This is a genomic window from Streptomyces sp. NBC_00683 (assembly GCF_036226745.1).
GTDB lineage: Bacteria > Actinomycetota > Actinomycetes > Streptomycetales > Streptomycetaceae > Streptomyces.
In genome coordinates this window covers 111,707-166,947 of the sequence record NZ_CP109013.1, presented here as the reverse complement: position 1 = coordinate 166,947, position 55,241 = coordinate 111,707, and the positions used below count along the sequence as shown (strand labels likewise).

Below are 55,241 nucleotides of genomic sequence, written 5' to 3'. Positions count from 1 at the left end.
TCAGTGCCGCGCGGCCAGAACCGCGAGGGCGCGCAGTGCCCGGGAGCGCCCGGTGCGCGGGACGGTCCAGAGCACCTGCCCCCGGATGCCCCAGTCGGCGAGGAGCGCGTTGGCGGCCAGGAAACCCGAGGTCGCGGCACGCTCCATCAGGGCGACGGGGAGGCCGGTGCGGACCAGGTCGCCCGCCAGCACGACGCGAGGATGAGGCGTCCGCACGGTCGGCCGGCGGTGGTAGCCGCCCACGGAGTGGACGGGGCAGTCGGCGCGCCATTCGTGGCGGGCGTCGACGACTTCGGCGTCCGCCGTCTCGGGATAGACCTCGCGCAGACGGTCGAGCATCCGACGCTGGACCTCCTTCTGCTCGGCGCCCTCGTCGACGGCGTAAGCGTGCAGTTCGACCACGGAGCCGCCCGTCCGCGCGGCCCAGCGGGCGGATTCGCCCTCCCAGCGGTCGAGGACGCTGACGTTGTCGAGTCCGTCGAAGCCACTGGTGCCGAGGAACCCCGCACGGTCCTCGCGCACGGGGCGGTCGAGCCACAGCCGGGACACGAGGAACGGGGGCGCCGTCCGCAGGGCTGCGATGTCCGCGCGCCAGGACGCGTCCCCCATCTGCTCGGAGGCGCCGACGACATGGCGCAGGCCGCGCGTGTCCAGGGCGAGGACCACGGCCTGGTGGCGGTCGGCCGCCCCGTCGGTCTCCACGGTCAGGTCTCCGTCGGCGGCCGGGCGGACCCGGTGTACCGGCGCACCGGTGCGCACCTCGGCGCCGAGCTGCCGCAGGTAGCCGCCCAGCGGTTCCCAGAGAGCCTGCGGGAACGGCTCGCGCGGCACGTCGAAGAGGAGGCCCTCGGACGATCCGAGGAAGTAGATGTGGAACATCAGCAGCAGTTCGGCTGCGGACAGTTCGCGCGGGTCGGCGAAGAAGCTGCGGGAGAACACCTCGAAGGCCAGGTGGTGGGCCGCTTCGGGGAAGTTGATCCGGTGCAGGAAGTCTTCGGCGCTGACCCCGTCGAACCGCTCGTACACCTCGGGGACCCGCACATCGAGCAGGGGCAGGGCCTCGCGCGGGTTCATCGCCGCGAGGTCGCGCCAGCCGAACGACGGGCTGAGCGCGACGAATCCGAGCGCGCTCCACGGCGGGGTCCTCGGCACGCGGGCGAAACTGTCCGCGAGGCCGTTGCGGTGCCGGAGCGGGTAGTCCGGCAGCGGGGTGAGCGCCGAGAGCCCGGGATCCGTGCGACGCAGCAGTCCGCGCAGGTTGTAGTACTGGCGGAAGAAGGCGTGAAAGCCGCGGCTCATCGTCGCCCCGGACCCGTCGGCCAGGCGGACGGGCCACCCGGCGAGGCGCCCGCCGAGGCTCTCCCCCTGTTCGTAGAGAGTCACGCGGACACCGCGTTCGGCGAGTGCGGTCGCCGCCGCGAGGCCGGCGATACCGCCGCCGATCACCGCGGCCGAAGGCGCGTCTCCGGTGAAGCGCGCGCGTCCCGGATTCGGCAAGAGAACCTCCGCCCGGCGGTCGCGTCCGTGCCGGGCCGCGTCGGGGCGGCGCCCGCGGGCACTCACGACGCCTCGGGCGCGGTGGATTCCACGCCGCTCCGGGCGAGGAACACGTGGACGATTCCCGTCTGCCAGCCGCCGACGGGAACGGTCCGCACGAAGGGGAATCCGGCCCCGGCGATCCGCTGTGCGAAGACAGGTGCCGTGTCGAACTCGAGGACGCTGCGCCACAGATGGCGGTAGAGCTCGCGGTCGCCGGTCAGCGTGCCCGCCGGGACGATGACACCCCGGCAGACCGTGTTCCACACCGCCCGGTGCACGGGTGAGCCGCTGAGGCTGTACTCGTGGACCAGCAGACGGCCGCCGGGACGCAGGAGGGCGCGCACGGCTTCGAGGACCTCGCCGGGTTCGGCGACGTTGCGAAAGAGGTAGGCGGCGAAGACGGCGTCGTACGAGCCGTCGTCGTCGGTGGTGGCGAGCTCCTCCGCGGACCGGTGCAGGAAGCGGACGTTCCGGGGCCAGCGTTTCGCGCGCGCCTGCTCCAGCATGCCGGCGGAGGCGTCGACCGCCGTGATCCGTGCATAGGGGGCCGCCCGCAGGAGCGCCCGCGTGGACGCACCCGTTCCACAGCCGAGATCCAGCACCCGCAGTCCCCTACCGCCGCGCGGGAGCCGCAGGCGGTGCGCCGAGCGGAGGAGGTCGGAGCGGTAGCCCGGATTCAAGGCGGTGAGCCGGTCGTACGTGAGTGACGCGTGATCGAAGGCGCGTGCCAGGTCGTGGTCCCGCAGGAGGGTCATCGAGGGCTCTCTTCGGATCGGCCGGTGGTCCGGCGGGCGAGAAAGGGGAGTTCGACCGCGGTGTGGAGCATCGGGCCCACGGGCGTACGCAGGCCGATCCCGAACTCCTCCCACGGCGTGCTCCCGCCGTCGAGGAACCGCAGCAGACGCTCCATGGGGATGCGGCGGAAGAGGTCGGTGAAGAAGCGCGGACCGTCCACTCGCCCGGTGTCGAGGGCCCGGAGCAGCACGGCGTCCATGGCGAGAGCCCGTCGGCCGTGCGGTGGCGGCACATCCGGGCGGTCGCGGCGCAGTGCGGTGGCGATGGCCCGGCTCTGGCGCTGTACGGCGGCGAACGTATAGCCGGTCGCCGGGCGGGTGGCGCCCCCGGCGGCCCCGATACGGAAGACGGAGCGGCCGGTCCTGCGGGGGAAACGCGCGTCGGTCATGGGGATGACGCCCTGCTCGGCCGACTCCACGGCGAACCGGCTGAGCCGCAGGACGTCCCCGGTGTACTGCCGCAGGGCCGCTTCGTATGCGGCCGTCGTGAGGGGGGCACGGGAGAACTCCGTGTACTCCACCAGCGCCCGGTCCGGTGCGAGCGGCAGCACGTAGCCGAACGCGAGCCCATGGCGGGGCTGTGGCACCCGGAAGTCCATGAGGTCCGCCACTTCGGGCTCGAAGCAGGGGACGGTGGTGCGCACGAACCAGCCCCGGAAGTGCTGCAGCAGCAAGGTCCGGTGGGCAGGCGTGGCTCGCACCGGCCGGGAGTCGAAGACGTATCTGCCGCGCAGGGTGAGCGGTTGGCCGCCTGCAGTCGTGCAGCGCACCTCGGCGCCGTACGGTGCGTCGCGCACCTCGTGGGCGGTGGCGCGCAGGACGCGGGCCGCCGGGGACGCCGCGAGGCGGGCGTGAACCAGCTGTTCGAAGGGGCCCGAGCGCACCATGCGGTAACGCAGTGGCGCGGGCTCGGACTCGACGACGCAGCCGTCCGGCCCTCGCACCCGCAGCCGCTGCCAGGAAGCGACGACGGCCTCCTCGAACTCGCCGGTGCCCGCCTCCCAGTAGCACCAGGTGCGCTCCGCAGGGCGCAGCGGCCCGTCGGGGGCCTCGACCAGCGTCACTCCCGTGCCGGTTCTCGTGAGCCAGTGGGCCAGGCACAGTCCGGCGGCACCACCGCCCACGACGACGGCGTCGTCCACCCGGCCCTGAACGCGCCCGGTCACGTCCGCGGGGTCCGCGCCTCTGCCCGGTCGGCCAGCACCTCACGTGCCGCCCTGCTGCCGGAGGCCAACGCACCCTGCACCGACCCGGTGGCCCGGTGGTCCCCACAGACGTAACGTCCCCGTGCGAAACGGGTCGTACGGCTCAGCGGCCAAGGAGGCCGCATGGCGGGCAGGGCGCCCTCCACGGTGTAGGTGGCGACCGTGTCCCAGGTGCTCGTGTCCGTGTCGTACAGCTCGGCCAGCCGCCCGCGGACCGTCTTGTCGCCCCCGGGCGGGCCCGCGCCGAGGACCGAGGTCGACACCAGAGCCGTGCCCGGGGGAGCGTAGGTGGGTGCGACCTCGGTGAGGACACAGCTGTTCAGGACGGCCAGGCCGCTGTCCACGACCAGCGTCGGTTCGGACAGCGGTGACCGGTCGGCCGCGTGGTAGTACGTCGTCACAGTACGGGTGTCCGGGACCGGCAGGCCGGGCAGCAGGCGGGCGGCCGTGGCGGAATCGGTGGCCACGACGACGGAGGCGGCCTGCCGCTCTCTGCCGTCGGCCAGGAGCACCCCGGAGTCCGTGACCTCGGCGACGGCCGACTCCAGGTGGACGGCTCCTTCCGGCAGCCCGGCGGCGAGCTGTGACGGCACGGCGCCGATGCCGTACGCGGGCAGACAGAGCGTGCCGCGCGCCATGCTCCGCCAGACCAGGTGCATGAATCGCGCGGAGGTCTCCAGCCCTTCCTCCAGGAACACCCCGGACAGGAACGGCCGCATGATGTCCTCGACCGCGCGCGGCGACAGGCCGGCGCGGACCAGCGCCTCCGACGCGGTGCGGTCGCGCAAACGGCCCAGGCGCTTCGCGGGAAGCAGGACGTCACGGGCGGTGAGCGCGGCGAGAGCGGCGAGGTCACGGGCCGGGAGCACACGTCCCGGCAGCAGCTGGGCCGCGTCCCCCGGCCGACGGGTCGGGTCGGTGACCCGCACCCGCCCGGAGGACGTCCGGGCGATGAGACCGGGGGTGAACGGCCGCAGGCGCAGTGCGCGGAGGTCGAGACGCTTCTTCACCTGGGGGTAGGACGTGTTGAAGACCTGGAAGCCACGGTCCAGCAGGAAGCCGTCCTTGCGGTCGGTGCGCATGCGGCCGCCCACGCCGTCGGACGCCTCCAGCAATTCGACGCGGAGGCCGGAGCCGATGAGGTCGAGTGCGCAGGCCAGTCCCGCAAGGCCGGCGCCTACGACGACGGCGTCCGGTGGCGGCGGGTGCTGTCGGTTCGTCATCGGTGTCCTTCGGCTTGGTCCCCGAACGGCTGACGGGGTGTCAACCCGATCACGTTCCGGGCTCCGAAGCGAGCAGCCGCCACGGGAATCGCCTCTTCGTGTGACCCGTGTGCCTGCCCGGAGCTTCGTTCGCAGCTGATCAGGAGTCGCCGCGCCGCAATATGACTGCCGGACCGCCCCGCTGAGTAGGAGTTCAGACCGGGAGTGCTGCCGCTACGGGCGCGCAGGAGGTCCGGCTGCGGGAGGAGGCCGCGCGCCACCGCGGTCTCACCCCGCAGGAGCAGCGTCGGCGAGGGCCGAGAGGTAGCGCTCGGCGTCGAGTGCCGCCGCGGCGCCCGTGCCGGCTGCGGTGATGGCCTGGCGGTAGGTGTGGTCGACGACGTCGCCGGCGGTACTTCGCGATCATGTTCTTCGGTTCCTTCCTCCTCGGCAAGGGCCTCGGCCTGGCGTACGACCGCACCACGACGCTGGCGTTCACGGCCGCGGGCAACAACTTCGAGCTGGCCATCGCGGTCGCCATCGCCACCTTCGGCGTCACCTCCGGCCAGGCGCTGTCCGGGGTCGTCGGCCCGCTGATCGAAGTCCCCGTGCTGATCGGCCTGGTCTACGTCGCCCTCGCCTGGCGTAGGAAGTTCGCCGCCGACGCAGAGACGGCGGCCCTGTGACACCGCAGGTGGAAGTGGTGGTGGTCGGCGTCGGTCAAGCTGGACTCGCCGTCGGCCACCACTTGCGCTGCCAGAGCGTGGACTTCGAGATCCTGGGTTCTGATCCGGCGCCGGGCGGGTCCTGACAGCAGATGTGGGACTCGCCGCACCTTTCGTGACGCCGACCGCCTCCTGGTCGAGGCCGACGCCAGCACCTGGCGGGCCCGGGGGCGGTCATCAGCCCCTGCAGCTGGTAGCGGCCCTTCCTCCCGCCGTTCCCGGCCCGCCCTGTCTTCGCCGTCCTGCAGGTCCACACGGTGAACTACCGCTGTCCGGTCGACTTCCCGGACAGCTTTCATCGTGTTCGGCGCCGCAGCCCGATACGCCCCACGCGAGATCGCACAACACCGCTGACCGTCAGGTGATGGCGGGGCTACGGCGCTCGACGAGGACGACGTCGCGCCACACGCCGTGATGGCGCCCGATCCGTTCCCGCGTGCCGATGACTCGGAACCCTGCCCGCTGGTGAACAGCGAGGCTGGCGGTGTTCTCGGGGAAGATCCCTGACTGGATGGTCCAGATCCCGGCCCGCTCGGTGGAGTCGATCAGCGCCTTGAGGAGGGCGGAGGCGATGCCGCGGCCGCGGGCAGCGGGGTGGACGTAGACGGAGTGCTCGACCACTCCCGCGTACGCGCACCTGTCGGAGACCCTGCTCGCCGCCACCCAGCCGAGCACCGCCCCGCTCTCGTCGAGCGCGGCGAAACGGTGCTCGGGCAGCTTCGCGCCGTCGAACGTCTCCCAAGCGGGCGGGCTGGTCTCGAAGGTGGCGTTGCCCTCGTCGATGCCCGCCCGGTAGATCGCCAGCACCTGCTCGGCGTGCTCCGCCGTCAAAGGTGTGACCACCGCACTCAAGCCCCCGCTCATCTCTCGTCCCCTCTGCCCGTTCCGATGGTCAGGCCGCGGTCGGCATGGCCAGCAGCTTGCCCATCGCGGCGAGAACCTCCGGCTCGACCCGGTAGTACACCCAGGTGCCGCGCCGCTCGGAGGTGAGCAGGCCGGCATCCTTCAGCTTCTTCAGGTGGTGAGACACCGTGGGCTGGGAGACGCCGACGTCGGAGATGTCGCACACGCACGCCTCCCCGCCCTCGTGCGAGGCCACGGCGGAGAACAGCCGCAAACGCACCGGGTCACCGAGCGCCTTGAACATCCGCGCAGCCGTCTCAGCCTCCATGGCGGTCATTGGGCGCTCGGTCAGTGGTGGGCAGCACGGCGTCACACCCTGACCGTCAGTGGGCTCGAGCAGCGGCAGCACCTTTGCATTCGACATACGTCTATGTTGACACACGTCGAACCAGTGAGGGGTGCCCGTCACTGGCGCGCGAGGTAGGCGACGAGGCGTCGGGTGATCCGCTCCGCATCCCGGCCCACGCCGCGCAGCGAGTTCGACGACAGGCTGCGCCCGGCGGAGAGCTGTACCGGGCAGGAGTGGCGCGGCCACGACCCGGCCGTGCCGCCGAACGCGCCTCCAGCACCACCGGCCGCAGTCCATGGCGGAGCAGTGCGTGAGCCGCAGTGAGTCCGGACTGGCCGCCGCCGATCACGGCGACGTACTCCATCAGTAAGCCCTGGTTTCGATGAATGTCTATGTTGACGCTCGTCGATACAGGTGCCATGCTGGGTCACGCAAGACATCGACAGATGTCGAAACAAGCAAGGAGTCGCCGTGAACGCGCCCGCCACCACCGAGCTGCCCGTCGTCGTGATCGGGGCCGGACCCGCCGGTCTGGCCGCCGCCGCCCACCTGGTAGACCAGGGCATCGAGCCCCTGGTCCTGGAAGCCGGGCCCTCTGCTGGCACCGCGGTGCGCGAGTGGGCGCACGTGCGCCTGTTCTCCACCTGGGGCGAGGTCGTCGACCCGGCTGCCGAGAAGCTTCTCGCCCCCACCGGCTGGACGCGCCCCGACCCGGCCGCCTACCCCTCGGGCGGCGACTGGGCCGACCTCTACCTGCAGCCGCTCGCCGACGTCCTCGGCGACCGCATCCGTCTCGACGCAACGGTCACCGGCGTCTCACGCGCCGGCCGGGACCGCCTCGTGGACGCCGATCGCGAGCAGCAGCCGTTCATCGTGCACATCGCCCACGGCGACGGCAAGGAGGAGCGCCTCTTCGCCCACGCCGTCATCGACGCCTCCGGCACCTGGGCCACGCCCGGCCCGGCCGGAGGCAGCGGCCTTGCCGCCCTCGGCGAGAAGGAGGCGGCGGACCGGATCACCTACCGCGTCCCGGACCTGAAGGCGCCGGCCGTCCGTGCCAGGTACGCCGGCAAGCGCACCGCCGTGATCGGGTCCGGCGCCTCCGCGTTCACCGCCCTCGCCTCCCTTGCCGACCTCGCCAGGTCCGATGACGGCGCGGGCACGAAGGGGGTGTGGATCCTGCGCCGGGGCATCTCCGGCTCCACCTTCGGCGGCGGAGAAGCCGACCAGCTCCCGGCGCGCGGTGCCCTGGGCCTGGCAGCGAAGGCCGCCGTCGACGAGGGCCACGCGGACGCGGTCACGGGCTTCCGGACCGAGGCGATCGAGCACGACGCGGGCGGCCGGCTGATCCTGGTCGGCGAGGACGGACGCCGCCTGGACGCGGTCGACGAGGTGATCGTGCTGACCGGCTTCCGCCCGGACCTGTCCTTCCTCGGCGAACTGCGCCTGGGCCTCGACGAGCGCCTCCAGGCGCCCGTCGACCTGGCGCCGCTGATCGACCCCAACCAGCACTCCTGCGGGACCGTCTATCCGCACGGCCACCGCGAACTCTCCCACCCGGAGCAGGGCGTGTACCTGGTCGGCATGAAGTCCTACGGCCGCGCCCCGACGTTCCTGGCGATGACCGGCTACGAGCAGGTCCGTTCGGTCGCCGCCGCGATCGTCGGCGACATCGAGTCCGCCGACCGCCTCGAACTCACCCTCCCCGAAACCGGAGTCTGCGGCGGAGCCGGACTGTTCGACGAACCGGAGCCCACACAGGCGGACGGCGGATGCTGCGCGACACCCGCAACCCTCCAGATCGGCGTCGGCGCCCCAGCCATCTCCGGCGGCTGCTGACGCTCACCCACCACCCGGCAGGAGAACCGTCATGTCCCGCATACAACTCGCTCTGCGCGTCCCCGACCTGACTGCATCCGTCGCCTTCTACACAAAGCTGCTCGGCACCGAGCCTGCCAAGCTGCGTGACGGCTATGCCAACTTCGCCGTTGCCGAGCCCCCGCTCAAGCTCGTCCTGATCGAAGGCTCCGCGGGCGAAGACACCCTCCTGGACCACCTCGGCGTGGAAGTCGACAGCACCGAAGCCGTCCGAGCGGCCACGGCCCGGCTGAACGAGGAAGGCCTGGCAACGACAGAAGAGAACGACACCAACTGCTGCTACGCCCTCCAGGACAAGGTCTGGGTCCACGGGCCCGGCCACGAGCCGTGGGAGGTGTACGTCGTGAAGGCCGATGCCGACACACTGACCAAGCAGCAGAGCAGCCCCTGCTGCTCCAGCCCGGCCGGCACCGACACCGACACGCGCGCCCCCGTCAGCAGCTGTTGCTGACACTGCAATGACCAACCTTCACACGGACCAGGCCGCGACCGGAACAGGGGACCGGTCGCGGCCTCGCGCAGTCCTCCCCGCCCTGTGCGCCACGCAGATCACCAGCTGGGGGGTCATCTACTACGCCTTCCCCGTGCTGAACCCGGAGATCACCGCCGCCACGGGCTGGCCTGCCGGCGCGACGACCGCCGCATTCTCCGCCGCTCTGCTCGTCTCCGCGTTCGCCGGAATCCGTGTCGGCCGCATCCTCGACCACCGCGGCCCACGCACAGTGATGACCGCAGGCTCCGTACTCGGCGTGCTCAGCCTCCTCGTCATCGCCGCCGCACCGAACATGGCCGCGTTCACCGCCGGTTGGCTGCTCGCCGGCATCGCGATGGCCGCCACGTTCTACCAACCCGCCTTCGCCGCCCTGACACGCTGGTGGGCCCCTGAACACGTGCGCGCACTCACCATCGTCACCCTCGCCGGGGGACTGGCCTCCACCGTCTTCGCACCCCTGACCGCCGCCCTCGCCGACCACCTGACATGGCGCGCCACCTATGCCGTCCTCGCCGGCATACTCGCCCTGATTACCATCCCCGCCCACGCCTTCGCGCTCAAGGCCCCCTGGCCCAAGGCGCCACCGCCACCCGCCCGCACAGGCCACCACGCCGACGCAATCGCGCGCAGCCGCCCCTTCTGGATGCTGGCCGCCGCCCTCACACTTTCCAGCTTCGCCATGTACGCCGTAGTCGTCGCCCTCGTCCCGCTCCTCCTCGACCGCGGCTACACCACCACCCAAGCCGCCTGGGCCCTTGGACTCGGCGGCGCCGGCCAAACGCTGGGACGCACCCTCTACGCCACCCTCGCCCGACGCGTCGGAGCAATGCCCAGGACCACGCTCCTCATCGCCCTCGGCGGCATCAGCACCGCAACCGTCGCGCTGGTCCCAGGCCCGTACGCACTGCTCATCGCGCTGTCGATCGCGGCCGGCACAGTCCGCGGCAACCTCACCCTGCTCCAGGCCACCGCCATCACCGACCGCTGGGGAACCACCCACTACGGCCGGCTCTCAGGACTGCTCGGCGCACCCACCACCAGCGCCGCCGCCCTGGCACCCTTCGCCGGCGCAGCCTTGGCCGCGCCGCTCGGCGGTTACCCCACTCTCTTCCTCCTCCTCGCCGCCCTCTCACTCCTGGCAGCCATGACCGCACTCGGCAGCACATCCCTGCGTGCGCGGAGGAGTTCGGCACAGTTGGAATGATGCTGCCCGGCAACTGGGGCGTACGTCCGGACCCAGATCGCCGCGAAACGTTCGCCCGGGGCCTCTCGGGTTCGTGGTGGCCGGACAGATGACCGCGTACCACCACAACGCGCCGTCGCACGCCCAGAGCGCTCCGCCAAACGGTTGATAACGCGTCAATTCACTTGGTAAGGGAATCACTCCGATGGGTCAATTGAGGTGTCTGCACCAACGGGCGATGATCCATCGAGTCCCTGCGGGCAAGCCTCCCTCCCGGGACTGAACTCATCCCGTCCGGACGGGCCTCCGCACATCCCCATCTGCCAGCGGCCGGACGTGTCGGCCTGGGCCGGTTCGGGACGTCCGTGGATCGGAACACCCAGTCGCTGCTCGGAGAAGACTTCCGAGTGAGGAGGAACCCCTCATGCCCATCAGCCCCAACCAAGGCTCCACCAGCGGGGGAACAACCATCACCATCACCGGCGTGAACCTGGCCGGTGCCACCGCCGTCCGCTTCGGGTCCCGGACGGCCACGATCACCTCGAACACCCCCACCTCGATCACCGTCATCAACCCCGCGGGCTGCGGCGTCGTCGATGTCAACGTGACGACCGCGGGAGGCACGAGCAACTCGCTCTCCTTCTTCTACATCAGCCCGCCCATCGCGGTGTCCCTCAGCCCGGACGCCGGCCCGACCGCGGGCACCAACACGGTCACCATCAACGGCTACGGCCTCTCCACGGCCACCACTGTGTCCTTCGGCTCCAACAGCGCGACCCCGACCGTCGTCTCGGACAGCCAACTGTCGGTGGTCGTTCCGGGCGGAAGCTCCAGCGGCTCCGTCGACGTCACTGTCACCACCACCGGAGGCACGACCGCTCCGCTCACCTACGCCTACATCGACGCGCCGACACTGGTCTCGCTCACACCCTCCTCGGGGTCGACGTCCGGCGGCACCTCGGTGACCGTCAACGGCACCGGCCTTGCGTCCACCACGGGCGTCACCTTCGGCGGCATCACCGCGTCCTTCGGAGTACTGAACGGTTCCACGCTGGTGGCCATCGCACCACCTGGCACCGCAGGTTCCGTCGACGTCGTCGTGACCACAGAGGGCGGTAGCGCCACTCTCAGCAACGGCTTCACCTACGTGTCCGGGCCCGGTATCTGACGGCGTCCCGGACACACGGCCGCGCACGGTTCCGGTCCGCTCCGGCACACCGGCCCGTGCCCAGCGGAGGCGGTGCGGGCCCGTACGCCCGCCCGCACCGCTTCCGTGCCCCAGCTCGCGGCCCAGCCAGGCCGACCACACCCCTTGGAGTCACCGTGGCCCCTCCCGTCCTCACCTCGGTCGTACCCAACACGGGTCCGGCGGCGGGCACCAATCCCGTGACCCTGAACGGAAGCCAGTTCACCGGCGCCATCGCCGTCACGTTCGGATCCGCGGCCGCCCTGTCGTACACGGTCAACACCCCCTCGACGATCACGGCGACCGTCCCGCCCGGAACCGGCACGGTCAACGTCACCGTGCGCACCCCCGGCGGCCTCAGCAACGCGATCACCTACTCCTACGCACCCACGCCGACCCTCAGCGCGATCGCGCCGAACCAGGGGCCGGCGGCCGGCGGGACCAGCGTGGTCCTCACCGGTACGGGCCTGACCGGGACCACCGCGGTCACCTTCGGGAGCACCCCCGCGACCTCCTACACCGTCAACTCCGCCACCCAGATCACCGCCGTCGCGCCGGCGGGCACCGGCGCGGTGGCGGTCACCGCGACCACCGTCAGTGGCACCTCGGGGCCGGTGTTCTTCTACTACCTCAACGCGCCCTCGCTGCTGTCCGTCTCGCCCGCCCAGGGCCCGGCGACCGGCGGGACCAGCGTGGTCCTCGCCGGCGCGGGCCTGACCGGGACCACCGCGGTCACCTTCGGCAGCACCCCCGCGACCTCCTACACCGTCAACTCCGCCACCCAGATCACCGCCGTCACCCCGCCCGGCACCGGCTCCGTCGCGTGCACCGTCACCGGCCCAGGCGGCACCAGCAATTCCGTCACCTACACCTATCTGACGGCGCCGGCGCTCACCGCGCTCTCGCCCGCGCAGGGGCCGACGGGCGCGGGCGCCTCCGTGACCCTGACCGGCACCGGACTGACCACGACACTCGCGGTCCACTTCGGCACCGCACCGGCGGCCTTCACCGTGGTGTCCGACACGACCGCGATCGCGATCGCCCCGGCGGGTCCGGCGGGTTCGGTGCCGGTGAGCGTCACGACCTCGGGCGGCACCAGCAACTCGCTCGCCTACCAGCGCGTCGCACCTCCCGCGATCTAGCCGGTGCCACGGCATCGGCGCCCACCGGCCCGCGTCTGCCCTCCGCCACCGGCCCGCTGCAGCCCATTCGAGCGAGCCGGTGACTCAGGTGGCTCCGCCGGGACCCGCACCTGTGGCACATGCCATCAAATCCGGCCTAAGGTCACGCTCCGGACGGTCGGGCGAACCCCCGCCTGACGATCAGACCGAGGAGGACCCGAAGTGAAAGCGTGTCTCGCACGCAAAGTCGGACTCGTGATCGCCGTAGCGGCGGCCACAGTGCTGTCCCTCGCTCCATCGGCGGCAGCACTCGATCCGTCGTCGACGACGGTCCAGGCCACACCCTCCTCCGCGACGACCGGGCAGCTGGTGATTCTCGACGCGACGGTGACCTGTAGTTCGGACCCGAGCGGCGGGCTCGGCGTGACGTTCTTCGACGGTTCGAACCTCCTCGCGACCGCACCCGTCTCCGCCGACGGACACTCCTCACTGACCACCGGTTTCACGACCGGGGGACCACACAACATCACCGCCGCCTACAACGGCGACGACACGTGCGGCGCTTCGAGCAACACCACCACCGTCACCGTGTCCCGAGTCCCGACTCCTCCGGCCAACAACCCGGGGTGCCTGCTGTGCGGGCTGATCGGCTTCCAGGTCGGGGACGTCAACAACGACATCAACGTCAACAGCAACAATGTGACGCGCATCGACAAGTGAGCCCGGCCCGCCGGCCGCTGTACGCGCGTGAGGGGTGCCACGGGCCGTGGCACCCCTCGTCCGTCCGCGAGGAGAGCGCTCATCGGGGTGGATGTCCGAGGTCGGCTCGACAGGTGAAAACGTGCAGGTCCCGGTGCAGCCAGCCTAAGCGGAGGCGAGTGGGCGCCTGCGCAACGAACCGACCGCCCCGAACCGCTCAGCCGCCCCACTCCGAAAGGCGCCACGATGACCACCCGCTCCCCCCAAGAGCACGCACAGGAAGCGATTCTCACGAAGATCAAGGAGGTCGCCGACCAACTCGACGCCGATCGCCCCGAGCAGACCTCCGGTGTCCTCAAGTCCCTCGCGGAGGCGTACGCCTGGGCCGTCGCGCCGCAACACGCGCACTGACCGAGCAGCACCGGCGCCCGCCACCTACCCGGGTGATGGGCGTCCTCCATGCCCGGCCGCCGGAGCCGGAACGCGACCTCAACCAGTGAGCCTCACCACGGCCGACTGGCGGCTGGAACGTCTGTTGCTCGCTGCTGGGATCGACTGGTCAGCGCGTACAGCCCATCACGGTCACACCCCGCACCTCCACCCGTCCTAGGACACCCCGCACCTCCACCCGTCCTAGGACACACCGTCGAGTGGCCGGAGGAAGCGGCGTTCATACCGCTTGATGCAGCGCGTGCGACGAGCCAGCTCGAACGCCTCCTGGCACTCCGGGTCAGACATGCTGTCTGTGCGGTACTGCTCGTACGCAGCGAAACTGGGAAACGAAAACAGGGCGTAGGCGATGTCGCTGTCGCCCTCACTCGGCAGGAAGTAGCCGTGGTGCGTTCCGCCGAAACGGTTGACGAGTCCAACCCAGCGGCGGCCGTAGTCCTCGAACTCCTCAAGCTTGTCGGCGTCGATCTCGTACGTCAGATGAATGGTGATCATGCCTACATGATGCAGCGAGTCGGTTCGGTCTCGACGGCGGCCCGTGTGCCGTCGGCGTGTACCCGGCTCGACGGTCCGGCCAGGAGTGTGGAGCAGCCGCCGGCCCGCCCGGCGCGGTTGCCGCAGGCGGGGAACCGCGCCGGCGTCGGGTCAGCGTCCGGCGAGCAACTCGAGCGTGTCGATCACGCGGTTCGAGAAGCCCCACTCGTTGTCGTACCACGCGACCACCTTGACGTGGCGGCCGTCGACGCGGGTGAGGGCCGAGTCGAAGATCGACGAGGCGGGATTGCCCGTGATGTCGGACGACACGAGCGGGTCGTCCGAGTACTCGAGGATGCCCGCGAGCGGCCCCTGCGCCGCGGCGCGGTACGCCGCCAGCACGTCGTCGCGTGCCACGTCGCGGGCGACGGTCGTGTTCAGCTCGACGATCGAGCCCACCGGCACCGGTACACGGATCGAGTCGCCCGTCAGCTTGCCGTCGAGGTTCGGCAGCACCAGCCCGATCGCCTTGGCGGCGCCGGTCGTGGTCGGCACGATGTTGACGCCGGCGGCTCGGGCGCGCCGGGCGTCGCGGTGCGGACCGTCCTGCAGGTTCTGCTCCTGCGTGTAGGCGTGCACCGTCGTCATGAACCCGTGCTCGATACCGGCGAGTTCGTCGAGGACCGCGGCCAGCGGCGCGAGCGCGTTGGTGGTGCAGGAGGCGTTCGAGACGATCGTGTGCAGGGCCGGGTCGTAGGCATCGGTGTTGACCCCGAACGCGAGCGTGACGTCGGCGCCGTCCGACGGCGCGCTGACGAGTACCTTCTTCGCGCCCGCGTCGAGGTGGGCCCGGGCGGCCTTGGCCGACGTGAAGCGGCCGGTGGCTTCCAGGACGATGTCGACGCCGAGTTCGGCCCACGGCAGCTGCGCCGGTTCGCGCTCGGCCAGCACCGTGATCCGTCGCCCGTCGACGACGAGGGTGTCCCCGTCGACGGTCACCGGGCGCCCGAGCCGGCCGGCCGTGCTGTCGAAGGCGAGCAGCCGGGCGAGAGTGGCGGGCTCCGTCAGGTCGTTCACGGCGACGACCTCGAGGGCGCTGTCGCGCTCCAGCAGTGCGCGCAGCGCATTGCGTCCGATGCGGCCGAAACCGTTGATGGCTATGCGAGTCATGAGTGATGTCCCTTCCTTTCCACTCCAGGTTCGCCCGCAGCCGGCGCCCCCGGAAGTGGCGGGATCGCCACGGTTCAAAAGGATCCCGCCATGCGGTACGGGGCGGGTCACTCGCCCCGCGTGAAGGTTCGCCGGTACTCGCTCGGTGTGGTGCCGAGGATGCGCTGGAAGTGCAGGCGCAGGTTCGCGCCGGTGCCGAGCCCGACGTCGGCGGCGATCTGTTCGACGCTGCGTTGCGAGCGCTCGAGCAGTTCGCGGGCCAGGTCGATGCGGGCGCGCATCACCCACTGCATCGGCGTGCAGCCGGTCTCGTCGACGAAGCGCCGGGAGAACGTGCGCGGCGAGACCCCCGCCTGCCGAGCCAGTATGTCCAGGGTGAGGGGCTCACCGAGCCGGTGCAGCGCCCACTCACGGGTGGCGGCGAACCGCTCGCCGAGCGGCTCGGGGACGCTGCGCGGCACGTACTGGGCCTGGCCGCCGCTGCGGTAGGGGGCAGCAACGAGACGCCGGGCCGCGTGGTTGGACGCGGCCACGCCGAGGTCGCCGCGCAGGATGTGCAGGCACAGGTCGATGCCGGAGGCGGCGCCGGCCGAGGTGAGCACGCTGCCCTCGTCGACGAACAGCACGTTCTCGTCGACCTGGACGAGCGGATACCGCGCCATGAGTGCCCGCGTGTAGTGCCAGTGTGTCGTGGCGCGCCTGCCGTCGAGCAGGCCCGTAGCGGCGAGCGCGAAGGCGCCCGTCGAGATGGCGGCGAGCCGCGCGCCCCGGTCGTGGGCGGCGATCAGGGCCTCGACGACGGCCTGCGGTGGATCCTCGCGGTCCGGAAACCGGTAGCCGGGGACGAAGACGATGTCGGCCCACGTGAGCGCGTCGAGGCCGTGGGCGACGGAGTACGAGAGGCCGTCGCCGCCGGTCACGGGACCGGGTGCCGCCCCGCACACCCGTACCTCGTACGGCATGCTCGCGCGGGTCGTGAAAACCTGCGCAGGAATGCCGACATCGAGCGGCTTCGCTCCCTCGAGCACGAGGACGGCGACATGATGCATGCGGGAGGCTGGCACAGGAAGAGGTTACGTGGGGCGTAACTTCGATACTCCACTGCACGGACCGAGCAGACGCCACCGGCCGGGCCGTCGTCCATGTTGCAGTCGACCGTCTGTCTTTCCTGACGCCCGCTTGCCGCTGGGGGACGTCAGGGGGCGCCAGCGGTGACGCCGCGCTCGACCGAGCAGCGGCGGCCTGTGGCGCAGCTGATCACAACGGGCGGCGTGGTGGAGCCATGGCCCAGCGAATCGCGGCGGTCAGTGCGCGCCCGGTCGGGGCCACACCGGCTTCGGCCACGCCGGACAGCCGGGGGAGATCCAGCGACGTACGGGCCCACCGGGGGAGGGCAGCGACGGCGTTCGCGGCGAGGACTGCATAGGGTGCACGGGCGGCCCAGGGCAGGGGCGGGTGCAGCAGAATGAAGCGTGCTGCCTCGCGTGCCTCTGTCGTCGGGCGCAGTTCGCCACGGTATGCCGCGAGGCGGGCCACGAGTTCCTGCCGATTGCGCGGAGGATCGGTGACGCCGAGAGCCTCTGCCACTCGTGCGGTGTCGGCGACGTAGCCGTCATACCCAGCGGCGTCGAGCGGTTCGGCTCCGTAGCGCCGGTGGGCGAGCAGGAAACTTTCGACCTCAGCCACATGCACCCAGCCGAGAAGGTGCGGGTCGGCGGCGTCGTAAGGCTCTCCGGACGGAGTCGTTCCGTGCACCTGGCCATGTACGGCTCGCACCCGGTCGACCGCCTGCTGCGCGTGCTCCGCTGTCCCGTACGTGGTCACGGCGAGAAAGGTACTGGTGCGCTGGAGTCGCCCCCAGGGATCGCCGCGATAACCGGAATGGGCTTCCACGGCCGCCATTGCCAACGGGTGCAGCGACTGGAGCAGGAGTGCCCGGAGTCCACCGATGAACATGGACGCATCGCCATGGACCATGCGAATCGGCCTGTGGGGCCCGAACCAGCGCGGGCCGGGTGTTTCGTGGATGCGGGCACGGGTCTCCGGTCCTGCGGGGCCGGCGACCCGGGCAAAGACGGCACTTCCGAGCCGCTCCCGCAGGTGGGTGACGCCACGCGTGGACGCGTCCATGAGGCCAGTATGCGCTCACGGACGCCCAGGCGGACGAAGTGAGGGATGCCCCAGCGGGCCTCGACGCACCCGTGTTCCCTGAGGCGAATGGCCGGGGCGAGCGGGTTGCACCGGGAGGTCTCCCCGAACACCCGCCGCCCCACCGGTTCGCTGCCGCTCCGCCGCCGTCGCCGAGCGGCGGAGCGGCAGCGACCGCTCACCTCGGGGTCACCAGTTCTTGTACTGGACATCGCCGAGGCCGCAGAACGTGCAGGCGGGGTTCAGGAAGTCCTCCGTGCGCCGGAACTCCTCGTCGGCGAGGTGCCAGCGCAGCCAGGCGGTGATGATGTGCTGGCCGTTGCGGGTGGCCTGGATGTGGTCGGTGCCGTCGAGGATGTTGAACCACACCGGCACGCCGGTGTTGGCGTAGTCGCGCTCCACGTTCGCCGTGGCGAAGTCCTCGTCGCCGCCCACGTAGAGAGCCGGGTTGCGCAGACCGGCTGGGCCGTTGCCGTCGAAGGAGCCGCCGGCCACGTGGATGGTGGTCTCGAGCCGCGGTTCGTCGGCGACGTCGAACGTACCGATCGACCCGCGCGAGTGGCCCCCGAACGCGACTTCGGAGGTGTCGAGGTCCTGGTACAGAGGGCTGCTCGAGGCGGCGTTCTGGTCCTCCAGCCAGTCAAGGGCATCGACCATGTAGTCGCCGCTGCTGGAGGAGACCTCGCTGTAGACGACGAAGCCGTGCGACGCCCACTGCCGCAGCATGTCCTCGTAGGCAGCGGGGTCCGACCCCGCTCCCGGACCCCAGACGAGAATCGGGTGGTTCACGCCGTTCTGGCCGGCGTTCGTCGGGTACACGAGCCACCCGTCGTTGCCGGGGCCCGCGGTGCTGTCGATGGTCACTGCGTACGGCCCCGGCGCCGTCACGTCCGTCACGGGAGGCAGAGAACCGGGAGGGGGGTCGGTCGGGCCCCCTCCGCCCTCGGCCTCGACGAGCACGTCGTCGACCGTCAGGGTCTCCAGAGCACTGTTGGCGTCCAGGGAGAACCGCAGCCGCAGGGTGTGATTCGCGACCGAGGCAGGAAGGACGAAGGACGCGGTGCCCGTGGCGGTGCGCGCCGACTCCAGCGCGGTGTAGGCGCCGCCGTCCACCGAGTAGGCCGCGTTGAAGGACTCACCGAGGTCCAGACCGGACGCGGCGCGGGTGTACGACACCCTCACGTCGCTGTATCCGGCGAGGTTGACGGACGCGGACGTCAGGGTCGGGTCGGAGAACAGTGACCCGCTCAACCGGGCACCGTACGTGCCGGTGCTGACGGAACCGGAGGCGGTGAAGGTGCCGAGTCCGTTGGAGAAGCCCTCGCTGTACACGGAGGTGGCTGCTGAAGCCGGGGTCGTGGAGGTGCCGGTGGCGACCACGGCCATCGTGCCGGCGGCCGCTGCGCTGACTAATCGAAGGCGCCGGTTGAGGCGAGACATGTCGGATGTTCCTTTCCAGGCTGCGCCGGTCGTCTGCTTCGGCGCTTCGTCGTGGCACGTGCGCGAGTGCTCGTTCCGGATGGCCGGACGGTGTCCCGAACCGGCCATGGCGATTAGAGCGGGAGCCGTGCGGGAGGGCATCACGTAAATCACCGGTCTCCGGAGGCAAGGGCCCGTGCCCTCCTTTGCTCGCGGGGCGGCCGGCCCTCGGAGCGCGTAGCAGGATCACGAGTGCTGCGCTCGGGCCCAGCGTTAGGGTCCCGCCATGGAGATCATCAGCGGCGCAGGCGTGTGGACGTACCCCGGCGAAGCGGGCAATGACTGGATCGAGCAACTGCGGACGGCGGATCTGTCGGTGGGGACGTACTGCATCCCGGTCGGCGGGCGTGATGCCCAGAGCCCGCACACCGAGGACGAGATCTATGTCGTCACAGCCGGACGCGCAAAGATCGAAACACCAGGCCGAACGGAAGAGGTGAGTCCCGGGACGGTGATCTTCGTGCCGGCCGGTGAAGAACATCGATTCACGGAAGTGGCCGAAGACCTGGTGCTGCTCGTGGTGTTCGGGCCTGCGTACGGCTCGCGCTCGACCAAGTCCTAGCGATCAGGAGGTGGCTCTCCTCAGGCGCCGCCAGCAGATCAGACTGCCGGCCAACGGCAGGAAGACATCGTGGAGTTCGACGCGTCCTGCCCAACGCGCGGCGAGCGAAAGCTGCGAGGGCGCCGAACCCGGAGCGGCGCGTCGGCTCCCTCGCGGCGCAGGGCGGTCACCAACTTGCCGAATGCGCGTGGCGCCGGCCGGTGAATGGAGCTGTCCAGGACGACTGGGTCTCCAGAACGTCGGCCAGCACTTCAGCCATGATGAGGATTCGTGCACGCTCTTCACCCTGGTCCGGGCACGGCTTGCTGTCGTAGAAGTACGTCCTCATCCCGGGGTACTCAAGCATCTTGAAGTAGATTTCTCGCACGTTGTTCAGGCAGCCGTCCAGTCCGGTCGTGCCGTTGATGACGTTGCTCACCCGGACCTGCTCGGACACGGCCTTAGTCTGTTTCGCCAAGAACATCAGTGACACGATCAGCCCCAGAAGGCCCCCGATCGCACTGACAGTCGTCACCACGGTCATCCCCCACCGTCAGCGGACTGGGTTCTTTCCCAGAAACAGCGCCTCTCCACCGTCGCGACGGCCGTTATCCCCGAGCGATCACCCGTCATCACACGCCCGTGAAGGGTGAGCCCGCCCTGTTACGAAGCCGGCTCGTAGAGGATGCGACGTGGCATCCCGTAAGCCCAGCAGACACCGCTGCGTTGCCGCGGTGGGCGATCACGCGGTGGACCCGGGGTCGGGATCAGGTGAGCAGCAGTCGGCACCAGCCGTCAGCGAGCCACCGCTCGAACCGCTCGGGCGGCCAGCCGCGGTCCTCGACCAACAGGCAGTAGAACTCCGGCGAGTTGGTCGCCCAGATGACGTCGGCCACTTCCTCCAGGTCCAGCCCGTGGCGTAGCTGACCCGTCGCGGCCAGGTCCTGGGCCAGCAGCCGCATGTTGTCCGCACGGCGCCGGGCGATGCCCCGCCAGACCTCAGCGACCTCCGGCGGTCCCCCGCGGGCGACGCGCAGCAGTGGTGCCAGCCGGGCGTGCATCTCCCTGACTGCCCGTGCATAACGGCGCAGCTTGAGTGCCGCGTCCGGCTCGGCGCGCATCTCGCGTACATAGGCCCGCTCGGCCGCCGGAACGGCGTCGCCGGTGCCCGAGATGGCGGACTCCACCAGTTGGAGGAACAGCGCCGGTTTGCGGCCCGCCACCGCGTAGACGGTGTCGACCGCGACGCCCGCGTACTCGGCGACCTTCGCCATCGTGGTTGCTGCGTAACCGCGTTCGGCGAACAGCTGCGTCGCCGCGTCCAGGATCGCCTGCCGGGTCGCCTGCGCCGCTGCCCGGCGGCGGCTCGTGTCGTACTGCCTCTTGACCTGTCCGTCCACGAGGTCGATGCTAGTCGTATTCATCCGAAATGGCTTCGGTTGAATATGAGGGATGTGGTCCCTATGTCGTACGCGTTCACCTTCGAGGTGCCGATCGACTCGGCCGTCTACGCACGCATCAAGGAAGGGCTGGGACCGGAGAAGCCGCCCGGGTTGGTGGCTCACCTCGTCCAGCGGACAGCCAATGGGCTGCGGTACACCGATGTCTGGGAGTCGGAGGCCGACTGGAAGCGGTTTGCCGAGGAGCGTCTGCACCCGGTCGTCGACCGAGTGGTCACCGCGGCGCTGGGCTTTCGTCCGCCCGAGCCGTCGGTTCAGCGCCTGGAGATGGTCGACGCCTGGATCGGTACCTGACACGGATGGGCGGAGGGTATGCCCGGCCGTCAGGCACCCGAGGCCCCTCGGGTGTCGGCAGGTACTCATACGCCCTGGCGGTCGCCTCGTCATCACCACGCTGCTTCGTGCCGCAACGGGCGGATGCGTATTCACTCCTGCAGACTCCCCGGCCGGGCAGTCTTTGGAAGCTCAGCCGGTGCGCGTGGGCCGGCGGAGGAGGGCTGCCGCGATTCTTGTTCGGGAGAGCAAGGAGATTGACGTGCACACGCCTTGACGGTTGGTCGTCGTCGCACGCACCGTTGCTGGGCGATCTTTCCAAGGGGGGTACGTGAACCGAAAGTTGCTCGGCGCGTCCACGGTCCTTGCCCTGTTGGCCGGGGTGGGAGTCCTGCCGGCGCCTGCCTTCTCCTCGGAGCCGGCTCCTGGGCCGACGCATGCCCTGCCGCTGGGCGCCGTCGACTTGACCGAGACCCGTAGCACGCGGACGCTGCAGCCCGGTGTCACCCTCACGCGGATCGTGCGCGGTGCCGACACCACGGCGCTTCCGTGGACGGTCGAGGTTTCCATACCGGGCGGCGCCGGCTCGCCGGACCCCGATGCACCTCCGACGGCGCTGAAGGACCGGTTGAGCGCCGACGAGCTGGCTGCCGACGTGCGGGGGGACGGCTTCGACGCCCGGGTGGAGGAAGTCGTGACTCCGGCCGTCGCCGATTACGCCGGTGGAACGCTTGGGTGGCGGGTCCGGGTCGGGCGGTTCGACTCGCAGTCCGCCGCGACGGCCGAGCTCACCCGCCTGAGAGGGGACGGGTACGCCGGGTCTGCGGTCTACACCGGCTGGGACGGCGACCCCGCGGACCGTGGCCCGTGGCGGATCGACGTGCTCACCATCGACCCGGGCCGGTTCCGCGGTGGGCTCAAGGCGTCGTACGGTCCCGATCTGGAGGTTCGCGAGAAGACCAGCGAGCTGGCGGCCGCGGCCGGCGCGACCGCAGCGGTCAACGCCGGCTTCTTCGTCCTCGACCCGCGAGCCGGAGCACCGGGCGATCCGGCCGGCGTCGGTGTCTACGAGGGCCGGCTGCTGAGTGAGCCGGTGAACGGGCGCCCCGGCCTGGTGATACGCGACTCCGGCCGCCACAGCAGAGTCGCCCGGCTCACCTGGAAGGGGCGGGTCGTCGGCCGGGACGCGTCGCAGCCCCTGGACGGCATCGACCGCGTACCGGGCTTGATCAGGAACTGCGGTGGCACCGCCGACGACACTCCGACCTCGCTGCCCCTGCACGACGTGACCTGCACCGACCGCGACGAGCTCGTCGCCTTCACGCCCCACTACGGCCCGCAGACGCCGGAGGGCGACGGCATGGAGGCCGTACTGGACACCCGCGGGCGGGTCCTGGAGCTGCGCCGACCACGCGGTGGACCGTTGCCGGCCGGTGGCAGCTCCGTGCAGGCGACCGGCAACCGTGTCGCAGAGCTGGCTGCCCTGGCGCAGGTCGGCCAACCCCTGCGCGTCGAGGGGACGTTGCGGGACAGCACCGGCTGCGAGGTCTCCCCGTCACCGGCGACCACCATCCTCAACGGCGGCCCCGAACTGGTCCGCGACGGCCGGCTGCACGTCACGCCCGCCGCCGACGGGATGGTGCAGCCCGGCAACGCAAGCTTCTATTACGGCTGGGTGCACAAGCGCAATCCACGCACGCTGGCCGGGGTGGACGCCGACGGCAGGACCGTGCTCGTCACCGCCGACGGACGCAGCACGGACGCGCTCGGGCTGAGCATCCCCGAGAGTGCCGCCGTCGCCCGGGCGCTCGGCCTGCGCGCCGCCGTCAATCTCGACGGCGGCGGATCGACCACCATGGTGGTCGACGGAGAAGTGATCAACGACCCGTCCGACGCGACCGGTGAACGCCCCGTCGGGGACGCACTGCTGATCCTGCCCGACCGGCGCTGACCGAGTCCGCCGGTACGAGAACGTCCGAGCCAGCGACCACCGACCTCCAGGAGCAGCTATCAACGCCATCCTGATCCGCCGAGTCCGCCTCCTGCTCGTCCTTCCCGCGCTGCTGCTCACCCTGGCGTCAACCCCGCCGGCGTCGGCCACCGCGTCGACAGTGCCGCCCGCCCGGGAAGCGAGCGGACCCGGCTCCTCGTCCCGAGGCGCCGAGGTGGTCGCGGTCACCCAGGTCGCCGAACGGCAGGTCGATCTGTCTGTCCGTTCACCCGCCCTCGGCGGCCGGACGGCGAACGTGCGTCTGCTCACGCCCGATGGCTGGGACCCGGGCGACCCGAGCCGCCACTGGCCGACCCTCTGGCTGCTGCACGGCTGCTGCGGGGACTACACGTCCTGGACCGGTCGGACCGACGTCGCGCAGACCGACAGCCTGCGCGACGTCCTCGTGGTCATGCCGGAGGCCGGCTGGAACGGCTGGTACAGCAACTGGTGGAACCACGGTCAGGGCGGTGACCCGGCGTGGGAGACCTTCCACACCAAGGAGCTGCGCCAACTCCTGGAACACGGCTGGGGGGCAAGCAGGAACCGCGTCGTCGCGGGACTTTCGATGGGTGGACAGGGCGCCCTGATGTATGCCGCCCGGCATCCTGGCATGTTCAAGGCGGTCGCGGCGTACTCCGGCTCCGTGCACCCGCTGCTCAACGACGAGTCGGTGAACCGAATCATGGGGTTCTTCGCCGGCCAGGGCAACGACCCCTTGAGGGTCTGGGGCGACCCGGTTGCGCAACGTGACATCTGGGCGGCCCACGACCCGTTCCACCTGGCCAAGCGCCTCAAGTCGATTCCCGTCTACCTGTCGTGCGGTGACGGCACCGCCGGCCCCTTTGACCCACCGGGCAGCACGAGCGCGCTCGAGGCGGACTTCAACAGGCAGAACCAGGCTCTTGCCGACGAGCTCGAACGCAAGGGTGCCAAGCACGTGACCACCAACTTCTACGGACCGGGAACCCACGGCTGGGCCTACTGGCAGCGCGAGTTGCACTCATCGCTGCCGATGCTGCTCCATGCGCTGCGGGCCGACGGCTGAACGCCGGGATCATCCGGCCCGTGGCACCCCAGCCGCGCGCCGGTGACGGACTGCGGAAACTACAGGCGCAAGCGCGTGACGAAGCCCGAGAACGTAGGTGCCACGACCCGCCACGCGCACAGAAGGAGTGGGGTGGTGGCGCAGCTTCCGCGGGCCTGGCGACAATGGGCGGAGTGCGGATCGTCGGGCGAACATGTCCATCGATTGGGACGCGAATGCACGTTCGGTTAGGCTGACCTTGCCTGGCGTGCGGACCCTGGGTTCGGCTCGGGTTGCGGTGCGGCAGGAGAAACCAGTAGACGGAACGGGCAGAGGCAGGGCGCAGGTGAGAGACGGTGAACGGGCTCGCGCGCGTCGTGCGCCCAGAGGGGCGGGAACGTCCATGCGCGTGACGGGGGACGCGGGTTTCGGCCCGGCGCTCTGGACGAGGCGTCGTGGATAAGATCGCGCTCACAGCCGGAACCCTGTACGTCATCGTCCTGCTTCGCGCCGGAGGGACGTTCGCCGTCGGGTGGCTCGCCGGCGCAGGTGCCAGGCGCAGCAGGTTCGCCGGACGGATCTCTTCGGGAAAGTTCCGGCGCGCCGAGAGGGCGATCCAGCGGTGGGGCGCGCCGGTGGTGGCCGCCTCCTTCTTGACCGTCGGTTTCCAGACCGCCGCCAACTTCCTGGCGGGCAGCATGCGCATGCCGTTGCTGCGCTACCTGCCCGCCTTGTTCGTGGGCGGAGCGGCCTGGGCGCTGATCTATGCGACCGCGGGGCTCGGGGTGCTCGAAGTGCTGGGACGGCTCTTCGCCGAGCGGACGGCCCTCGGGGTTTCGGCAGTGGCCGTCCTCTTCCTCGCGGTGTTCGGGGTGGTGGTGTACCGCAGCAGGAGGGCGGTCCCGTCCTCCGGCGACACCGTGGCCGGCGAATCGTGAACCGGCCCGACCGGTGCTCATGGCGAAGTCTCGGCACAGGAAGCCGGAGAACCTTCGGCCTGCTCGCCCCCGGCAACGCCAGCCGCTGAGCCGTGTTCCTTGCTTCTCCTCGGCAGCCCTTCCGTAGCCTCTGATCGAGCATGTATCAGTGAGCGACGGCGCAGGCGGCGAGGAGAGTCGTGGCGGCGAGGCTGCCCCAGAGGGCAGCAGGGCCGTGGGATGCGAGAGCGGTGATGACCGCTGGGGAGGCGGCGAGGCCGAAGCCCGTGGAGAGCTGGAAGCGGGCGAGGGCGCGTCCCAGGACATGTGCCGGGGCGAGGGCGGTGACCAGCGCGGTGGCGCTGCCCGCATAGATGATCTCGCCGAGGGTGCAGACCACGGACACCCCGGCGACGGCCGGGGCACCCCAGCCGTGTCCCAGGGAGGTGGCCGCGAGGAAGCCGAGGTAGGACAGGGCGAGTACCACGCCGGCGATTGCCAGCACGGACCGGCGGGGGAAGCGGGACATCAGGACGGTGACCGGAACCTGCAGGGTGACCACCAGCACCGTGTTGGCCACAAAGATTGCCGCCGACCACACCGGGGAGGCGTGCATCTGTGTCAACAGGACCAGAGGGAGCGCGATTTCGGGGATGTTGAGGCAGAAGACATAGATCACGTTGGCGGCCAGCAGCGCGCGCATCCGGGGTGCGGGCTCGTCGTCCCTCTCCTTGGCCGGGGGAGCGGCCGGTTGCGCGTGCAGGTGGACCGACCACGCCAGAGCCGCCGCGGCGAGATAGGCGAGCCCGGTGACTGCTGCCAGCGCCTGCAAGGCGGTGGTGCCGCCCGCCAGGCATACGGTGGCGAGGAGTGCACCGGCGCCCAGGCCGGCGTTGCGCAGGGCGCGGCCCCCTGCGAGGGCGGCGTCGCGTTCCCGGCCCTGGGCGATCGTGGCCACGAGGGCGGCGTGGGCGGCCGGCCATGCCTGGTTGCCGATGCCGAGGAAGAGCGTCGCTGTCGCGAACAGCCAGACGTTCCCCGTGGAGGCGGCCAGCAGCAGCGCCACGCCCAGCACCCGTACCAGCATCGACGCCGCCACGACCGAGCTGCGTGCGCCCCGGTCCAGCCATCGGCCCACCGCGGGCATGCACACCAGACCCACGACGACGCCGGCCGTCATGGCGATGCCGGTGACCGAAGCGGACAGCCTGAGCACCGTGACTCCGTAGAGCAACAGAAAGGGCCGCAGCAAGCCCGTGCCGAGAGCGTCCACGGCCAGAGCGACGGCATAGCGGGGGCCTCCGGAGGCGCGGACGAGGGCGCGCGGCCGGATTCTGGTGGTGGTTGCCATGGCAGCGGTGGCGCTGGGATCAGCGATGCCGGGCTCCGCCGTCGACATGGACCGTCTCGCCCGTCACCCACCCCGCGCCCAGGAGCCACAGGGCGGTATCGGTGACGTCCTCAAGCGTCCCGACCCGGCCCGCGAGGGAGGCCGCGGCGGCACCGTCGTACAAGGCGCGGCGACGCTCGTCCGGAAGCCGGTCCCAGGTACCGGAGTCGGTGATACCGGGCGCGATGGCGTTGACACGCAGCGGCGCGAGCTCGACGGCCAGGTGGGTGACCAGCGCGGCCAGGGCCGCATTCGCCGTGCCTTTGACGACGGTGCCGGGTTTGGGCTGCCAGCCGACAATGCCGGAGAAGAACAGGAACGATCCGTCGGCGGGCATCCGTGGGGCGAAGTGCTTGGCCAGTAGCAGCGGGCCGACGACCTTGGTGGAGAACGCGGCCTGGATCCTGTCGTGTTCAAGGTCGGGCACCGGCACGTCATGGTGAGCCGACGCGGTGGAGATCACGTGGTCGAAGGCGCCGAGCGACTCCGCGGCCCGCGCGATGCTGGTCTCGTCGGTGACGTCGATCCGGACCTCGGGGCCGGACCGTGTGGCGACGACGACGTCGGCGCCGGCCTTCTCGGTGCGCCGGACGATCTCGGCGCCGATACCGCGGGCGCCGCCGATGACCAGGATCCGCTTGTTTGTCAGGTTCTCGCTCATGACTGTGACGGTATACATTTGCTACCGGTATCTTCAACGCTACCGAGAGGACCCCATGGGCAAGGCGTACAACGTCATGGCGGCGACGTGCCCGAGTCGCACCGTGCTGCACCGCATCGGGGCGCGCTGGACGGTGTTCGCCGTCAACGCACTGGAGGACGGACCGATGCGGTTCACCGAACTCAAAGCGCACATCCGCGGGATCACCCCCAAGGCCCTCACCGAAACGCTGCGCGCCATGGAGGCTGACGGCCTGCTCGCCCGTACCGACCTGGGCGGCCACCCGCCGCACGTCGAATACGCCCTGACCGAGCTCGGCCGTTCCCTGCTGGTTCCGCTGCGTGCCGTGCGGGAGTGGGCCGAGATGCACGTCCCGGACATCCTCGCCGCACGCGAACGAGCCGGCATCGAGGACGCTGCAGGCTGACAATGCCAACCGGCACCAGCCGGAGGCCCTTCCGGTTCCTTTCCTGGTCACATGATCTGCCGGACAGCTCCAACTGGGGCGTCCTGGGCAGTCGGTTGCGAGGCCGGCTGGGGTCTGCAGGCTTGGGGTTCGGCCGGTGTGTGAGTCTGAAGGCCGTTCAGTGCGGTGGGCGCACCGGGTTCAGGGCGTTGCCGACGCTGCAGCCGCCCTCCCCGGGCATTCGCTGCATCCTGGACGGCACCCACACCTTGGTGGCGCCGGGGTCCACACGGGCAAGAACGCAGTCCTGCGGGTCGAAGCCGTTGCCCCTGACCGACAGGAGAATGCCGACCCGGCCGCCGTCCGCCTTCACCTCGGTACGGATCGCTGGATGCAGGTCCAGGGCGGCGAGCTTACGGCGCACCTCGGCCTCGTCCACCCGGCCGCCCTCCGGCACTCGGGGAAGTTTCGCCTGGAGCTCCTCGTACGGCAACTGGGGCGGTTCGGGTGGCGGTGCGAAGGCCAGCGGAGGGCCATCCGGACAGTCCATGTCCCGGGGATCCTCACCCCACTCCGACTTGGGCGACACCCGCAGCGCGAAACAGCGCCGCACAGTGACCTCCTGAGGGTCGAGCCAACCCTTGTACGCCGAGCCGGACGTGCGGACGACCACGTCGATACCGTCCCCCTCGTGCGTCGAGGTACCCGCCACCCGCAGTACCTCCACCCCGTCGATGCCGGAGGCGGAGCGCCCGACCTCCGACGCCGTCCGCGGACGCTGGCTGTCGAGCCGCTCGCCCGCCCTCCTGGCCACCTCCCGTGCGGCATCCGTCGCCTCGTCGTCGGAGGACTGCACGACTCCGCAGCCGGCGGAGAACAGCAACAGCGGTGCGATCAGCAGCAGTCGGCGCATGGATCCACCCTTGCGGCGCCACGCGCGGAGGGCAACTGCTCGTGTACTCAGACCGGCACTAGGTGTGCGTACTCAGCCGGTGCGGCGATCAGGTGCGGAGGCGCACTGTGAGGTTCGGCCGCGGGCATACACCTCTGTCTCGGCGAAAGTGCACTCCGCGTTTCTTCAACCAGGCTCCTTTGTCAGGCGGTTCATGAGGTCATGGGGCTCTGACCGTGATCAATCTTGAGGTCCGAAGCGAGACCGGCACGATCGAAGCGGTCGGCCCACCGCCTTCCACGGACCGGATCGGCCGGTTTCAACGGCTTGATCCGATCCCGCGTTGCATCAGCGACGACCAACGCTGGTGAGTTCGGTGATGGGTTGGAGTGCGGCCCGGGGGAGACCGAGTTGCCGGCGCGCCTGGTGGACGGCGGCGAGCTGTTCGGCAGACGACGGTCCCCAGTCGAAGAGTTCGGTTGCCTGTTCGGGGGACGCCAGGATGCGGGTGTAGGTATGGCCTGTCGCCGGATCCGGCGCTGCGGTGCCGACGCTGGTGAGCGCTGCCGCGTAGCGCAGGTATGCGCGCCGCACAGGGGGATCGGTGACGTGCCCGAGGAGCAGCGGGCTCTCGAGCTGGACGGCTGCTTCCTCGTTCGCTTCGCGGCGCAGGGTGGACACGGGGTCGCCCCGGTCCTGCTTCTCGGGCGTGCCACCGGGCAGGAAGGCGGTTCCGGTGCCGGGTTCGAGGAGGACGAGGACGCGCCCGTCCGGGGCGAACAGCCATGCCCACACCTGGGCCAGGGCGAGCTCGTGTGGGGCAGGGCCCTGCTTCCAGGGGTATCGGTATGTGGGGCGGGCGGTCTGCAGGACTGCGAGGCGGTCGAGGACGCTGGGGGCGATCGGATGGCCGTTCTCCAGAAGGACCGTGCCGGCAGCGTTGATCCGGGCGCGCAGCGCGGACAGGGCTCGGCGGGCGTCGGCCGGGGAGAGCAGGTCGGGTAGCCGGGCCGGCTCGACGAACTCGATGCCGGTGATTTCGCTCGGGGGCAGACGGATCTCGGCGATCCGGTCGTCGTCCCAGGTGCCACCGTCGAAGACGTGCAGAAGCTCGCCGGGAAAACGCATGACCGCAGGTGCGTTCACGGTGTCGGTGGAGACCCAGTCGACGGCCAGGCCCCGGTCGATCCGGACGACGATTCCGAGTTCCTCCACGAGCTCGCGCCCGGCGGCGTCGGCGGGAGATTCACCCTTGTCGACGGCACCGCCCGGCAGGAGGCAGGTGTCGCGGTAGTCGACGTGCTGGATCAGTACCTTCCCGAGCACGTTCGTGATGAGTACGGAGGTGCCGGCCCACAGTGCGGCCGACGCGCGCAGGTTGCCGTACTCCTCGTCGGTCATCGTGGTGCCCGGCGGCTCGTCGGGGGCAGGGGTCGTCGTCATGGTTCTCCTGTCAGGGAAGGGGGATGGTGCGGCAACGGGGTGTCATGCGGTGAGCCGATGGCGGAAGCCAGGGACAGCCATCGCCGTGAGCCCAGGCACTGAGCCTTTGCCTGCCGAGGGGGACACCGTCCGGGCCGTGCACGATCACACCGATCCCGTGGGCGGCGTCCGTCGGGGGTGGAGCGCTGGTGCGGGGGCGGTCGGAGCACTCGGGGGCGGTGGCCTGCTGCTCGTTTGGAACTCCCGAGGCAATCATGGGTCCCCCTCCATGGTCGTCGAGCGTGTTGTTCCCGGGCTCAACGACTGAGTCGCAATTTCGAACACATGTGTTTCGGTCGGTTCTGAAACCCCGAGATGGAGCGGGTAATGGTGCGTGAGGATGCATGGACCCAGCCCTCGCAACAGGTCTGCGGAGTAGGGAGGTTGGCCGAATCGCCGACGATGGGGCATCGCGCGGGCCGAGGCGCTCCACCTCGTCGAAGATGCCCTGGACGTCGGCCTGCTGCCTTCGCCAGGCCCCGCTTCTCGGCGGCAACCTGGCGGGAGGATACGAGAGTCGGGCTCCGCACAGAGCGGACCGGCGCCCGCCCGGGCCATGAGGCCCTGGACGGACGCCGGTCATCGGTCATCCGGTCGTGCCGCGGAGGATCAGCTCACCTGGAGGGTGACGTCGTCCACGACGTACGAGGTCTGGAGGGACTGGTCCTCCACGCCGTTGAACTTCAGGGTGACCGTCTGTCCGGCGAACTCGGAGACATCATATGATTTCAGTGCGTATCCGGTGTTCGCGTCCAGGTTCGACAGCGTCGCCAGGGTCCGGCCGCCGACCGACACGGTGAAGGTGTCGTAGGCGACGCTCTCGGTCTCGTCGGTGTCGATGTGCAGATAGAACGACAGTTGGTGAGTGGTGCAGCCCGACGGGATCGTCAGCGACTGCGCGGCGCTGTCCGTGCGGGCGGTGCCCCACCCGTTCAGCCAGGCCTTGTAGGACCCGCCGTGCGATGGCTGGCCCGCCTGGTTGGTGATGACGCCCGAGGTGGCGGTCCACGGGCTGGTGCCGCTCTCGAAGCCACCGTTGACGACGAGTTGACGTGCGGTGCAGGTGCCGCCGCCCCCGCCGACGGTGAGCGTGTAGGTGGTGCTGTGGCTCACCGTTCCGGAACCGGTGACCGTGAGTGTGTAGGTGCCCTGCTGGGCGGCGGCCCCGATCTGTACGGAGAGGGTCGAGGAGTTGCCCGACTGTACGGAGGACGGGCTCAGTGTCGCGGTCACGCCGCTCGGCGCGCCGGAGACCGAGAGCGCGACGGTCTGTGCGCTGCCGCTCAGGGTGGTGGTGTTCACCGTGGAGGTGACGCTGCCACCCGGTGCGGCGCTGCCGGAGGACGGGCTGGTGGAGAGGGAGAAGTCCTGTGCCGGGACGTCGCTGCCGACCGCCTGCTTCCAGACGGCGTACGCGACACCGTCCGCACTGCGGTCCAGGACGGTCGCGTTGATGTTGTTGGTCGTGTCGCAGGAGCTGTGGTAGCAGGGATCGTAGGCGGCGTTGGCCGTGCCGCCCCACTTGGTCGCCTGTGCCGAGGTCTTGCGGGCACTGGCACCGGCCGCGTACCCGGAGGTGGGGATGCCCGCTGCCTGGAAGGACGCGTCGTCACTGCGTCCCTGGCCCTCGACGTTCTCCTCGGGTGCGAGGTTCAGCGAGGTCCAGTACGCCTTGAGCGGGGCGGAGGTGGTGGAGTTGACGTTGTTGATGAAGTAGCCGGCGTTGGTGGAGCCGACCATGTCGAAGTTGTAGTAGCCCTTGATCGCTGTGCGCTGGGCGCTGCTGAGCTGGTTGACGTAGAACTCCGAGCCGTTGAGGCCCTGTTCCTCGTCCGTCCACCAGGCGAAGCGCACGTGCTTCGTCATGGTCGGGTTCTTCTGCGCAAGGACGAGCGCGTTCTCCAGCAGGGCCGCGGAGCCCGAGGCGTTGTCGTTGATCCCGGGGCCCGCCGCCACACCGTCGAGGTGCGCGCCGAACATGACGGTCTGGTCGGCGGGGCCGCCGGGCCAGTCGGCGATGAGGTTGTTGGACGGGTAGGTGCAGGTGGAGCAGTTCTGCTCGGTGACGGTGTACCCGGCAGCCTGGAGCTTGCCCTTCACATAGGCGAGCGACTGGGTGTAGCCCGCGCTGCCCGCCCGTCGGTGGCCGCCGTTCTGCGCGGCGATCGTACCGAACTGCGCCAGGTGCGCCTGGACGTTGGCGACGGCGATGTTCGGCGGGTCGGTGCCCGGCTGTGTGCCGCCGACGTTGAGCGTGTAGTCGACGGTGTGCGCGAGCGAGGTGCCCTGCCCCTTGATGACCACGGTGGATGCGCCGGGCGCGGCGGTCGTGGCCGCGGAGAGGGTCAGGACCGAGGACTGGCCGGACTGGACCGTGGCCGGATTGAAGGAGGCGGTCACTCCGGAGGGCAGGCCGGTGGCGGTGAGGGTCACCGACTGGGCTGTGCCTGTTGTGGTGTTGGTGACCACGGACGTGGTGACCGAGCCGCCCTGCTGGACGGTGCCGGCCGAGGGGTTCAGAGCCAGGGAGAAGTCGCTGTTCTGCCCGGTCGGCGTACAGGTCGGGTCACCGGCCTGGGCCGGCACGCTGATCGCGTCCCACGCGGCCTTGGTCTTCTGGAAGAGCCCGCAGGTGGCGAGGTCGAGCGACTTGGCCGAACTCAGTGTTGCCGTGCGGTACTTCTTGTAGGACATGCTGCTGGTCTTGAGCAGCATCCCCCCGTAGAAGACCTTTCCGGCGTTCTGGATGCCGATGCCGGTCAGGGTGGTCTGGTTGCAGGTGGTGCTGCTCGGCTTCCCGCCGCCCGGGTTCGTGCCCTCGGCCAGCAGATAGAACCAGTGGTTCAGCGGTCCGGCCGCCGCGTGCACCTCGGTGCCGGGTATCGCGGAGCTGTAGCAGGCCGGGTCGTTGTTGACGGCCGGCGGGTTGTACATGTTCCTGATCGGTCCCCGGCCCTGGAGGTTGATCATCTCGCCGACGGTGTAGTCGGGGACGTCGTACGGCGAGGGCTGGTTCATGTAGGCCTCGGTCAGCGCGCCGAAGATGTCTCCGGTGCCCTCGCCGAGTCCGGACTCCTGACCGCTGGTGCCGCCCGGGGTGGTGGTGTCGATGGCGTGCCCGTACTCGTGGGCGACCACGTCCGCCCCGGCGATCCACTCGTTGGCGCTGTTGCGGCCGATGGTGACCTGATTGCCGTCCCAGTAGGCGTTCATCTCGGGCAGGCCGACCTTGGCGGGGAAGGTGCGGCCACTGCCGTTGACCCCGTTGCGGCCGAGCCACTGGCCGAGCATGTCCCACTGCTTCTGCGCGGCGAACATGAGGTCCACGCAGCCGGTCTCCTTGGATGTGGGGTTCCCCGTGCCCCAGGAGTCCGACGACTTCGAGAAGACGGTGCCCGTGCTGTAGTCCGCACAGCTGAGACCGGCCCGGTTGGGGTCGCGGAGGCTGTAACTCCCGCCGGAGTTGGTGGTGTCGATGCTGATGGGTCCCGGACCGTTCCACTTGCTGGTGCCGCTGCCCGCGGCGACCTCGTCGTGGGTTCCGACGACCTTGCCCGTGCGGGCGTCCACGTAGACGTGAAGTCTGCTGGGCGCCTTCTTCGTACGGCCGGAGAGGACCGTTTCCCAGGCAAGGGTCTGCCTGCCCTCGTCCAGCCTGACGACCAGCCGGCTGCTGCGGACCTTGTCGACCTTCGCCAGTTTCGCCCGCGAGACGGTTTCGGCCTTCTTCGCGGTGACGACCGGATCGGTCGCCACGTCGATCCGGGTGGTGGACGCCGACTGCAGGGCGCGTACGTCACCGTCGCCGTCGGCCAGCACTACCGCGTCGCCGCCGACGACTGGCAGACCGCGGTAGCTGCGCTCGTAGGCGACGGAGTAGAGGCCTTTCACCCACGGGGTGACGAGGCGCCGTTCGTACTGTTCCTGCGAGGAGTTCACCAGGGAGTCGAGACCGCTGTCGACGGCCCGGTCCGCTGCGGCGACCGCCCGCGAGAGCGGGGTCGTGCGTGCGTCGGCGGCGGTGCTCGCCGGGACTTCTGCCTGCTGGGCGACCGAGGTGCCTGTCAGCCCGGCGAGCATGGCCAGTGTCAGGCCGGCCGTCACCGTTCTTCGTTTCATCGGGGCTCCAAAGCGTGGGGAGGCTGGTTCTTCGCCGCCGAGTATGGGCGTGAGCATGACCAGTCAGGGACATCCCGCCGGGCATAAGACGCGAGTTATGGTGCGACGGCGGCACGCTGCGTACGCTGCTGAAATGCAGCTGGAACTGAGGCATCTGGAGGCCGTCTGCCGGATAGCGGAGGCGGGCAGCCTGGGTCTTGCGGCGCGCCGGCTCGGGGTGTCACAGCCCGCGCTCTCCGCGCAGCTGCGCAGGATCGAACGGGTGGCGGGCGGCGAGCTCTTCGTCCGCACCCGGCACGGGGTGGAGCCCACGTCGCTCGGCCAGTTCGTGCTGGGAAAGGCCCGCCGGGTGCTCAACGAGATGGACGCGCTGGGTGCGGAGTCGCGCGCGTTCGTCACGGGCAGGCCGCTCCGGCTGGGCTGCATCCTGCTGGTGCTGGTCGACGGATTGCTGGAGCAGACGGATCTGGCCATGTCGGGGCAGGAGATCACCGTCGATCTGGAACACTCTGCGACCGCACTGCTCCGTATGCTCGGAGCAGGGAAGTACGACGCCGTCGCGTACGGAGAGGTCAACGCGCACGAAGTCCCGCTTCCCGGCGGGGTGATGGCCAGGACATTGATTCCCAAGGAACCGTTCTGCATCCGGATGTCGGCCGAACACCCCCTCGCGGAAAGGGAGGCCATCGACCTCGCGGACCTTTCCGGCGAGTCGTGGATGACCCTGGTCGAGGACGACGACGGCGGCCCCGAAGCACTGGTCGAGGCCTGCGCGAAGGCAGGCTTCGTTCCGTCACTGCGCTACCGGATCACCGACCGCAAGATGCACTACGGGCTGATCGCCGCGGGCCGCGCGATCTCCCTCAGCCAGCCGACGGCCCCGTACGCCCAGGGCACCGTCCTGCGCCCCCTCGTCGGCACGCCGATCACCGGCCGTATCCGCCTGGCCTGGAACCGCTCGACGGTCTCGGCAGAGCAGGCGGAACTCCTGTACCGGGCGGCAGCCCGCGCGTACCTGGCCAATGTGGACAACAACCCCTTCCACCGAACCTGGTGGGACGCCCGCCCCGAGCTGCATCCGGCACTCGAATAGGGCGCGCGCCCCTGTCGCAACGCGGAGCGGTTTCACTGGGGCGGTCAGCCGTAGCCATCGTTCGGAGAAGGGCGGCGGGCAGGTCCAGCAGAGACTTTGCCCGGGTGTCCAGTTCAGCCGCCTTACCCTCATCTTCTGGGTCTCACCCGCTGGCGTTGCTGCGAAGCAGCAGGGCGGCGAGTGCCAGGGCGTTACCGCGGGGGGACGTGATGTCCAGGCCGGTGAGTTCGGTGATTCTGGCGAGTCGGTTGTCCACCGTGTTGGGGTGGAGGCCAAGGCGCCGTGCGGTGGCGCGGCGGTCGTGCCGGTGTTCGATGTGGACTCGCAGGGTGTCGACGAGGTCGGGGCGGTCCTCGATGGGGCTGAGGAGGGCGGCGATGCGGTCACTGCTCTCGTCGCGCCGGGACAGGTGGTATTCCAGCAGGACGTCGTCCATCACGTGGAGCCCTGGGGGACGGCCGCAGGCACGAGCGATCCGGACGATGTCGGCGGCGGTGCGGGCGGCGTCCTGAACTTCCTGGGCAGTAGCGGCAGGGACCGCGGCCAGTCTGACGCCGTTCCCGCATACCTGCCTCAGCGAGGTGCACAGTTTCTCGCAGGTACGGAGGCCGTCCTTGTCATCGGCCGGCTGCGGAATGATCACCTGGCCTCCCTCGACGCCGAGCAGTGACACGGCCCGGGTGTCCAGGCTGCGGTCGACGAGGGCCTGGATGCGACGGACCAGGCGCCGGTCCGCGACCTCCGTTGTCGCCGGACCCTGCTCCTGCGGCAGGTGCAGATGTACGACGAGACAGGGGCCTTCGAGGCCCAGCTCCTCGAAGGCGCGCTGCGGAGGCACCGAGCCGTCCAGCAGTCCGCGGACCAGACCGCGATGGTGCTCGCGGCGTTCAGCCGAAAGCGCGGCCTGCTCCTCGACGTAGGTTTCGGTCACGGCGCCGATGACGGTTTCCTGGCCGCGCAGGAGGAAGTCGACGAGTTCGATCAGCGCGCCTGCTTCTTCGTCGGTGGCCTCGTCGCGGAGGGCCTGCCACAGGACGTAGACGCCTGCAGAGTGGCTGCGCAGAAGCGTGTGCAGGGGCATGCCTTCCTCGGCGCGCTGGGCGGCCCGTTCGCGGAAGAGGCTGTAGTCCCCGACACGTCCCTGGGGGTCTTGTACGCGGCGCAGGAAGAGACGCAGGCCGTTGCGGACCGTCGCGGCGACCTCAACGTCCTTCACATCGTCGGGAAGCTCGGAGTAGCCCGGCAGCCGTTCGAAGGCGTCGCGGGCCATGCGGCGGGCGAGCTCGTTGACGCGGCTCTCGCAGCGCGCGGCCAGAGCCTGCGCGGCGGGGGACGGCGCAGGATACGCGGTGCGGCGCTCGGGCAGCGGATCGCTCGGCACGAGCTCTCCCTTCCGAAGTGGCTGTGACGGATCACAGGGTCGGTTGCTTCCGGCTGTGAGGACGACGGATGTCCAGCCGTTCGCCTCCGGCGCAGACTCTACGCACATCAGCGGGCCGCCACGGTGGGCAGGGCGGCGGCCCATGGGCGATCGCTAGGGAGCCAGAAGCTATGACAGACCACAACTCCAGCGGCTACATGGCGTACGCGGACCGGGTCTGGTCCGGCGAGGAGACGTTGCTGGCCCACTTCACGGGTGAGTTCGCGGGCGGCGGTCTCGTAGCGGTCGGCGAGCGGACCGGGTTCTTTCCCGCCTTCGCGAACGTAGCGGTGTTCGACACCGGTGACGGCCTGGTCCTCGTCGATTCGGGAGACTTCCGTACGGCTGCCCAGCTGCACGCGTCCGTGCGCGAATCCTCCGCGGATCCGGTGAGCGGCGTCGTCTACACCCACGGTCATGTGGATCACGTCTTCGGTGTGGCGCCGTTCGACAAGGAGGCGTCCGACGCCGGCAGGGGGCTCCCCGAGGTCTTCGCGCACGAGGCGGTGGCGGCGCGCTTCGACCGCTATCGGGAGACCGCCGGGTACAACACGTGGATCAACCGCCGCCAGTTCGGTGTCCCGTCCCTGCAGTGGCCGACGGAGTACCGCTACCCCGACACGACCTACCGGGACCGGCTCACCGTGCGCCGGGGGGAGCTGACCTTCGAGCTGGTGCATGCCCGCGGGGAGACGGACGACCACACCTACGTGTGGATCCCGGAACTGCGCACCCTGTGCACCGGCGACCTGTTCATCTGGAACTCGCCGAACGCCGGCAACCCGCAGAAGGTGCAGCGCTATCCGGTGGAGTGGGCGCGGGCGCTGCGCGACATGCAGGAGCTGGACGCCGAAGTGCTGCTCCCCGGCCACGGGGTGCCGATCCTGGGCTCCGACCGCATCCGACAGGCGCTCGGCGACACGGCGGAACTGCTGGAGTCGTTGTGCGCCCAGACGCGGGACCTGATGAACGCGGGCGCGCGCCTGGACGAGGTGCTGCACGGCGTGCAAGTCCCTGCGGGCCTCCTGGAGAAGCCGTACCTGCACCCGGCGTACGACGAGCCGGAGTTCGTCGTACGCAACCTCTGGCGGCTGTGGGGCGGCTGGTACGACCAGAACCCGGCGAACCTCAAGCCTGCCCCCGAAGCGGCGCTGGCCGCCGAGCTCGCCGACGCGGCGGGCGGCGCGCAAGCCCTTGCGGAGCGGGCCGAGCGACTGCTCGGACGCGGGGAACTGCGTCTGGCGGCGCACCTTGCCGAGAGCGCCGCGCTGGCTGCACCGGCCGACCGGGAGGTGGCCCGGATCCGGGCCGAGGTCTTCGGCCGCCGGGCCGAGCGGGAGACCTCGACGATGGCGCGCGGCGTCTTCAACTGGGCGGCTGCCGAATCCGCAGCCGTCGCCGAGGGCACGGACCTCGCCACCGAGCTGACACGCAGCGAGGAGGGACGGCGGCGGGCGGCGGGAGCGATCAGCGTGGGCGTCGTCGACGATGACAGCTGCGGTTGCGGCGTGCCCGTGGACGACAGCACCCAGGACGGGGTGTGACCGTGGAGTCGACGAATGCCCCAGCAGGGCACGCGGGCACGGTGACCGTGGCGCCGGCCGGTCGGCCGGCGTGGACGACCACCTGGCTGCTGCTGGGCTTCATGCTGGTGAACTTCGCCGACAAGGCCGTCCTGGGGCTGGCCGGCCCGGAGATCATGAAGGAGTTCGGTCTCGGTCGGCAGGAGTTCGGAACCGCCCAGGCCGCGTTCTTCAGCCTGTTCTCGCTCTCCGCGGTGGGCGTGTCGTTCCTGACGCGCAAGGTGCGCACATCGGTGCTGCTCCTGGCGATGGGCCTGCTGTGGTCGGTAGCCCAGCTTCCGATGCTCTGGGCCGCGGCGGGCTTCGGGACGCTGGTCGCGACGAGAGTGCTCCTCGGCCTCGCAGAGGGGCCCGCGGCGCCGGTGGCGGTCCATCACGTCCACGGCTGGTTCGAGCAGCGGGAGCGCACCCTGCCGACCGCCATCCTCATGGTGGGCGCGGCGGCGGGAGTCGCGGTGGCGGCACCGACCCTGGGGGCGGTGATCTCCCACTTCGGCTGGCGCTGGGCCTTTGGAGCGGCGGGACTCGCCGGGCTGCTCTGGGCTGCGGTGTGGGCAGTGAAGGGCAAGGAGGGGCCGCTGGCCCCGCCCGTGGGCCGCCGCGCACACATCGCGGGAGGGGAGCCCGGATATGCGGAGGTACCGCTGCGGTCAGTCTTTCTCTCCGGCACGTTCATCACCGCGGCCTTGGGCGCGTTCGGGGCCTACTGGGTGATGAGCGCCAAGCTCACGTGGCTGCCGGACTATCTCCAGACGGTCGTCGGCTGGGACCTCCAACAGGCCAGTGCCGCGGTCGGCGGGGGCGCTGTCGCCAACGGCGTGGTCCTGCTGGCGCACGGGCTGCTGGCCCGCCGGGCCGCCCTGCGCGGCACCGGTGGAAAGCTGCCCGCCGGCGCGGGTGCCGGTCTGCTGCTGGTGGCTTCGGCGGGCGCGGTGACCGTCTTCGCGACCGTTGACGCGCTCTGGATCAAGGTCCCGATGATGTTCGGCCCGATGGCTCTCGCTCTGGTCATGATCACTGTCGCGCAGACGGCAATCGCCCGGATCACGCCGCCCTCCCAGCGCGGTGTCGTCCTCGGCGTCCTGGTGGCGGTCTTCGCCCTGGGCGGGATCGTGTCGCCGCTGGTCCTCGGCTGGATCGTGGACAGTGCGGCGAGCGCCACGATCGGCTACCGGAACGGCTGGCTCGTCACGGCCGTGCTGCTGCTGGGCACCGGCTTCCTGGCGGCCCTCTTCATGCGTCCGGAGAAGGATGCCCGGCGCCTCGGCGTTCCGGAGTCCCAGGCCGCCGGGGTTCCGGTCAGCCACTGAAAGGGTGGCCCGGCCGCACGGTCAGGCCGGTCCTGTTCGGCCCACGACGCGGCCGTCATGACCACCGTCCTGATCGTCCTCGCCGCCGAGTACTTCCGAGACGCGGTCACCGGTCTGTCGGGCTGAGCGCGCACAGCTGTCACGCGGGCACCGGGCTTCAGCTGGAAGCCGCGTTTCGGCGACGAGGTCCCCGAACCGAGTCGGTCGCGGAGCCACGTCCAGGACTTCTCGTGACCGGGCAGAGCAGCGGGGATGCTGCCGGAGTTGAGGAGGCGCAGGCGTAAGGGTCGCTGTACGGCTCCCCGCTGGCCTGCGGGCCAACTATCGCGCTCAGTCGTCAACTTGCGTGCTCAAGCACCAACTGTCGCGCTCGCTCAGTTCGGTGCGAGGCCGGGGGAGGTAGCCGTGCGCCGAGTCTCGGTGAGGTGGATGTCGATGTACCGGGCGAGGATCAGAGGGTCCTGTGGGTTTCCGGCCTGGAAGGTGACGCGGCGGAGGAGGGTGACACCGTTGAGCGCTATGCCCTCGCGGGCGAGGACGAAGAGCAGCGCGAGGAAGGCCGACCGGGCATTGCCGTCGTCGAAGGGGTGAAAGAAGCAGATGTCGAGATAGGCGCGGGCGGCACGGGCGGTCAGGGGGAGGGGCTGCTCACTGTCCATTGAGCTCTCGGCCAGGCAGGCATCGAGACGGGCGCGGGTGTCCGGGCCGATGCCGTAGCGTTCCCGGCCTCCCTTGGCGAAAGCCGGTGAGCTGCGGAACAGCGGCGGGTGAGGTGTGTCCAGGACGTGCTGCTGCCAGCCGCGGAGCAGTTCGAAGTCGAGCGGGGCGCCGCGCGCCGCGTCGGCCCGCATCAGTTCCAGAGCGCTGATCAGGCCCTCGGCGCGGGCGGAGTCCACGGCGCCGTCGAAGGCGCGGATGTCCTCCGCTGCGCCGTCGCGGGATGGGGTCACGGGTACGTCCGCGCCGGTGTCCGGGGCCTGCTGCCACGGCACGGCCTCGCGCACCGCGAGCCAGCGCTCGAGGTGGTCCGGCGTGGGATCGGCGGAGCGTGTGCTGTCGTCCGGCCGCAACGACAGGGCGAGCTGCTCCGCGATGTCCTCGACGAGCACGATGTCCGGGCCGGTCCAGCTCAGGAACCGCCCGCCGATCGCCTGGTCGACCAGATCCCGTGCGGCATCGGGTTCGATTCCCCAGCGGCTGAGGAACCACGTGAGCACCTGGTGGCAGTGCCCGTGCCAGCCGCTGCCGCAGCCAGTACGGTCGGTCACCTGCAGGATCAGATTATGAGCGGCGCGTTCCCACAGGATCCGCTGTTCCCCAACGTCGGCCAGATCCAGCGGGTACGCCTCGATCCACCCAGCGAGGCTCTCCAACCATCCGCGCCACTCGCACAGTGCGGCGACGACACGGGCGAGCGTCTCCTCCGGGGTGGTGATCGAGTCCCGCGGACAGCACCAGTTCCCCACGGGCCCGCCATCGAAGTCCCCTTCGTCGTGCGCCCAGCGCCAGCCCACAGTCCAACGACCGTAGTGCTGGACAAGGGCGTGAGACATGGCGTCGGCCCACAGCGTGGCCTCGCCGTGGCTCCAGGCGCTCATCGCCCGGTCGGCAAAGGGGACATCCGGGCGGCGAGGCACGCACCTGGCCGGTCCGAGCGAGTGCACCACCTGTACTGCCGACGCGCTGTCGAACCGATGACGCGCAGGGTCCACCTCGTCCCAGCTCAGAAAGCGAGGAGCCAACTCAACGATCACCGCGCCAGCCTGCCATGCCCATCCGGTACCTGTTCAAGTGGATTTTCTCCAGGGTCGTCGACGTAGACGAAGAGCTTCGGATGCTCGGGGGTCCCGAACACCTGCCACGCCCCGGGTCGTACTCGCGCCTGGGTAAGCCCGTGGAACGAGAATGCGCCCCGTTCACCTGGACCGAAACAGCTGAAGAGATCCTCGCCCCCCTCGCCCGCTCCTGCCAACGGATCTCCGGTGCAGGAGATCAGTAGGACCCTGTCAGGTCGCTCCGCCTCTTGCGTCTTTTGGGTGGTGGTGGACGGTGACGCCATGGGGCCGCCCCGTGCGGCCGTAGTCGTACGAGGCTGCCCGGCCTTCAGCTGAGTTCTGCCTCAGCGAAAAGCGGCGATGCTACGGGCGACCCAGTCGTTGAAGGGGCGCGGAGCGCGACCGAGGACTCGTTCCACGTCCGAACTGATCCGCAGTTCGGCGGGGTTCGGGGCGGAGATGATGTCCAGGGTGTCGTCGGCGAGCTCCGGCGGCACGAACTGGGTCATCGCGGCTTTGGCCTCCTCGCGGGTGAGTTCGTGGAACCGCACCGGCGAGCCGAGCACGGCGGCGATGGCCTCCGCCTGCTGACGGGGCGTGATCACCTCGGGCCCGGTCAGCTCGAAGATTCCGCCGGTGTGCCGGTCGTCCAGCAGGCAGGCCGCCGCGACTTCGGCGATGTCCGCAGGGTCGACGACCGGAACCCCGACATCGCCGAAGGGCGCGGCGACCGTCCCTTGCGTGCGGACGGACTCCGCCCACGCCAAGGCGTTGGAGGCGAAGCCGCCCGGTCGTAGGACGGCCCAGTCCAGGCCGGACTCTCTCAACGCGTCCTCCACCGCGCGCATCGCGATCCGCGACGGGCCGAGCGGCCTGGTCGCCACGCCCTGCGAAGACAGCAGGACGACTCGGCGGACCCCACTGGCAGCAGCCAGGTCGATAATGTCGGTCGGCCTGGCTTCGGGGGCGTGCAGGTCGCCGGACAGCAGGAGGAACAGCGCCTTCGCCCCGTCCAAAGCGGGCATGAGGCCCTGCGGCTCGGCCAAGTCCGCGGGCACGTGCCGGACCCCGTCCGGCAGTGCCGCCGCGTGCCGTGACACCGCCGTCACCTGCTCGCCCGCCTTGGCCAGGGCCTGCGTCAAAGGCCGGCCCACATTTCCGGTAGCCCCGGTCACCACGATCATGTTCAGCTCCTAGTCCGTTGTGCGCTACGGCAATTGACGCTAGGAGGCAGGCTTACTTTTCGTAAGAACATACCCAGAGGTAAGCTCCGGACATGAGGGAAGGCGCGCAGCTGACGCAGGCCGAGGCGGGCACTCGGTATGAGGTGTTTCACACCGACTGCCCTGCACGCGACGTGGTCGACCACGTGACCAGCAGGTGGGGTATCTGGGTGCTGATCTCCTTGCGGAGCACCGACCTTCGGTTTTACGAACTGCGCGACAGCATCCGGGGCATCAGCGAGAAGATGCTCGCTCAGACACTGCGCGCACTGGTCCAGGACGACCTGGTCTGGCGGAAGGTCGAACCGACGACGCCACCCCAAGTCACCTACGGGCTGACTGAGTTCGGTCAGGAAGTCGGTGCGCCGCTGACGGACTTGTTCGACCGGATCACACAGCGGCTGGCAGCCAGCGGAGCGTCCGCGACGGAGGGCTTGAGCGAAACAGGTCAAGCGAAGCAGCTGACCGCCCCAGGCCCTCAACAGCTTCATCATCTCGACGACGAATAGTCACCCTGACAGCAGGAAGGTTCACGCGTCCCCCCCAGCACGGACCAGTGGCAGAAAGGCCGCGCCACCAAGACACTGTCCAGGGGCTGGATGAGTTGCCGGATACCGCTTTGGGCTGCCGCCTCGCCAAGCTGAGATCGCTTCACCTCATGGCCTATGGCTGGAGGCCGCGCTGGTACCAAGTGCCTGACTTGCCGCCGAGATCGGCCGGGGTGGCCGGGCCAACCGGAACGAACCCGGCCTTGGCCAAGACTTTCAGGGACGCGGCGTTGTCGTGGGAGGTGGCGGCCCGCAATGTGCGCAGGCCATGCCTCGCGGTCGCCATCCCGCACAACTCCCGGACGGTCGCGGTCGCCACGCCGCGGCCGGCGACCCGCTCCGCAACCCGGTAGCCGAGTCTGGCAATGCCGTCCTCCAGGTCGTACAGGTTGAACCTGCCGAGCAGCGAGCCGTCCTCGGCGACGAGCACGTAGAAGGCGCAGATGCCGGCCTCCTGCTCGGCCAGCGAGGCGTTGTACCGGTCGGTGAACCGGTCGAAGAAGTCGTCGCCGCGGTCGGAGATCGAGGCAGCGAAGTAGGCGCGGTTCGCCAGCTCGAAGGCCAGGACCGCCGGGGCGTGGCAGGCATGCAGCCGCTTCAGCTCGGGCATCGCCCGACCCTACCCAGATCGTGCGCTGAGGCCACCTGAGTTTCCGCCAGCGGCAGACAGCCCCAAGACCAGGGCACATGACGATCTACAGCTGGCGTATTGGGCCCCGTCCGGGCGATCACTGAACGTGCCTACGGGGTGTCCCGTAAATGATCTCGGCTTCGAGTGCGGAGTGGTCTGCAGAACTGGCGAGGTGCTCAGCCGGTGGTTCGTGCGGTGTCCAGAAACTGGGCAAACTCGGCGAGGGTGTGGAAGTCGTTCTCCCGTAGGCCGATCCGCGGGTTGACGTGGTGGAGGAGCCCGGGTCCTTGGTGGTGGGCGGTCACGTAAGTCTGATCCAGCTCGCTCTGCTCGTCGTCCACCCAGGCGAAAGGACGGCCGCCTGCGTAGTCCACCAGCGGTCGGGTCTTCCAGTGGACTCCATCAGAGCGTTCTTGGAGCAGGGCGTCGCCGAAGTCGACGAAGGGAAGTTCCGGGAGGTCGAGGACCGGTGCGATCCACCGGTTGGCATCGTCCATCCATGTGGTGGCCCAGCACAGCTCGAAGCCGAGCTGGAGCAGGATTCGTCCGTGCTCTGGGTTGAGCCAGACACGCAGGGGGCGTCGTCGGGACGATAGGCCCGTGCCGTCCTGATGGGCTTCGTTCCGGGGGACTCTGAGTGTGGTGTAGCCGTCGGGACGCCTCTCCGGCTGGGCTGCATAGGGGTTGAGTGGCCCGTCCACGTCGAGGAACAGCAGTGGTCGGTTCACGGTTTCCCCCGGTCTTGCGCACTGTGGACTGCCCCGATCAGCGTAGCTGGGGGACTTTCTCGGCATGGAGCCAGCCTGAGTGATGTTCATGATGTGGCGAGTGTGATCACGGCATCGGAACCGTCCTGGATAGCCCCATTCGCGGGGCCGAGCCCGCGCAGCTTCGGCAAACTACTGACCACGCTGCGCAGCTGTGGAGCAGATGTGGTCCACAGAGGCCGCCCGTGGAGTTTGCCGCTGGAGGACCGGGTACTGCTGGTCACGGCCTACTGGCGCACCAATCTGACGTTGCGGCAGCTCGCTCGGCTGTTCGGCGTCACGAAGTCCACGGCCGGCCCGAGTCATCAAGCTTGTGTGGTCAATCATGTTCGGACCCTGGTGGTGAGGGCTGCGGCGGTTGCTGTGCCGAGGTAGACGTAGCGGCGCTTGTCGCAACGGGTGGCCACGGCCCGGTGCTGCTTCAGTCGGTTGATGGCCCGTTCGACGGTGTTGCGTTTCCGGGGTGTTGTGATGGGCGGTGCCCGGTCGGGATATTCGCTGGTCGCCGCTTGTCGATGGTGGTCATACTGCCGCGATGGATCCAGTGACTCTCGAGACCGACCGTCTGCTGCTGCGGGCCTTCGCACCTGCCGACGTGGATGCGGTGTACGAAGCCTGCCAGGACGAAGACATCCAGTTCTACACCCCGGTGCCGGTGCCGTACCGGCGTGCGGACGCGGAGAAGCTCGTCGGCGAGAAGCTGCCCGCCCAGTGGGCCGAGGACAAGGACTACACCCTCGGCGCGTTCCGCAAGGACACCGGTGCCCTGGTCGGCTCGTACTGCCTGACCCTCATCAGTCGCGGCGTCTGGGAGCTCGGTTACTGGGCAGTCAAGGAGCAGCGCGGACGCGGGTACTCGGTTGAGGCCGCTCGGGCCCTGTGCGACTGGGGCTGGGCCACGCTCGACGTCCACCGCATCGAGTGGTGGGCCATGGCCGGGAACACCGGCTCGCGTGCCGTCGCCGAGAAGCTCGGCTTCACCGTCGAAGGGACACTGCGCAGTCGCAGCATCGCCAACGATGGCAAGCCGCACGACTGGTGGGTGGGCGGACTGCTGAGGCCCTGATGCTCGGGCCGGTGCTTCGCTGGCTGCGTGTGCTCTTCTGCAGGGAAGTCCCCAGCTCGGACGGTTCCCGCGAGAAGAGCCACACCCATTGATCATCGGAGGGCAGCCGTGACGTGGCAGTGGCTGCCGCACGGGTTCTTCAAGTGTGACCAAGAGATGGGCCGGTGCGGCCTTGACCCGTCCTGCCTTCTGCGGCGTCTCGCGTGCACATCTCGGCACTGTGATCGAAGAGTTGGCCGATCTGTGGCTCGCCCGGCGCGAGTCGGAGCTTCGTGAGCGGCGCGGTGCCGAGCGGCAGCGGAAGGCCGGTGCCGGCCCGAAGTACGACCTGGTCTTCACCGACCGCCTGCTCGTCACCCTGGCCACCTAGGCACCGGGCTCCTGCACGCCGCGCTCATCGATGGCACCACCCGCCGATTGGAGTACTCGGCCTCGAGTTGCCCTGACCGGCCATGAAAAGAGCTTCGCGGTCTGCTCCTCGTCCGGGCATGATTTTCACCGTGCATAAGGACGGGGACCATCGCAGGCAGGGACGGTACACGCTGACGGACACAGGAGACGGCCATGTCTGGGGTACCTGTGCCGAGGTCGAGGGACTATTCAGGGAACCGCTGCGCGGGACGTACGAACTGTTCGGCTGGGTCCCCGACGGAGCCGAGGTACGGGGCTGGGTCGGCAGCCGAGTGTGGTTGGTGCCGGAAGACAGGACGCTTGACGCCTGGCTCCTGGAGGACGCGGAAAGCCTCGGCCCATACCCGGGAACGGACGCTCTCGTGATCAATGGTCTGGACGACTATGAGGGCCCGCCCGCGAGCCACAGGGCTCCCGCCCGACTGCACAACGGGTACCAGTGGTTGGGCTCCTGCCGGGAGTTGTCCCGCGTCCTGCCGCCCGAGCACGCAGCGCCCCCGCTCATCTTGCGCGGGTTCGCCCCGGGTGACCGACTGCAACGGGCACTGGCGACGGGCACACGGCGGGCACTGGACCTGGAAGAGGCCCGGCTGGAGATACTGGACGACCGGGGCGAGCTGCTGACCGACCGGCTGCTGCGGCCCAAGGTCCACACGTGGCGCCCGTCCTCCCAGCGGACGGATCTGATCGATCTGGAACTCGGCGGTGAGCACTTCGAACCTGTGCCGAGGTACGCGCGGCCCATCTGGGAGCGATGGCTGGCCGGACCGCCGGACGCCCCTGGCGAGTGGGCAAGCCTCGACACACGGCACCGCGGGGCCTGGCTCGACCTCGTCCGTGAGCGGGGCTGCCGGCTCGAGCACCACGACCGGGCGGCCGGACGCACGTACGAGCTCGACGGCCGACACATCACCGATGAACCGGGCCTCTACCTGGCACTCGGCGAGGCTGTCAACGGACCGGGCGGCTACTTCGGCGGCTGCCTGGACGCCCTCGTCGACTGTCTGCGCGGCAACTTCGGCTGCACCACCCCCGCAACCCTGCTCTGGCGGGATGCCGCAACCGCAGCCGAGTGCCTGTCCCGCGTCTTGGCGCCGGACGGCGAGTCGTACGATCTGGTGGCCACCGTACTCGAGGTGTTGGCCGAGGGCGGGATGTGCGTCACCCTCATGTGAATCGGCGCCTGAAGCCGACCCACGGGACCTTCCGCAGGCGGCCCTGCCGCGACCGGCACCTGGCAGCGCGGCCCCGCAGGAGATCCCGGGCATTCGTGAAACGCCGAAGGCCCACCCTCTTTGGGAACACCTGCCCTCTCCTTCCGGACGGCAGGCCGTTCCGTCCTCGAGACCGCCTCGCGCCCGGGGCCGCCCCCGCTGCACCCCCGGCGCGGGGCTTCGACCCCGGCAGGACGATCTGCGCCCCGCGCCCACCCATGACCCGCACTCGAGGGCGCCGACTCCGGGCCCGTGCGGGATATTGACGTGCTAGCGACAATCGTGGCTTGATGAATGGGAGCGCTCCCATGATTGCGTAGCGCAGTCCCACTGCCGGCCCACTTCGGGAAGGACCTTCCATGCCCAGCAGACGTCACCCCCTCCTCGCCGCGTTCCTGGCTGCCCTGTTCGTCTTCGCCGCCGGTTTAGGCCTGGCCGGCGCCCCATCCGCCGCCGCCACCGGGACGACCCCAGTACGGATCATGCCGCTCGGCGACTCCATCACCGGCTCCCCGGGCTGCTGGCGCTCCCTCCTCTGGAACCAGCTGCAGAACGCCGGTTACACCGATATCGACTTCGTCGGCACGCTGAGCGCCCAGAGCTGCGCCCTCACGCACGACGCCGACAACGAGGGCCACGGCGGCTTCCTGGCCACTGCCACCGCCGACCAGGACCTGCTGCCCGGATGGCTGGCGGCGACAGTGCCGGACATCGTTGTCATGCACTTCGGTACCAACGACGTCTGGAGCAGCATCGCGCCGGACACCATCCTTGCCGCGTACACCAAGCTGGTCGGCCAGATGCGGGCCAGCAACCCGGCGATGAAAGTGCTGGTCGCCCAGCTCATCCCGATCAATCCGAGCAGCTGCGCCGAGTGCGCCGCTCGTACTGTCGCCTTCAACCAGCGTATTCCGGCCTGGGCCGACGGCATCACCACCGCGCAGTCGCCGGTAACCGTCGTCGACCAGTGGACGGGCTTCGACACGGCCACCGACACCTACGACGGCGTCCACCCCAACGCCTCCGGCGACGCCAAGATGGCGGGCCGTTGGTACCCGGCGCTTTCGGCCCTGCTCACCCCGGGGAACCCAGGGGACCCGGGGAGTGGTGGCTGCTCGGCGACCTTCCGGGCGGTGTCAGCGTGGCAGGGCGGCTATCAGGGTGAGGTGACGGTGACCAACACCTCGTCCACGGCGGCAATCTCTTCATGGGCGGTTGCCCTCGCACTCCCGGCGGGCAGTCAGCTCACTCAGGTCTGGAACGGAGCGCTGACCGGGACGACGGTGCGCGACGCCGGGTGGAACGGCGCGGTGAAGGCGGGGGCCAGTACCACCTTCGGTTTCCTCGCGAGTACGTCGGCTGCGGCGGGCACGCCGTCGGTAGCGGCCACGTGTTCGGCGTCTTGATGAGGTCGTCCACGCCGTAATGGTCGAGCCCCCGCAGGTCGCGGTCCGCGCCGGTCCGGTCCGTGTGGTTGCGCCAGTGGGTGTCGGCGGGGCAAGCCTCCGACACCCCGCCGGGCGGTCAGTGAGGGCTACCCGACGCACCTGGAGGGTACTCATCGGTCAGACGGACCAGCGGACGATACGGCTTGCGCTCGTCGGTTGCGGATCGATGTACGCCGCTCATGAGCCCCCATAGTTCGGCGTCGTACAACTCGTACACCGCCCCATTCCTCCAACAGGCCGCGGTGCCGGATCGGATGGTCCGGCAGTCGTGGCGTCAGCCGAGCGTGGAGTACCGAATGGTGCAGGTGTCGGTGTCGGCGGGGCACCACTGGGTGCGGCCTCCCACCAGATGGAGCTCCAGGTCCACATCGCGTATGCCGTGGGTGTCGAGGGCGGCGCGCAGTGCGGTGGGGGAGGGCGGGGGAGGGAGGCCGAGCACTCCGATGACGACAACGCCGTTGCGGGCCTTGACGGAGATGATCTGCCACTTGCCTGCCTTGGCCCACTTCTCGGCAAGGGGACGGGCATCGGCTGCCAGGGCACGGTCCCGGGCCACGGTATACGTGCCGGTCGTGAGGGGGATGGCGATAAGGAGGACGAGGACGATCACCGCTGCCAGGGTGCGGCCGTGGAACCGGCTCACCTGGTAGCCGGACTTTCTTGCTGCGGCCGGGATGCCGTAGACGAGGAAGACGACGGTGCCGGTCGCGACGATGGCCGCGACGTTGGTGGTGAACAGCAGTGCGGCCTCTCCCGCGTCGTGGTAGCGGCCGACAGTGATGAGGAGGCCGGTCACGGAGAGCGGCGGCACCAGCGAGATGGCGATCGCGACGCCCGGCACGGTGTCGGAGATGTCGGTGCGGACCAGGGCGAATGCGCCAACCGTCCCGGTGGCCAGGGCCGCCAGCAGGTCGATGAGGCGGGGGCTGATGCGGGAGGAGATCTGACTGTTGGAGACGAAGGCGTCCGGCGGAGCGGCGACCCAGCCAAGCAGTATGCCGACGGAGACGACCGCGAGTGCGCCTCCCAGCGCCAGCAGCACGCACCGCAGCAGTTGGGCTCGGTCGGCGAGGACGAGGGCCAGGGCGCTTCCCAGGATCGGTGTCATCAGTGGTGCCACGATCATGGCGCCGATGACGGTGGCTGTGGAGTCGCCCACCACACCCGCACTCGCGATGACCGCGGCCAGCACGAGCAGTACCCAGAAGCGGGTCGAGCCGGGGCTGCGCAGCCCGCGTTCGATGAACAGGCTGTCGGCCATCCGGCCGACGGTGGCCGAGTCCACAGCCGCCATCGTTTTCCCTTCCCGAGCGGACGCTGACGTTCAGTCACGATCGCCGTCACTGGGCACGTGCGGAGGGCACCGGCACTGGTGAAGGTGGTCGGAGTCCGTACGCGAGTCGCATAGGCAACTCTGGCGTGTTTGCAGCCTGGAGCAAGGAAGCATGGCCGGACTCGTCGCACGCGCCTACGGTTTGCGGGACTGCCTCGACCGCGGGTCTCGTCTGCTGCGACACAGAGGGAGTGCGAGAGATCGCGTCTGCGGTGGCTGAAGCGGTGGGCCAGAGGCGTACCGAGGCGGTTGCTCGTCGGGCCGCGTCAGCGGCTTTGGGTATGTGACCTGCGGTTTCAGCGTGGGACGGGCGTGCGAAGACATTCGCCGTGGGATTTCCGTCGGGCCCGTCCTGGGCGGTTCGTGCTCGGCGTGGGGGGCGGCCGGCCAGTGCTTGCCATCGGTCGAAGGCCTTCTGGCGGGGGCCATCATTCGGCTACGTCACCCCACAGGGGCGAGGTCGATCCGGGACCCCGTCACGACGGCGCCCGGGCGCGGATGCACCCTTCGCGGCCTTTCGGTATACGAGGCCTCCCCGCGTGCCAGGGCGGGGACCGGCGATCGAACCTACGATGGGGGGAGCCGGTGCGGGCAGTTCCCACAGCACGCAGGGCGGAGGAGCATGGCGCAGGCCACTGACGCAGGACGGACCGTCATTCTGACGGTGGACGACGACCCGGCGGTGTCGCGAGCCATCGCGCGGGATCTGCGGCGCAAGTACGGGGGCGATTACCGGATCGTGCGGGCCGAATCCGGAGAGTCCGCCCTCGAGGCGCTGCGCGAGCTGAAGCTGCGGGGCGATCTGGTGGCCGTGATCCTCGCCGACTACCGAATGCCGCAGATGAACGGCATTGAGTTCCTGGAAGAGGCCATTGGCGTGTACCCGGGGGCGCGGCGGGTGCTGCTGACCGCGTACGCGGACACCAACGCCGCCATCGACGCGATCAACGTCGTCGACCTGGACCACTACCTGCTCAAGCCCTGGGACCCGCCGGAGGAGAAGCTCTATCCGGTCGTGGACGACCTCCTCACTGCCTGGCGCTCCAGCGACTTCCGGCCGGTGCCCGCCACCAAGGTGGTGGGGCACCGGTGGTCGGCGCCCTCCTCACGCGTACGCGAGTTCCTGGCCCGCAACCAGGTGCCCTACCGCTGGTACTCCTCGGACGAGCCCGAGGGACGTCGGCTGCTGGAGGCGGCCGGTGCCGACGGCCGTAGCCTGCCGCTGGTCCTCACCCCGGACGGCACGGTGCTGACCGAACCGGAGTCGGCCGACCTCGCCGCGCATGTCGGCCTCGCAACCGTGCCGACCGCCGAATTCTACGACCTGGTGGTGATCGGCGGCGGGCCCGCCGGGCTCGGAGCGGCCGTGTACGGGGCCTCCGAGGGACTGCGGACGGTACTGGTCGAGCGGTCGGCGACAGGCGGCCAGGCCGGCCAGAGCTCCCGGATCGAGAACTACCTGGGCTTTCCCGATGGTGTCTCCGGTGCCCAGCTCACGGACCGTGCCCGCCGTCAGGCGACCCGTTTCGGAGCCGAGATCCTCACTGCCCGCGAGGTCACCGGGCTGGAGGCCAACGGCGCCGCACGCGTTGTGCGCTTCTCCGACGGTTCGGCCGTCGCCGCTCACAGCGTCATCCTGGCGACCGGGGTGTCCTACCGGAAACTCGGCGCCCCGGGCTGCGACGACCTGACGGGGCGAGGTCTGTATTACGGCTCCTCGCTCACCGAGGCGTCGTCCTGCGAGGGGCAGGACGTGTACATCGTCGGCGGCGCGAATTCCGCCGGGCAGGCCGCCGTGTTCCTTTCACGGGGTGCGAAGTCGGTGACGCTGCTGGTGCGCGGCGAGTCCCTGACCGCGTCGATGTCCTACTACCTTGTGCAGCAGATCGAGGAGGCCCCGAACATCAAGGTCCGTCTTCGGACGGTCGTGAACGCGGCCCACGGCGCGGAGCACTTGGAGCGCCTGACGCTGAGGGACGCGGTGACCGGTGAGAGCGAGGTGGTCGACGCGCAGTGGATGTTCGTCTTTATCGGCGCGGCCCCGCTGACGGACTGGCTCGACGGGACGGTGCTGCGCGACCGGAACGGCTTCATCCTCGCCGGACCTGACCTGACTCCGGACGGACGGCCGCCGGCCGGCTGGGAGCTCGACCGACCCCCCTACCACCTGGAGACCAGTGCCCCCGGCGTGTTCGTGGCGGGTGACGCACGCGCCCTGTCCGCGAAGCGCGTCGCCTCCGCCGTGGGTGAGGGCGCGATGGCCGTGATGCTCGTCCACCGGTATCTGGAGCAGTCATGAACGCGGAGGTCATGCCGTGCGACCGGCAGGAGATCGGGTCGCTGTTCCTGTTCGAGAAGCTCTCCCCCCAGCAACTCGGGAGGCTGTGCGCCGAGGGCCGCGTGGAACGGTTCGAGCCCGGCCCCGTGTACGTCGAAGGCTCCCCGGCCACGTGCTTCTACGTGATGATCGAGGGCACCGTGGTCCTCTCCCGCCGTGTCGGTGGGCAGGATGTGGAGGTCAGCCGCACGTCACAACGCGGTGTCTACGCAGGCGCGATGCAGGCGTATCTGGGCGATCAGGTGCCCCAGACATACAACAACTCGATGCGGGTGACGGAGCCGACCCGGTTCTTCGTCCTGCCCGCGCAGTCGTTCGCGGACGTCATGCAGGAGTGGTTCCCCATGGCGGCGCACCTGCTGGAGGGCCTGTTCTTCGGGTCCAGGAACACCCAGCGGGCCATCGGGCAGCGCGAACGTCTGCTGGCTCTCGGCTCACTGTCCGCAGGACTGACGCACGAGCTCAACAACCCGGCGGCGGCCGCCGTCCGCGCGACGGCGACGCTGCGGGAACGGGTCGGCAGGATGCGGCACAAGCTGTCCCTGATCGCGCAGGGCACGTACTCGCGCGAGGCGCTGGCCTCGCTCATCGAGATCCAGGAACGCACCGCCGAACGCGTCGCCAAGGCACCGGCGCTGAGCGCTTTGGAGGCGGCGGACCGGGAGGACGAGATCAGCGACTGGCTCGACGACCATGGAGTGCCGGAGGGCTGGCAGATCGCGCCCACGTTCGTACAGGCGGGACTGGACACGGACTGGCTGGAACAGGTCGCGGCGACCGTGGACGTGGAGATCCTGCCCGGAGCCGTCGGCTGGCTCAACTACACGGTCGAGACCGAGCTGTTGATGGACGAGATCGACGATTCCACCACCCGCATCTCGCACCTGGTGGACGCGGCCAAACAGTACGCACAACTCGACCGGGCTCCGTACCGCGACGTCGACGTCCACGAACTCCTCGACAGCACACTGCTCATGCTGTCCGGCAAGATCGGCCCTCAGGTCCACTTGGTCAAGGAGTACGACCGCTCCCTGCCGGAGGTGCCCGCCTTTCCGGCGGAGTTGAACCAGGTGTGGACCAACCTCGTCGACAACGCGGTGCAGGCCATCCGCGGCGCCGGCGGTGAGGGGACGCTGACGGTGCGCACGGCCCGGGAAGGCGACCGGCTGCTGGTGGAGTTCCGCGACACGGGACCGGGGGTGCCCGAGGAGATCCGCAGCCGCATCTTCGACCCGTTCTTCACCACCAAGCCGGTCGGCGAGGGCACTGGTCTGGGGCTTGATATCTCCTGGCGGATCGTCGTCAACAAGCACCACGGCAGCATCGAGGTCGAGTCCGTGCCGGGGGACACCCGGTTCCGGGTGCTGCTGCCCCTGACCACCCCCCAAGCGGGGGCCGATGCCCGACCCGAAGATGGGGCGAGGACAACCGAGGAGTCTTCATGACCGAGATCGATGGAATCGACCCGAGCGTCCCGCCCAGTGGCACCGGCTGCGTGGACTGCGACACGGCGGGCGGCTGGTGGTTCCACCTGCGGAGATGCGCCCAGTGCGGGCACGTCGGCTGCTGCGACTCCTCTCCCGGGCAGCACGCCAGCGCCCACTGGAGGTCCAGCGGGCACCCGGTGATGCAGAGCTTCGAGCCGGGCGAGGAGTGGTACTTCAACTTCGCCACCGGCGACCTGTACGAGTCCGGGCCGGCGCTGGCCCCACCGGGTGACCACCCGGCCGGCCAGCCGACCCCCGGCCCGTCCGACCGAGTCCCGCAGGACTGGCAACAGTTGCTGCACCGCTGACCGCAACACCTGCCGTGTCCGGCGGACCGGCGTGGACGGGCATTGGGCCGCCGGACCGTGCCGACTCGGCGAGCTTGTGTGCGCGGCGGACTACGCGGCCGCGATGCGCAAGACCTGGCGTCCACACGTGAGGCACGGCGTGGAACCCGATGTCCGCGGTGCCCGCAAGCCGCAATGGGTAGCTGAGAACGCCACCAACCCGCTCAGCGATCGGGATGGCCGCGAGCACATACCTCCTACCAGGTATCGCAAGGCTGTTGCTCCCGATGCCGTTCAGATCGGCTCGCCTTGACCAGTGCAAACCCGTGCCGTGCAAGCTCGCGAACCTGTTTCCCCAGCCATCGTCGACCGCCTCACCTTCAACGGCACCATCATCGAGACCGGCACCGACTCCTGCCGGCTCGCCTCGACCCGGGCGCGGGCCGAGGTGCCGGCGAAAGTCGTCCGACTATGGCGGGCTCCTACTCGATTCTCCGGCGGCATGCACTGACGCCACGCGGTCTTCGCCGCCGACCCGAAAACGGCCGGAGCCGTTGCTCAAGGTCAGCGAGGGGTGAGGAGGCAGAACTCGTTGCCTTCCGGATCGGCCAGAACCGTCCAGGAGATTGCGGACTGGTCGATACCGGGGTCGGTGGCGCCCAGAGCGCGAAGTCGGGCTTCCTCGGCTGCCAGGTCGTCACCCGGGTACGGGCAGACGTCGAGGTGGACGCGGTTCCACACGCTCTTGGTGTCGGGGGTACGGAGGAACTCCAGGTAGGGGCCGACGCCCTTGGCGGAACGCATGGCCGCGCGGTCGTCGGTGACCTCGTGCAGCGTCCAGTCGATGGCCTCGCCCCAGAACCGGGCCATCCCTCGTGGGTCGGTGCAGTCGACCACCACCGCGGCGATCGGCCCGGTGTCCCGGTAGATCGGACGGGGCTCCAGGACGCAGAACTCGTTGCCCTCCGGGTCGGCCATGACCGTCCAGGGGACGTCACCCTGACCCACGTCGGCGAGCGTCGCGCCGAGATCCTTCAGGCGCGCGACCAACTCCGACTGGTGGGCGGTCGAGGTGGTGGCCAGATCAAGGTGCACCCGGTTCTTCACCGTTTTGGGTTCCGGGCGGGCGACGATGTCGATGCAGACGGCCGTGGGGTCGGGGTAGGCGAAGCCCTCGGGTTCGAGGTTGGTCACGCCGGGTCCCTCGCTGT

The 55,241-nt window shown here is 69.9% G+C and carries 51 protein-coding genes and 4 pseudogenes (1 of these 55 cut by a window edge); 27 read left to right on the top strand and 28 right to left on the bottom strand.

Annotation, left to right across the window (positions count from 1 at the left end; genetic code table 11):
• The 5 genes and pseudogenes from OG257_RS00880 to OG257_RS00860 all read right to left on the bottom strand — a co-directional run.
• Positions 1-1,563 (bottom strand): FAD-dependent oxidoreductase, encoded by a 1,563-nt coding sequence (locus OG257_RS00880; RefSeq protein WP_329204068.1) that lies wholly within the window; start codon positions 1,561-1,563, stop codon positions 1-3.
• On the bottom strand, positions 1,560-2,294 hold the full coding sequence (locus tag OG257_RS00875; protein ID WP_329204067.1) for a class I SAM-dependent methyltransferase: 735 nt from the start codon (positions 2,292-2,294) through the stop codon (positions 1,560-1,562). The genes OG257_RS00880 and OG257_RS00875 overlap by 4 nt, the downstream gene beginning before the upstream one ends.
• The gene (locus OG257_RS00870) at positions 2,291-3,499 is read right to left on the bottom strand and encodes a lycopene cyclase family protein (RefSeq protein ID WP_329204066.1); all 1,209 of its coding nucleotides are present in this window, start codon (positions 3,497-3,499) and stop codon (positions 2,291-2,293) included. Before OG257_RS00870 ends, OG257_RS00875 begins: the two co-directional genes overlap by 4 nt.
• Positions 3,496-4,761: an NAD(P)/FAD-dependent oxidoreductase gene (locus OG257_RS00865; protein ID WP_329204065.1), complete on the bottom strand. Its 1,266-nt coding sequence runs from the start codon at positions 4,759-4,761 to the stop codon at positions 3,496-3,498. The genes OG257_RS00870 and OG257_RS00865 overlap by 4 nt, the downstream gene beginning before the upstream one ends.
• 267 nt (positions 4,762-5,028) lie before the next feature.
• Positions 5,029-5,151, bottom strand: a pseudogene (locus tag OG257_RS00860) (thioredoxin-disulfide reductase); the annotation flags it as partial.
• Between the two features lie 2 nt (positions 5,152-5,153).
• On the opposite strand from OG257_RS00860, the pseudogene OG257_RS00855 reads away from it, so the two are divergent.
• A pseudogene (locus tag OG257_RS00855) lies at positions 5,154-5,426 on the top strand (arsenic resistance protein); the annotation flags it as partial.
• Between the two features lie 396 nt (positions 5,427-5,822).
• On the opposite strand, the gene OG257_RS00850 reads toward OG257_RS00855, so the two are convergent.
• From OG257_RS00850 to OG257_RS00840, 3 genes are read right to left on the bottom strand one after another with little or no spacing between them, the layout of a single operon-like run.
• Positions 5,823-6,329, bottom strand: a complete 507-nt coding sequence (locus OG257_RS00850) for a GNAT family N-acetyltransferase (RefSeq protein WP_329204064.1) — start codon at positions 6,327-6,329, stop codon at positions 5,823-5,825.
• Positions 6,330-6,357: 28 nt separating this feature from the next.
• Positions 6,358-6,732 (bottom strand): ArsR/SmtB family transcription factor, encoded by a 375-nt coding sequence (locus tag OG257_RS00845; RefSeq protein WP_329204063.1) that lies wholly within the window; start codon positions 6,730-6,732, stop codon positions 6,358-6,360.
• 4 nt (positions 6,733-6,736) lie between these two features.
• Positions 6,737-7,021: an NAD(P)-binding protein gene (locus OG257_RS00840; RefSeq protein ID WP_329204062.1), complete on the bottom strand. Its 285-nt coding sequence runs from the start codon at positions 7,019-7,021 to the stop codon at positions 6,737-6,739.
• Between the two features lie 107 nt (positions 7,022-7,128).
• Here OG257_RS00840 and OG257_RS00835 point away from each other — a divergent pair, with 107 nt between their 5' ends.
• The 7 genes from OG257_RS00835 to OG257_RS00805 all read left to right on the top strand — a co-directional run bounded on the left by OG257_RS00835 (position 7,129) and on the right by OG257_RS00805 (position 13,628).
• The gene (locus OG257_RS00835; RefSeq protein ID WP_329204061.1) at positions 7,129-8,496 is read left to right on the top strand and encodes an NAD(P)-binding domain-containing protein; all 1,368 of its coding nucleotides are present in this window, start codon (positions 7,129-7,131) and stop codon (positions 8,494-8,496) included.
• A gap of 31 nt (positions 8,497-8,527) precedes the next feature.
• Positions 8,528-8,986, top strand: coding sequence for an ArsI/CadI family heavy metal resistance metalloenzyme (locus OG257_RS00830; RefSeq protein WP_329204060.1), 459 nt, complete (start codon positions 8,528-8,530; stop codon positions 8,984-8,986).
• Between the two features lie 7 nt (positions 8,987-8,993).
• Positions 8,994-10,232 carry an MFS transporter gene (locus OG257_RS00825; protein WP_329204059.1) on the top strand — a complete coding sequence of 413 codons (1,239 nt, stop codon included), beginning with the start codon at positions 8,994-8,996 and terminating at the stop codon, positions 10,230-10,232.
• Between the two features lie 403 nt (positions 10,233-10,635).
• A complete protein-coding gene (locus OG257_RS00820; RefSeq protein WP_329204058.1) occupies positions 10,636-11,379 on the top strand; it encodes an IPT/TIG domain-containing protein in 744 nt (247 codons plus the stop codon).
• Positions 11,380-11,534: 155 nt separating this feature from the next.
• Positions 11,535-12,539 carry an IPT/TIG domain-containing protein gene (locus OG257_RS00815; RefSeq protein WP_329204057.1) on the top strand — a complete coding sequence of 335 codons (1,005 nt, stop codon included), beginning with the start codon at positions 11,535-11,537 and terminating at the stop codon, positions 12,537-12,539.
• A gap of 234 nt (positions 12,540-12,773) precedes the next feature.
• The gene (locus OG257_RS00810; protein WP_329204056.1) at positions 12,774-13,238 is read left to right on the top strand and encodes an Ig-like domain-containing protein; all 465 of its coding nucleotides are present in this window, start codon (positions 12,774-12,776) and stop codon (positions 13,236-13,238) included.
• Positions 13,239-13,463: 225 nt separating this feature from the next.
• Positions 13,464-13,628: a hypothetical protein gene (locus OG257_RS00805; protein WP_329204055.1), complete on the top strand. Its 165-nt coding sequence runs from the start codon at positions 13,464-13,466 to the stop codon at positions 13,626-13,628.
• A gap of 222 nt (positions 13,629-13,850) precedes the next feature.
• On the opposite strand, the gene OG257_RS00800 is transcribed toward OG257_RS00805, so the two are convergent.
• From OG257_RS00800 to OG257_RS00780, 5 genes are all read right to left on the bottom strand, one after another.
• The gene (locus OG257_RS00800; protein WP_329204054.1) at positions 13,851-14,162 is read right to left on the bottom strand and encodes an NIPSNAP family protein; all 312 of its coding nucleotides are present in this window, start codon (positions 14,160-14,162) and stop codon (positions 13,851-13,853) included.
• 150 nt (positions 14,163-14,312) lie between these two features.
• Positions 14,313-15,311: a type I glyceraldehyde-3-phosphate dehydrogenase gene (gene gap / locus OG257_RS00795; RefSeq protein ID WP_329204053.1), complete on the bottom strand. Its 999-nt coding sequence runs from the start codon at positions 15,309-15,311 to the stop codon at positions 14,313-14,315.
• A gap of 107 nt (positions 15,312-15,418) precedes the next feature.
• Positions 15,419-16,375, bottom strand: coding sequence for a GlxA family transcriptional regulator (locus OG257_RS00790; protein ID WP_329204052.1), 957 nt, complete (start codon positions 16,373-16,375; stop codon positions 15,419-15,421).
• A 193-nt stretch (positions 16,376-16,568) separates the two neighbouring features.
• A complete protein-coding gene (locus OG257_RS00785; protein WP_329204051.1) occupies positions 16,569-17,441 on the bottom strand; it encodes an oxygenase MpaB family protein in 873 nt (290 codons plus the stop codon).
• Between the two features lie 207 nt (positions 17,442-17,648).
• Positions 17,649-18,899, bottom strand: coding sequence for a poly(ethylene terephthalate) hydrolase family protein (locus OG257_RS00780; protein WP_329204050.1), 1,251 nt, complete (start codon positions 18,897-18,899; stop codon positions 17,649-17,651).
• A gap of 265 nt (positions 18,900-19,164) precedes the next feature.
• Here OG257_RS00780 and OG257_RS00775 point away from each other — a divergent pair, with 265 nt between their 5' ends.
• Positions 19,165-19,500 (top strand): cupin domain-containing protein, encoded by a 336-nt coding sequence (locus OG257_RS00775; protein WP_329204049.1) that lies wholly within the window; start codon positions 19,165-19,167, stop codon positions 19,498-19,500.
• A gap of 166 nt (positions 19,501-19,666) precedes the next feature.
• On the opposite strand, the gene OG257_RS00770 is transcribed toward OG257_RS00775, so the two are convergent.
• Together OG257_RS00770 and OG257_RS00765 are read right to left on the bottom strand one after the other, a co-directional pair.
• Positions 19,667-20,023, bottom strand: coding sequence for a hypothetical protein (locus OG257_RS00770; protein WP_329204048.1), 357 nt, complete (start codon positions 20,021-20,023; stop codon positions 19,667-19,669).
• A gap of 223 nt (positions 20,024-20,246) precedes the next feature.
• Positions 20,247-20,903, bottom strand: coding sequence for a TetR/AcrR family transcriptional regulator (locus OG257_RS00765; RefSeq protein ID WP_329204047.1), 657 nt, complete (start codon positions 20,901-20,903; stop codon positions 20,247-20,249).
• A 39-nt stretch (positions 20,904-20,942) separates the two neighbouring features.
• Between OG257_RS00765 and OG257_RS00760 the strand changes: the two genes are divergently transcribed.
• The 4 genes from OG257_RS00760 (at position 20,943) to OG257_RS00745 (ending at position 25,167) form a co-directional block, all read left to right on the top strand.
• Positions 20,943-21,233 (top strand): hypothetical protein, encoded by a 291-nt coding sequence (locus OG257_RS00760; protein ID WP_329204046.1) that lies wholly within the window; start codon positions 20,943-20,945, stop codon positions 21,231-21,233.
• A 310-nt stretch (positions 21,234-21,543) separates the two neighbouring features.
• Positions 21,544-23,163, top strand: coding sequence for a phosphodiester glycosidase family protein (locus OG257_RS00755; protein WP_329204045.1), 1,620 nt, complete (start codon positions 21,544-21,546; stop codon positions 23,161-23,163).
• Between the two features lie 58 nt (positions 23,164-23,221).
• Positions 23,222-24,250, top strand: coding sequence for an alpha/beta hydrolase (locus tag OG257_RS00750; protein WP_329214845.1), 1,029 nt, complete (start codon positions 23,222-23,224; stop codon positions 24,248-24,250).
• Positions 24,251-24,684: 434 nt separating this feature from the next.
• A complete protein-coding gene (locus OG257_RS00745) occupies positions 24,685-25,167 on the top strand; it encodes a DedA family protein (RefSeq protein ID WP_329204044.1) in 483 nt (160 codons plus the stop codon).
• Positions 25,168-25,312: 145 nt separating this feature from the next.
• Here OG257_RS00745 and OG257_RS00740 read toward each other — a convergent pair whose 3' ends face one another.
• Together OG257_RS00740 and OG257_RS00735 are read right to left on the bottom strand one after the other, a co-directional pair.
• Entirely contained in the window at positions 25,313-26,497 is a 1,185-nt protein-coding gene (locus OG257_RS00740; protein ID WP_329204043.1) for an MFS transporter, read from the bottom strand.
• Positions 26,498-26,516: 19 nt separating this feature from the next.
• Positions 26,517-27,197: an SDR family oxidoreductase gene (locus OG257_RS00735; protein WP_329204042.1), complete on the bottom strand. Its 681-nt coding sequence runs from the start codon at positions 27,195-27,197 to the stop codon at positions 26,517-26,519.
• 55 nt (positions 27,198-27,252) lie between these two features.
• Here OG257_RS00735 and OG257_RS00730 point away from each other — a divergent pair, with 55 nt between their 5' ends.
• Positions 27,253-27,624, top strand: coding sequence for a winged helix-turn-helix transcriptional regulator (locus OG257_RS00730; RefSeq protein WP_329204041.1), 372 nt, complete (start codon positions 27,253-27,255; stop codon positions 27,622-27,624).
• 157 nt (positions 27,625-27,781) lie between these two features.
• On the opposite strand, the gene OG257_RS00725 is transcribed toward OG257_RS00730, so the two are convergent.
• The 3 genes from OG257_RS00725 to OG257_RS00715 form a co-directional block, all read right to left on the bottom strand.
• Positions 27,782-28,516 carry a translation initiation factor IF-2 gene (locus tag OG257_RS00725; protein WP_329204040.1) on the bottom strand — a complete coding sequence of 245 codons (735 nt, stop codon included), beginning with the start codon at positions 28,514-28,516 and terminating at the stop codon, positions 27,782-27,784.
• Between the two features lie 327 nt (positions 28,517-28,843).
• Positions 28,844-29,938, bottom strand: a complete 1,095-nt coding sequence (locus OG257_RS00720) for an NUDIX hydrolase (RefSeq protein ID WP_329204039.1) — start codon at positions 29,936-29,938, stop codon at positions 28,844-28,846.
• A gap of 648 nt (positions 29,939-30,586) precedes the next feature.
• Entirely contained in the window at positions 30,587-34,096 is a 3,510-nt protein-coding gene (locus OG257_RS00715; RefSeq protein WP_329204038.1) for a M28 family peptidase, read from the bottom strand.
• A 133-nt stretch (positions 34,097-34,229) separates the two neighbouring features.
• Between OG257_RS00715 and OG257_RS00710 the strand changes: the two genes are divergently transcribed.
• Positions 34,230-35,189 (top strand): LysR family transcriptional regulator, encoded by a 960-nt coding sequence (locus OG257_RS00710; RefSeq protein ID WP_329204036.1) that lies wholly within the window; start codon positions 34,230-34,232, stop codon positions 35,187-35,189.
• Between the two features lie 142 nt (positions 35,190-35,331).
• Here the strand turns inward: OG257_RS00710 and OG257_RS00705 are convergent, their stop codons facing one another.
• Positions 35,332-36,570, bottom strand: a complete 1,239-nt coding sequence (locus tag OG257_RS00705; protein WP_329204034.1) for a PucR family transcriptional regulator — start codon at positions 36,568-36,570, stop codon at positions 35,332-35,334.
• 170 nt (positions 36,571-36,740) lie between these two features.
• Between OG257_RS00705 and OG257_RS00700 the strand changes: the two genes are divergently transcribed.
• Complete coding sequence (locus OG257_RS00700; RefSeq protein ID WP_329204032.1) at positions 36,741-38,153, top strand: alkyl sulfatase dimerization domain-containing protein; 1,413 nt, start codon at positions 36,741-36,743, stop codon at positions 38,151-38,153.
• 2 nt (positions 38,154-38,155) lie between these two features.
• A complete protein-coding gene (locus tag OG257_RS00695; RefSeq protein ID WP_329204030.1) occupies positions 38,156-39,502 on the top strand; it encodes an MFS transporter in 1,347 nt (448 codons plus the stop codon).
• Positions 39,503-39,876: 374 nt separating this feature from the next.
• Here the strand turns inward: OG257_RS00695 and OG257_RS00690 are convergent, their stop codons facing one another.
• Positions 39,877-41,100 (bottom strand): Fic family protein, encoded by a 1,224-nt coding sequence (locus OG257_RS00690; RefSeq protein WP_329204028.1) that lies wholly within the window; start codon positions 41,098-41,100, stop codon positions 39,877-39,879.
• 521 nt (positions 41,101-41,621) lie between these two features.
• Positions 41,622-42,461 carry an SDR family oxidoreductase gene (locus tag OG257_RS00685; RefSeq protein ID WP_329204026.1) on the bottom strand — a complete coding sequence of 280 codons (840 nt, stop codon included), beginning with the start codon at positions 42,459-42,461 and terminating at the stop codon, positions 41,622-41,624.
• A 92-nt stretch (positions 42,462-42,553) separates the two neighbouring features.
• Between OG257_RS00685 and OG257_RS00680 the strand changes: the two genes are divergently transcribed.
• Entirely contained in the window at positions 42,554-43,009 is a 456-nt protein-coding gene (locus tag OG257_RS00680) for a winged helix-turn-helix transcriptional regulator (RefSeq protein ID WP_329204024.1), read from the top strand.
• Positions 43,010-43,163: 154 nt separating this feature from the next.
• On the opposite strand, the gene OG257_RS00675 is transcribed toward OG257_RS00680, so the two are convergent.
• Together OG257_RS00675 and OG257_RS00670 are read right to left on the bottom strand one after the other, a co-directional pair.
• Complete coding sequence (locus OG257_RS00675; RefSeq protein WP_329204018.1) at positions 43,164-43,658, bottom strand: GNAT family N-acetyltransferase; 495 nt, start codon at positions 43,656-43,658, stop codon at positions 43,164-43,166.
• A 197-nt stretch (positions 43,659-43,855) separates the two neighbouring features.
• Complete coding sequence (locus OG257_RS00670; protein WP_329204016.1) at positions 43,856-44,407, bottom strand: hypothetical protein; 552 nt, start codon at positions 44,405-44,407, stop codon at positions 43,856-43,858.
• A 93-nt stretch (positions 44,408-44,500) separates the two neighbouring features.
• On the opposite strand from OG257_RS00670, the pseudogene OG257_RS00665 reads away from it, so the two are divergent.
• Positions 44,501-44,743, top strand: a pseudogene (locus tag OG257_RS00665) (helix-turn-helix domain-containing protein); the annotation flags it as partial.
• Between the two features lie 26 nt (positions 44,744-44,769).
• Here OG257_RS00665 and OG257_RS00660 read toward each other — a convergent pair.
• Positions 44,770-44,907 (bottom strand): annotated as a pseudogene (locus tag OG257_RS00660) (IS5/IS1182 family transposase); the annotation flags it as partial.
• A gap of 74 nt (positions 44,908-44,981) precedes the next feature.
• Here OG257_RS00660 and OG257_RS00655 point away from each other — a divergent pair.
• The 4 genes from OG257_RS00655 to OG257_RS00640 all read left to right on the top strand — a co-directional run bounded on the left by OG257_RS00655 (position 44,982) and on the right by OG257_RS00640 (position 48,543).
• Positions 44,982-45,512 (top strand): GNAT family N-acetyltransferase, encoded by a 531-nt coding sequence (locus tag OG257_RS00655; RefSeq protein WP_329204014.1) that lies wholly within the window; start codon positions 44,982-44,984, stop codon positions 45,510-45,512.
• A gap of 220 nt (positions 45,513-45,732) precedes the next feature.
• Positions 45,733-45,882, top strand: a complete 150-nt coding sequence (locus OG257_RS00650; protein WP_329204012.1) for a hypothetical protein — start codon at positions 45,733-45,735, stop codon at positions 45,880-45,882.
• A 118-nt stretch (positions 45,883-46,000) separates the two neighbouring features.
• Positions 46,001-47,098 (top strand): barstar family protein, encoded by a 1,098-nt coding sequence (locus OG257_RS00645; protein WP_329204010.1) that lies wholly within the window; start codon positions 46,001-46,003, stop codon positions 47,096-47,098.
• Between the two features lie 398 nt (positions 47,099-47,496).
• On the top strand, positions 47,497-48,543 hold the full coding sequence (locus OG257_RS00640) for a GDSL-type esterase/lipase family protein (protein ID WP_329204008.1): 1,047 nt from the start codon (positions 47,497-47,499) through the stop codon (positions 48,541-48,543).
• A 316-nt stretch (positions 48,544-48,859) separates the two neighbouring features.
• On the opposite strand, the gene OG257_RS00635 is transcribed toward OG257_RS00640, so the two are convergent.
• On the bottom strand, positions 48,860-49,879 hold the full coding sequence (locus OG257_RS00635) for a DUF389 domain-containing protein (RefSeq protein ID WP_329204006.1): 1,020 nt from the start codon (positions 49,877-49,879) through the stop codon (positions 48,860-48,862).
• A gap of 661 nt (positions 49,880-50,540) precedes the next feature.
• On the opposite strand from OG257_RS00635, the gene OG257_RS00630 reads away from it, so the two are divergent.
• The 4 genes from OG257_RS00630 (at position 50,541) to OG257_RS00615 (ending at position 54,541) form a co-directional block, all read left to right on the top strand.
• Entirely contained in the window at positions 50,541-52,217 is a 1,677-nt protein-coding gene (locus OG257_RS00630) for an FAD-dependent oxidoreductase (RefSeq protein WP_329204004.1), read from the top strand.
• Positions 52,214-53,701, top strand: a complete 1,488-nt coding sequence (locus tag OG257_RS00625; RefSeq protein ID WP_329204002.1) for an ATP-binding protein — start codon at positions 52,214-52,216, stop codon at positions 53,699-53,701. Before OG257_RS00630 ends, OG257_RS00625 begins: the two co-directional genes overlap by 4 nt.
• Entirely contained in the window at positions 53,698-54,051 is a 354-nt protein-coding gene (locus OG257_RS00620; protein WP_329204000.1) for a UBP-type zinc finger domain-containing protein, read from the top strand. Before OG257_RS00625 ends, OG257_RS00620 begins: the two co-directional genes overlap by 4 nt.
• A gap of 310 nt (positions 54,052-54,361) precedes the next feature.
• Entirely contained in the window at positions 54,362-54,541 is a 180-nt protein-coding gene (locus tag OG257_RS00615) for a hypothetical protein (protein WP_329215555.1), read from the top strand.
• 53 nt (positions 54,542-54,594) lie between these two features.
• On the opposite strand, the gene OG257_RS00610 is transcribed toward OG257_RS00615, so the two are convergent.
• Positions 54,595-55,241, bottom strand: the 3' portion of a protein-coding gene (locus OG257_RS00610) for a VOC family protein (RefSeq protein WP_329203998.1). Its footprint extends 91 nt past the window's final position; only the last 647 of its 738 coding nucleotides appear in the window; its start codon lies beyond the right edge, outside the window; it ends in the stop codon at positions 54,595-54,597.

What these genes read in the sequence shown, in the direction of transcription:
- OG257_RS00875 (WP_329204067.1), bottom strand. Translation starts at nt 2,294, where the DNA reads ATGACCCTCCTGCGGGACCACGACCTGGCACGCGCCTTCGATCACGCG.
- OG257_RS00865 (WP_329204065.1), bottom strand. Translation starts at nt 4,761, where the DNA reads ATGACGAACCGACAGCACCCGCCGCCACCGGACGCCGTCGTCGTAGGC.
- OG257_RS00850 (WP_329204064.1), bottom strand. Translation starts at nt 6,329, where the DNA reads ATGAGCGGGGGCTTGAGTGCGGTGGTCACACCTTTGACGGCGGAGCAC.
- OG257_RS00845 (WP_329204063.1), bottom strand. Translation starts at nt 6,732, where the DNA reads ATGTCGAATGCAAAGGTGCTGCCGCTGCTCGAGCCCACTGACGGTCAG.
- OG257_RS00840 (WP_329204062.1), bottom strand. Translation starts at nt 7,021, where the DNA reads ATGGAGTACGTCGCCGTGATCGGCGGCGGCCAGTCCGGACTCACTGCG.
- OG257_RS00830 (WP_329204060.1), top strand. Translation starts at nt 8,528, where the DNA reads ATGTCCCGCATACAACTCGCTCTGCGCGTCCCCGACCTGACTGCATCC.
- OG257_RS00825 (WP_329204059.1), top strand. Translation starts at nt 8,994, where the DNA reads ATGACCAACCTTCACACGGACCAGGCCGCGACCGGAACAGGGGACCGG.
- OG257_RS00820 (WP_329204058.1), top strand. Translation starts at nt 10,636, where the DNA reads ATGCCCATCAGCCCCAACCAAGGCTCCACCAGCGGGGGAACAACCATC.
- OG257_RS00805 (WP_329204055.1), top strand. Translation starts at nt 13,464, where the DNA reads ATGACCACCCGCTCCCCCCAAGAGCACGCACAGGAAGCGATTCTCACG.
- OG257_RS00800 (WP_329204054.1), bottom strand. Translation starts at nt 14,162, where the DNA reads ATGATCACCATTCATCTGACGTACGAGATCGACGCCGACAAGCTTGAG.
- gap (WP_329204053.1), bottom strand. Translation starts at nt 15,311, where the DNA reads ATGACTCGCATAGCCATCAACGGTTTCGGCCGCATCGGACGCAATGCG.
- OG257_RS00785 (WP_329204051.1), bottom strand. Translation starts at nt 17,441, where the DNA reads ATGGACGCGTCCACGCGTGGCGTCACCCACCTGCGGGAGCGGCTCGGA.
- OG257_RS00780 (WP_329204050.1), bottom strand. Translation starts at nt 18,899, where the DNA reads ATGTCTCGCCTCAACCGGCGCCTTCGATTAGTCAGCGCAGCGGCCGCC.
- OG257_RS00775 (WP_329204049.1), top strand. Translation starts at nt 19,165, where the DNA reads ATGGAGATCATCAGCGGCGCAGGCGTGTGGACGTACCCCGGCGAAGCG.
- OG257_RS00770 (WP_329204048.1), bottom strand. Translation starts at nt 20,023, where the DNA reads ATGACCGTGGTGACGACTGTCAGTGCGATCGGGGGCCTTCTGGGGCTG.
- OG257_RS00765 (WP_329204047.1), bottom strand. Translation starts at nt 20,903, where the DNA reads ATGAATACGACTAGCATCGACCTCGTGGACGGACAGGTCAAGAGGCAG.
- OG257_RS00760 (WP_329204046.1), top strand. Translation starts at nt 20,943, where the DNA reads ATGTCGTACGCGTTCACCTTCGAGGTGCCGATCGACTCGGCCGTCTAC.
- OG257_RS00740 (WP_329204043.1), bottom strand. Translation starts at nt 26,497, where the DNA reads ATGGCAACCACCACCAGAATCCGGCCGCGCGCCCTCGTCCGCGCCTCC.
- OG257_RS00735 (WP_329204042.1), bottom strand. Translation starts at nt 27,197, where the DNA reads ATGAGCGAGAACCTGACAAACAAGCGGATCCTGGTCATCGGCGGCGCC.
- OG257_RS00730 (WP_329204041.1), top strand. Translation starts at nt 27,253, where the DNA reads ATGGGCAAGGCGTACAACGTCATGGCGGCGACGTGCCCGAGTCGCACC.
- OG257_RS00725 (WP_329204040.1), bottom strand. Translation starts at nt 28,516, where the DNA reads ATGCGCCGACTGCTGCTGATCGCACCGCTGTTGCTGTTCTCCGCCGGC.
- OG257_RS00720 (WP_329204039.1), bottom strand. Translation starts at nt 29,938, where the DNA reads ATGACGACGACCCCTGCCCCCGACGAGCCGCCGGGCACCACGATGACC.
- OG257_RS00715 (WP_329204038.1), bottom strand. Translation starts at nt 34,096, where the DNA reads ATGAAACGAAGAACGGTGACGGCCGGCCTGACACTGGCCATGCTCGCC.
- OG257_RS00710 (WP_329204036.1), top strand. Translation starts at nt 34,230, where the DNA reads ATGCAGCTGGAACTGAGGCATCTGGAGGCCGTCTGCCGGATAGCGGAG.
- OG257_RS00700 (WP_329204032.1), top strand. Translation starts at nt 36,741, where the DNA reads ATGACAGACCACAACTCCAGCGGCTACATGGCGTACGCGGACCGGGTC.
- OG257_RS00690 (WP_329204028.1), bottom strand. Translation starts at nt 41,100, where the DNA reads ATGAGCGCCTGGAGCCACGGCGAGGCCACGCTGTGGGCCGACGCCATG.
- OG257_RS00685 (WP_329204026.1), bottom strand. Translation starts at nt 42,461, where the DNA reads ATGATCGTGGTGACCGGGGCTACCGGAAATGTGGGCCGGCCTTTGACG.
- OG257_RS00680 (WP_329204024.1), top strand. Translation starts at nt 42,554, where the DNA reads ATGAGGGAAGGCGCGCAGCTGACGCAGGCCGAGGCGGGCACTCGGTAT.
- OG257_RS00675 (WP_329204018.1), bottom strand. Translation starts at nt 43,658, where the DNA reads ATGCCCGAGCTGAAGCGGCTGCATGCCTGCCACGCCCCGGCGGTCCTG.
- OG257_RS00655 (WP_329204014.1), top strand. Translation starts at nt 44,982, where the DNA reads ATGGATCCAGTGACTCTCGAGACCGACCGTCTGCTGCTGCGGGCCTTC.
- OG257_RS00645 (WP_329204010.1), top strand. Translation starts at nt 46,001, where the DNA reads ATGATTTTCACCGTGCATAAGGACGGGGACCATCGCAGGCAGGGACGG.
- OG257_RS00640 (WP_329204008.1), top strand. Translation starts at nt 47,497, where the DNA reads ATGCCCAGCAGACGTCACCCCCTCCTCGCCGCGTTCCTGGCTGCCCTG.
- OG257_RS00635 (WP_329204006.1), bottom strand. Translation starts at nt 49,879, where the DNA reads ATGGCGGCTGTGGACTCGGCCACCGTCGGCCGGATGGCCGACAGCCTG.
- OG257_RS00630 (WP_329204004.1), top strand. Translation starts at nt 50,541, where the DNA reads ATGGCGCAGGCCACTGACGCAGGACGGACCGTCATTCTGACGGTGGAC.
- OG257_RS00625 (WP_329204002.1), top strand. Translation starts at nt 52,214, where the DNA reads ATGAACGCGGAGGTCATGCCGTGCGACCGGCAGGAGATCGGGTCGCTG.
- OG257_RS00620 (WP_329204000.1), top strand. Translation starts at nt 53,698, where the DNA reads ATGACCGAGATCGATGGAATCGACCCGAGCGTCCCGCCCAGTGGCACC.